The sequence below is a fragment of the Frankia sp. RB5 genome, from assembly GCF_059816245.1.
The window spans coordinates 57,672-115,342 of the sequence record NZ_JCBATA010000016.1 but is presented as its reverse complement, the minus strand read 5'-3'; the positions used below and the strand labels follow the sequence as shown (position 1 = coordinate 115,342).

Below are 57,671 nucleotides of genomic sequence, written 5' to 3'. Positions count from 1 at the left end.
GCCGAGAACCGGGAGCAGGAGGCCGGCCCGAAGGTGAACCTCGTCACGCGGGGGCTGGCCGCCGGGCCGGCCGGGCCGGTCGGGCCGGTCGGGCCGGTCGCGGGCGGATCGGGGCCCTTCGGCGCGGCGGACGGGCCGCGCTGGCACTTCGTCGGCCAACTCCAGCGCAACAAGGCCCGTTCTGTTCTGCGTTGGGCGGACTGGGTGCAGTCGGTGGACCGTCCGGGCCTGGTGGGCGTCCTGTCTCGGCTCGCCGTCGAGCGCGGCCTGCCGCTGTCGGTCTGCCTTCAGGTTTCCTTGGGTATCCGGAGTGCTACCGATGGGTCGGATACGGCCGGGGTTGCCGGTTCGGGCCGGGGAGGCATCGATCCGGGTGGTCTCCCCGACCTCGCCGATCTCGTCGCGGAGGCTCCGGGGCTGGAACTGCGGGGGGTCATGGCGGTCGCTCCCCGTGGTGAACCCGCCCGCTCTGCCTTCGAACTGCTACGCAAGGTGTCGAATCGGCTGGTCGCGGACCACCCTGAGGCCACTGTCATCAGCGCCGGCATGTCAGGAGACCTGGAGGCCGCGATCGCCGAGGGCGCGACACACCTTCGGATCGGGACCGCTTTGTTCGGTGAACGGCCTGGTGTCCCTTAGAGTCGCGCCCATGGGGCTCGGGCGCAGGGCGATGGTCTACCTCGGTCTGGCCGAGGAGGACGACGACTATCTCGATGACGACTACGACGACGACGGTCGTGCGGTCGGTCATGACCGTGTGCATGGTCACGACGACCGGCGTGCGATGCACGATCCGGTCCCGATGGACCGGACGGTCCGTCGGATCGACGCACGGGAGGAGCCGGTCGCCATGACGCGACGCCCGCCGGTCGAACCACTGCGCCCCGCCGCACCCATGCCAGTGCGCAGGGTGGGGCCCGTGGAGGAGCCGCACCCCTACCGGATCACGACGCTCCAGCCACGTAGCTACAATGAGGCGCGGCAGATCGGCGAGGAGTTCAGGGACGGCACCCCCGTTATCATGAACCTCACCGACATGGACGATGTCGACGCCAAGCGTCTGGTCGACTTCGCCGCCGGGTTGATCTTCGGTCTGCGTGGCGACATCGAGAAGGTGACCAACAAGGTCTTCCTTCTGTCGCCGCACAACGTCGAGGTCACCGAGACGGACAAGCGACGCATCCGCGAGGGTGGGTTCTACAACCAGTCATGACGGGGAGCGTGATCATGTGATGCCTCCCCCTGGTCCCCAGGAGAGAGCACCATCAGCACGCTAGGATCCCTGCTCTCGTGGCTGCTTTTGGTCTATCTCCTGTTCCTGATAGCCCGGTGGATCACGGATCTGGTGCTCGTCCTCGGCCGTTCGTTCCGTCCGTCCGGCCCTCTGTTGGTGATCTTCGAGTCCGTGTACACGGTGACTGACCCCCCGTTGAAGTTCATCCGACGTATCCTGCCCCCGTTGAGGGTGGGTAGCGTTCAGCTTGACCTCGGATATCTGGTGCTCTTCTTGGTGATCTTCGTGTTGCGAAGCTATGCCCAGAGGCTGTGACGGGGTTGTGTGCACACCGCGAACGCGGGCGCGGCAGACTGCCCGCAGACCGCCCTCTCTTCGGGGAGCGGCGATGCCGCACGAGGAGGCGACGTGGCTCTGACACCACAGGACGTTCAGAACAAGGTCTTCAGTCCGACGAGGTTTCGCACCGGCTACAACGAGGATGAGGTCGACACCTTCCTCGACGAGGTCGAGGCGGAGCTGACCCGGCTGCTCGACGAGAACAGCGACCTGCGCCGGCAGCTTGACGAGGCCCGCCGCTCCGGCGGTGGCGGCCCGGGCGTGCCCGCCCAGATCCTGGAGGAGAACCAGGGTCTGCGTCGCCAGGTCGAGGAGGCCCGTCGCCAGCTCGCCCAGATGCAGGCGCAGGCGGCCCAGGCCGCCCGCGAGCGCGCCGCCCAGCAACAGCAGCAGCCCCCCGTCCCGCAGCCGCAGCCGCAGCAGGGCGGCGCTCCGACGACGGTCATCCCGGCCGTCGGCGCAGGTGGCGGCAACGTGCCCGCCCGCACCGGCCCTGGTCAGGCGTCCGAGGCCGAGATCGAGCAGCGGGTCGCGCGCACCCTTGTGCTCGCCCAGCGCACCGCCGACGAGGCGCTGCGCGAGGCGCGGGCCGAGTCCGAGCGCGCACGGCGTGAGGCCCGGTCCGACGCGGACCGCATCATCGGCGAGGCCCGGGCGCACGTCGCCGAGCAGCTCGGCGGTCTCGAGGAGGACAAGCGCCGCCTGGAGGGCCAGGTCGAGCAGCTGCGCGCCTTCGAGCGTGAGTATCGCACCCGCCTGCGGGCCTACCTGGAGATGCAGCTGCGCGACCTCGACGGCATGCCGACCCAGCCCGCCGTCGGCGCCGGCGGCCCGCCGCGGCCCGGCCTCAACCCCGGCGGCCAGCCTCCGCAGCCGCCCGCGGTCGGCATGGGCCCGAACGGCGGCCAGCAGGGCCCGGCCCACCAGCCGACGTTCCCGCCCGGCCCGCCGCTGCCCGCCGGCGCGATCGCCCGCGACAACGGTCACGGCCGCCCCGAGATGGACCCGAACCGGCGCGACGCCCCCGGCATGCAGGACTTCTGATCCCTCACGCCACACACCCCGGCCCTGCCCGCCGCCGGCGCGCCGGCCCGCTCCGGGACAGCGGGTGGAACGCGACCGGCCGCGCGCCCGGGCCGTCAGCCGACAAGGCGCCGCGCGGGGGAATGCCACGCGGATCGGTCTTCTGCGATGCCCTGACCTGGCCGATCCCGTGTTGACGCTCTGTGGTGCGCTGCTCGGGGTCGGCATCGTGCTGGCCGTTGTCGGTCTCCTCGCCGGCAGCGGCTTCGTCTATGCCTCCCTGATCGTGACGCTCCTCGTCGCCGCGCTGCTGCCGCTGGGCGCCGCCCGCCGTTCTACCCCGTCCTGACCGCCGCCTCCCGCCCGTGGCCCGGGCGAGAGCCGTGCCCGTTCTGGTGACGCATCCAACCCCTGTAGTCACCTCTCGTGCTCGCTCGTTTGCCGCGCGCAGGCGTCTCCGGCCTGACATCCTCCGGTCCCACCGGGCCGTTGCCACGGATGGTTACGCGGGTTTTCCTGGCCGTGCGTGGGAGTGGGTCCTTCCGTGTCGCCTTGTAGGGACGAAACGGACACCGCACCCTGCAGAACGACACCCGTAGCCCCTCAGCCCCCGCAACCCCCGCCGGCGACCCCGCGTACCGCGACGACCCGACACATCCCGCTGCCACGAACCCGCCGCGGCAACGACCGTGGAGATCAAAGTCGAGGCGCGACCCAACGGGGGGACGGTTCGGCGGGCGGGTGAGGGTGGGTGCGGCCCGGTGACGCGACCGGGGCAGGGGTGCCACCGGTCGACGTCAGGTGCCACCGGTCGGCGCCAGCGCAAGGGGCTCGAATCCGCGGAACGCGGTCAGGCGGTCAGTGGGGCGTGGTGGGGCCAGGGTGAACGCGAAGCCGACGCCGTCAGTTGAGCGACGGCGTGTGGCGGGCCAGGGTGAAGGTGAAGCCGAGGCCGTCCTCGTCGGCAGGCAGTTCCGCGGCGGCGGGGGTGAGGTCGGGCGCCTCGGCGAAGGTGGTCGCGAGGACCTCGTCGGCGACGGTGGCGCCGTGCGTGCGCAGGGCGAGCGCGGTGTCCTCGCGAGTCGCCGACCAGCGGATGTCGACCCGGTCGGTGATCTCCAGACCGGCTGCCTTGCGGGCGTCCTGGAGCACCCGGACGACGTCACGGGCCAGGCCCGCCCGCGCCAGGTCCGGCGTGATCTCCAGGTCCAGGGCCACCGACAGGCCGGACTCGGCGGTGACGGCCCAACCCTGCCGCGGCGTCTCGGTGATGATCAGATCTTCCCCGGACAGGTCGATGGTCTCGCCGTCCAGGGTGATGGTGAGGCGACCGTCGACGGGGGTGCCGGCGGTGGTGATCGCGGCGGCGACGGCCTTCGTGCGGTTGCCGAAGCGCCGGCCCAGGGCGCGGAAGTTCGGCTTCACGGTGATGTCGACGACGTCGGAGGTCGCCGGCTCCACGACGCTGACGTTGAGTTCCTCGGCGATCTGGTCGCGCAGCTCGGCGGTGAGGGTGTCGAAGGCGGCGGCGCCGACGACCGCGCGCGGCAGCGGCTGGCGGGTGCGCACCCCGCTGGACGCCCGCGCCGCCCGGCCCAGCTCGACGATCCGGCGGACGAGGTCCATCTGCGCCGACAGCTCCGGCGAGCGCAGCCCGTCGGGCAGCGTCGGCCAGGCCGCCAGGTGCACCGAGTCCGGGGCCTGCGGGGAGGCGTCGGCGAACAGCCGCGCCCACAGCCAGTCGGTGAGGAACGGCGTGAACGGCGCCATCACCCGGGTCAGCGCGTCCAGGCAGGTGTGCAGGGTGTCGAGCGCGTCCGGGTCGCCGGCCCAGAAGCGGCGCCGGGAGCGGCGGACGTACCAGTTGGACAGGTCGTCGACGAACCGGGAGATGCGCCGCCCGGCACGCAGCGAGTCGAAGCCGGCCAGCGCCTCGTCCACCTCGGCGACGGTGTCGGCGAGCTCGGACAGCGCCCACCGGTCCAGCACGTGCCGGTCGGCGGCCGGCGTCGGCGCCTGCGCGCCGGAGCCCGGGCGCCAGCCGGCGGCGCCGGCGTACAGGGCGAAGAACGACGCGGTGTTCCAGTAGGTCAGCAGCACGCGGCGGACGATGTCCTCGATCGCCTCGTGGCCGACGCGGCGGTCCGCCCACGGCGAGCCGCCGGCGAGCATCAGCCAGCGCACCGCGTCCGCGCCGTGCCGCTCGAACAGCTCGAACGGGTCGAGGACGTTGCCGACGTGCTTGCTCATCTTGCGGCCGTCCGCGTCGAGCAGCAGGCCCAGGCACAGCACCGTCTCGTAGGAGGAGCGGTCGAACACCAGGGTGCCGATCGCCATCAGGGTGTAGAACCAGCCGCGGGTCTGGTCGATCGCCTCGCAGATGTACTGCGCCGGGTACTGGCGGGCGAACTCCTCGGCGCCCTGGTGCGGAGCGCCCCACTGGGCGAACGGCATCGCGCCGCTGTCGTACCAGACGTCGATCACCTCGGGCACCCGCCGGGCCGTCGCGGCGCACGTCGGGCAGGGCAGGGTGACGTCGTCGACGAAGGGGCGGTGCGGGTCGAGGGCGACGAGGTCGCGGCCGGCGAGCTCGGACAGCTCGGCGAGCGAGCCGACGCAGACGAGGTGGGCCGGGTCGGCCTCGCAGCGCCAGACCGGCAGCGGCGTGCCCCAGTAGCGGTTGCGGGACAGCGCCCAGTCGACGTTGCCGCGCAGCCACTCGCCGTAGCGGCCGTCGCGGATCCGCCCGGGGTGCCAGTCGGTGGCCGCGTTCTGCGCCATCAGCTGGTCGCGGATGGCCGTGGTGCGGATGTACCAGGACGGCAGCGGATAGTAGATCAGCGGCGTGTGGCAGCGCCAGCAGTGCGGGTAGCTGTGCGTGTAGGTCAGCGCCCGCCACAGCCGGCCGCGGGCGCGCAGGTCCGCGGTCAGCGGGGCGTCGGCGTCCTTGAAGAACTGGCCGCCGACGAGCGGCGTACTGGAGAGGAAGCGGCCGTCGGTGCCGACCGGGTTGACCACCGGCAGGCCCGCGGCCCGGCAGACCGCGAGGTCCTCGGCGCCGAACGCGGGAGACTGGTGCACGAGGCCGGTGCCATCCGTGGTCGTCACGTAGTCGGCGAGCACGACGGTGTGCGGCGTGCCGGTGCCGGTGGCGAACAGCGCGGCGTCGAGCAGCTCGAACGGGCGGGCGTAGCGGGCGCCGGCGAGCGCGCTGCCGCGGAAGCGCTCCAGAACCTCGGCGTCCTCGCCGACCGCCGCCCCCACCAGCGGCTGCGCGACGACGAACAGCTCCCCGCCGCCTGCCGCGGCCTCGCTCCCGCCGGCCGAGCCGCCGCCGGCTCGGACCAGCGCGTACTCGACGTCCGGGTGCACGGCGACGGCGGTGTTCGACACCAGCGTCCACGGCGTCGTCGTCCACACCAGCAGTTCCGCACCGCGCTCGGCGAGGCCGAGGGAGTCGGCCACGAGCGGGAAGCGGACGTAGACCGACGGGTCGTCGACGTCGGCGTAGCCCTGGGAGACCTCGTGGTCGGACAGCGGCGTCTCGTCGCGCGGGCAGTAGGGGGTGACGCGGAAGTCCTCGACCAGCAGGCCCTTGTCGAAGATCTGCTTGAGTGACCACCAGACGCTCTCGATGTAGCTGGTGTCCATCGTGCGGTAGGCGCCGTCGAGGTCGACCCAGTAGCCCATCCGCTCGGTCATCGCGGAGAAGTCCGCGACGTGGCGCAGCACCGATTCGCGGCAGCGGGCGTTGAACTCGGCGATCCCGTAGTCCTCGATGTCGTTCTTGCTGGTGAAGCCGAGTTCCTTCTCCACCGCGAGCTCGACGGGCAGGCCGTGGCAGTCCCAGCCGGCGCGGCGGGGGACGTGGAAGCCCTTCATCGTCCGGTAGCGGGGGAAGAGGTCCTTGAAGACCCGGGCCTCGACGTGGTGGGCGCCGGGCTTGCCGTTCGCCGTCGGCGGGCCCTCGTAGAAGACCCACAGCGGACGCTCGGCGCTCGCCTCCAGCGACCGGTGGAAGACCTTGGTGTCGCGCCAGCGGGCCAGCGTCTCGCGCTCGAGCGCGGGCAGGTCCACCTGCGCGGGCAGGGGCGCGTAGGACGGGGTGCGCGGGGCGGTGTTCATCGTGGCGGACCTGCGTCTTCCTCGGTCGTCGTGCTCGCTCCGTCGGTGGCCAACGGAGGGACGACGCCACACCGGCCCCGCCTGACGCCGACGCCCGGACGGCCGACCGGCCCACCTGGCCGGCACCGCCACGACGCCCGCCAGGAGAACGGTGGGTACCGCGGTACCACCCTCCTTGCGCGCCCCTCGGCGCCGGACTGCCTCCCGCCACCGTGGGCGGGAGCCGGACCCGGGGGACGGCCGCTTCATGGCGCGCGCGACGGCCGGATCTACTGGGGCGCCGCCGGCCACAGCCGCCGAGAACCCGTTCTGCCGGCGACTCGGGGGTGATCTTCGCGGCGCGCTGGCCACCGGGCTTCCACCAACCCCGGCTCGCTCCGGCTGCGCCCGCCGCTACTCGTCCCCGTCGACGCCCTGCCGCGTGCTCGCCCAGTGTACAAGCGTCCTTGCGGGGCGCAGAGCGGGGCGAACGGCTCCTCCGCCGGCCCGGGGCGGCCCGTACAGTGGTTCAGATGGGGGAGGCGACGACCATCGGGAGCAGTGTGTCCGAAGATCCCGGCGGCCGCGGGGCGGCCGTCACGAGGGGTCGGTCCGCGCCGTCCGCCTCCCGGCGCCCCATTGCCGCGCTGGTGCTGATCGGCGCGTCGATCCTGGTGTTCGACATCGTGACCAAGCACATCGCGGTGGCCACCCTGTCCGACCGCGGCCCGGTCAAGATCATTCCTGGTGTGCTCGACCTGGAGCTCACCCGCAACTCGGGCGCCGCGTTCAGCCTCGCCGGCGGGGCGACGGTGGTGCTCAGCCTGGTGGCGCTCGTCGTGATCGCGGTGGTCGTCTTCACCGCCCGGCGGCTGCGCTCGGCGGGCTGGGCGGCGGTTCTCGGGGCGCTGCTCGGTGGCGCGCTCGGCAACCTCGTCGACCGGATCTTCCGCGCTCCCGGGCCGCTGCGCGGGCATGTCGTCGACTTCGTCTACCTGCACCACTGGCCGATCTTCAACGCGGCGGACACGGCGATCGTCTGCGGCGGCATCCTGGCCATGGTGCTGTCCCTGCGCGGCATCGGCCTGGACGGCACGCCCATCGGTGAACCAGCCCCGCGAGCCGGATCCGCCGACCCCGCCGAGTCCCTCGACCGTGCCGACGCCATCGACCGCGCTGCGTCGACGGACCGCGCTGCGTCGGTCGACCGTGCTGCGTCGGTCGACGGTGCCGAGGCCGGTGAACGGGCCGAACTCGCCAAACGCGGCGCGGACGGCGAGCGGGGCGAGGCGAGCCGGCGGCCGGGGCCGTGACCGCGGGCGGAGACCTGCGCGCCGTACCGGTGCCGGACGGACTCGACGGCATTCGCCTCGACGCGGCGATCGCCCGCATGTTCGGGCTGTCCCGCACCGCCGCGGCCACCCTCGTCGACGACGGGCAGGCGAGCATCGACGGGCGGGTCCGCGGCCGGTCCGACCGGGTGCACGGCGGGGCCTGGCTGGAGGTGCGCCTGCCCGCGCCGCCGCGGCCGGTCACCCTGGAGGCCACCCCGGTCGAGGGCCTCGGCATCCTGCACGACGACGACGACATCGTGGTCGTGGACAAGCCGGTCGGCGTCGCCGCCCACCCCGCGCCCGGCTTCACCGGCCCGACGGTGATCGGCGCGCTGGCCGCCGCCGGCTACCGCATCGCCACCTCCGGCGCCGCGGAGCGCCAGGGCGTCGTGCACCGCCTCGACGTCGGGACCACCGGCGTCATGGTCATCGCCAAGAGCGAACGCGCCTACACACTGCTCAAGCGGGCGTTCAGGGAGCGCGACGTCGACAAGCGCTACCGCGCCGTCGTGCAGGGCCATCCCGACCCGCTGCGGGGCACCGTCGACGCGCCGATCGACCGCCATCCCCGCCGCCCGGGCCTGTTCGCCGTCGTGGCGGACGGCAAGCCCAGCGTCACCCACTACGACCTGATCGAGGCGTTCCGGGCGGCGTCGCTGCTGTCGATCCGCCTGGAGACGGGCCGCACCCACCAGATCCGCGTGCACATGTCGGCGTTGCGCCACCCCTGCGTCGGCGACCTCGCCTACGGCGCCGACCCGACGCTCGCCGGTCGGCTCGGCCTCACCCGGCAGTGGCTGCACGCGGCGCACCTGTCCTTCGAGCATCCCGGGTACGGCGGTCGCGTCACGTTCACCAGCCCGGATCCGGCGGATCTGGCCGAGGCGGTGGAAAGGCTCAGGGAGCACGCATGACCGAGTCGGTGGTGGCGGACGAGCCGCTCCCGTCGCCCCACGACGCCACGCCGCCCGTCGGCGCCCGCTCGGTGGTCGATGTCGCCGTGCCGAGTGCTCCTGCGCCGTCGGCCGACTCCCTGACGCTGGCTGTCGCGTCGGGGACCGAGGGGTCGGGGACCGAGGGGTCGGGGACCGGGGCGGTTCCCGCGACCGACGTCCCCACGACCACCGACCGACCCGCGTCCGAGGCCGTGTCCGTCCTGGTCGACATCGTTCAGGCGGCCGTCGACCAGAAGGACGGGGACTCCGGCGGGGAGGTGGCCCGCGGCGCGGTGGACGACGGCGTCGACGCCGTGGTGGGCCGGGACGTCGACGGCGAGGCGGGCGGCCTGGACGTCGATGGCGCGCCGACCGCGGCGCAGCGGGCTGCCGGGGATCACGGCGGGGGGCCGGGGCTGGGCGACCTGCTCGACCGGCTCGACGCCGCCGCGCTGCCCGTGCTGTATCGCGCCACCCACGCCGCCCGCACCCAGCTTGTGGGCACCACCGACAGAGAGGTGGCACGGGCGCGGCGGCTCGCGGCCCGGTGGCGTCCCGCTCGGGCGTCCGGGGCCGAATCGGCCGAGGCAGGGGCGGCGAGCGGCCCGCCGGCGCTGCTGGAGGCGGTCGGGGTCGGCCGGGGCGGCGTGGTGGACCGGGGAGCGCGGGCGCTGGTCCTCGGCCTCGTCGCGCTGATCGTGGTGAGTGCGACGGCGGCGATGCTGCAGAGCGTCGACCACGACCGCACGCCGGGCACGCCAGCGCCGTCGGACGCCGCGTCCAGGACGTCGCCATCGGCGCCGGCGGCCGCGGCACCGGTGACGCCGACGGTGACGATCGGCCCGGGCGCGCGCGACGCGGTCGGCGAGTACGTCGGCGCGAGCCGGCAGAACCTCGCCGCGCTGACCGCGGCGGCACCCGGGGCCGACCTGTACGCCGTCGCCAGCCTGACCGAGGCCGTCACCCCCGGTGGCCTGCTGGCCGTCTTCGGTGGCTACCGCATCGTCGAGGTGTTCTTCAGCGCCGGTGTCCTCGGGGAGGTCGAGGCGGCGACCGTGCGCGACCCGGTCGGCGATGTGCAGGCGGCGTTCGCCTCGGCGGCGGCCCAGGCCCAGGCCCGGGCGGCCGCGGACGAGCGGGCGGGGGACGCGAACGCCGACGAGCGGGACCGGCGGGCGGCCGCCGAGCTGCGGGCCGGCTGTGCCTGTCTGTTCGCCGCCGTGGTCCGGGCGCCGGCCGGCCGGCTGACGCAGCTCGCGGCCGATCCCCGGACGCGGGTCGTCGATCCGGCGCCGCCCGGCATCGCGCCGCCGAGTGTGACCTTCCTCCCACTGTCGCCGGATAGGCGCTGACCAGGGGCGGGCCGTCCCGCATTATCTGGCCGGATCGGTGACATCCCGCGGGCATGCCGGGGGATCACCCCGACCATCGTCCTCGGGAGCCCCGCGACCGCCGGCCCGCGGCCACGGGGGAGGATGACCGGGACGGCACGCGGGGACGGCGTCGCGGCGGCGGCACGACGACGCGGCGGCACGGAAGACCGGAAGACCGGAAGACACGGCGACGGCACGACGACGACACGACGACACGACGACGACAAGGAGTCCAGGGGTGAAGCTGGCGAAAGGCACCCGGGAGGTCTTCGACGCGGAGAGCCTGCTCGAGGAGTACCTCGGGCCGCGCAAGCGGGGCCTGCGCTATGCCTACCCCTACTACGACGGGCTGGTCACCAACAACGACCCCGATCTGCTCTGCACGGGCGACCTGCTCGCCCCCTGCCTGCTCGGCGTGCACGTCGACGTCGACCGGATGCACACGCTGACCGCGCTGATGCCGCTGCTGCAGCGGGCGCTGGACAGGCTGCCCCCCGGCATCGACCTCATCGAGGCCGACGAGGTCACCCTCGACCTCGTCGCCGCGCTCTACGACCCGCTCGATGACCCCGACGTCTCCGACCGCGACGTCAAGGGCTCGCTCATCGCCAAGGTCCTGCACCGCAAGCGGCCGGCGCTCGTCCCCCTCTTCGACTCGAAGGTGCGGATCTTCTACCAGCACGAGGACTGCGTGCCGCCGTCGCCGCGCGACGGGCGCAGCTGGCGGCAGTACATGGAGCTGCTGGTCCGCGCGATGCAGTACGACCTGAGGGAGAACGCCGAGGAGTTCCGCCGCCTCGCCGCGCTGGTCCCCGCGGGCGGTCCGCCGGCCACCCCGCTGCGGATGCTCGACGTCGTCGTGTGGATGAGCAGCGCGGTCTGAGGACGGCCGAGGAGTCGACGGGCCGCGCGGTGTGAGGCGTCCCCGCCCACCGGTCGGGCCATCGCGCCGGCCCGGCTGCGAGAATGGGGACGTGCTGAGCTACGCCGTCCGCGGGCTCACCCGTCGACACGGAGTGGGTGAGCACTCCGTCCTCGCCAACGACCGGATCGACCTGGACGTCCGCCAGGGCGAGGTGTTCGGCGTCCTCGGGCCCAACGGCGCCGGCAAGACCACGCTGGTCCGCCAGCTCATGGGGTTGCTGCGGCCCGACGCCGGCACGATCACCATGTTCGGGCGGGATGTCCGCGCCGAGCCCGGCCTGCCCGCCCGCCTGGCTGGCTACCTCGGCCAGGGCGATCTCGCCCTGGCCGAGCTGCCGGTCGGCACCGCGGTGGCGACGACCGCGCGGATGCGCGGGCTGTCCCGCGGCGCGGCCCGCGTGGCCTGCGACGACGTCCTCGACGAGCTCGGCCTGACCGCGGTGGCCGCCCGACCGCTGTCCCGGCTCTCCGGTGGGCAGCGTCGGCTGGCCTGCGTCGCCACGGCGCTCGTCGGCGAGCGCGCGGTGCTCATCCTCGACGAGCCGACCACCGGCCTCGACCCGGTCGCCCGCCGCGCCGTCTGGTCGGCGTTACTGCGCCGCCGTGACGCCGTCGGCACCACGGTGGTGCTGATCACGCACAACGTGCTGGAGGCCGAGTCGGTGCTCGACCGGGTCGCGGTGCTCGAGGCGGGGCGGGTGATCGCCTGTGACACGCCCGGCCAGCTCAAGGCGTCGGTCTCCGGTGACGTCCGGCTCGATCTCGCCTGGCGGCACGAACCGCCGGCCGATGACCCGACCGTCGCGATGCTGGCGGCCCTCGCCACGACCAGCGGCCGCCGCTGGACGGTGCGCCTCGCGCCCGCCGAGGCCCGCGACGCCCTCGGCCGGCTCACCACCGGCGCGGCGTTCGCCGCACTGGACGACTTCAGCCTCGCCACGCCGTCCCTGGAGGACGTGTATCTCACCCTCGGCGGGGCGTCCCGAGACCTGGAGCGGACTTGAGCGTGACCCACAGCTGTCCGGGCCACCAGACGTGGTCCCGATGACGGTCGTCCCCGACGCGCGCGACCTGGCCGCCGCCACGATGCCACCCGTGCCTCGCACCCCCGACTCCGCGACTACGACTACGGCCTCGCCCGCGGCCCCGGCCCCCGCGTCGGCGCCGGGGGTGGATGCGGCCCCGAAGGACGCCTCGCCCGCCGGGACGGCGCCGCCGGTGATCCCGCCGGCCACGTCGTTCGCGGCGGCGTTCGGGGCCGTGTTCCGCGGGCAGCTCGCCCGGTCGAAGGTCGGGCGGATCCCGCTGCTGTTCGTCGCGTCGTTCCAGTCGATCGGCATCCTCGTCCTGCTGCGCGGCATCCTCGACGTCGGCGACACGACCGCCGCCGGTCAGGTCGTGGCGGGGTCCACCGTGCTGGTGGTCGCGTTCGTGGCGCTCAACCTGCTGGCACAGCGCTTCGGCGCGCTGCGCGCGGCCGGCGCCCTCGACTACTACCTGACCCTGCCGGTGCCCCCGGCGGCCGTCGTGCTCGGCACCGCCGCCTCCTACGCCGCCTTCGCCGCGCCCGGCACACTCATCACGGCCGTGTCAGGCAGCCTGCTCTACGGCCTGTCGCTGTCCGGGCTGTGGCTGCTGCTGCCCGTCGTCGTGCTGGCCGGGGTATGCCTGTCCGGCCTCGGGGCCGCCGTCGGCCTGCTGGCTCCGCGCCCGGAGCTCGCGACCATCGCCGGCCAGCTCGGCATGAGCATCGTGCTCTTCCTCGGGGTGATCCCCGCCGATCGGCTGCCCGAGGTCGGCCGGATCGCCCGCGACGCGCTGCCGAGCACCTACGCCGTGGACGCGCTGGCCGCCGCCTTCCAGCCGCACGTCGACTGGGCGATGGTGGTCGCCAACCTGGCCGTGTGCGCCGCCGTCGGGATCGCGGCGCTGGCCGTCGCGGTGATGGCGCTGCGCCGCGTCGGCACCTCCTGAGCCGACGCCTCCGGGGACCTGCCCGAACCCGGGGGATCTCCCGCCGCCCGCGCTACCAGCGCGGCGACGAGACCACTGTCGGCCTACTCTGATCGGGGCGGTGTACCGACACGGTAGTGTCGACCGTCTGCGGGTGAGCGGTCACGCGGCGCCCGCCCAGTGCGAACGCAGCTGACCTCTCCGGCGAAACGGGCGACGTGACGGATCAAGCAGCAGGCTTCCGCGAGGTCCCGGCGGACCGCGCCGGAGCCGCCGTGCCCCCGGCATCGTCGTCGTCCCCGGCATCGTGGTCGTCCCCGGCATCATCGTCCTCCTCGTCCGTGGCCGGCCCGCCGCCGGAGTCCCCGTTCTCGTCCCCGTTCTCGTTCGACCCGGCCGCGGCCGGGTCGCCGCCCGTGCCGCCCTCCGCGGGGCCGCCGACGGGCGCGGCGTCCGCCGGGCTGCCGGTGGTGGGCCGGCGCAGCCTGCTCGCCGGGCTGATCTGCGCGGCGGCGATGGCCGTCGCCGGCTTCCCGCTCGGCCTGCTGTGGGCAGCCGTGGCCCCGCATATCGACCTGGCCAACGCGTTGGCGGGTAACGAGTCGGCGTTCGCGGTGCAGAGCGATGTCGACGCGCGCTTCGGTCTGATCTGTGTGGTCGCCGGTGTGATCGGCGGCGCGGCGGCGTTCTGGCGGGTGCGGGACGCGGGCTGGCCGGTGCCGCTCGGCCTCGCGGCGGGCGGCTTCGGTGGCGCGCTCATCGCCGGCTGGATCGGCCATCTGCGCCGCTCCTCGGCCGCGCTGCACGGCCTGCCGAAGGACGCCTCTCCGGTGCTGGTGGACCTGGTCGACGTGCGGGTCCGCGCGCACGGGCTCTACCTGGTGATGCCGGTCGCCGCCCTGGTCGTCCTCGCCGTCGCCCTGTGGGTGACGTCCTGGCCGGCCGCTCGCGGCCGCTCCCGGGGTGACCGCCGCCCGCGGCTGCTCGGCGCCGAACCGCCGGGGCCCGGTCCCGCGGGCGCAGGCCCGGGTACCGCCGCCGGGGCCGGTCCGGCGGCGCGCGGTCCGGCAATGGGCCGTCCGGGCGTGGGCGGACCGGGGATCGGCATCGCCGGCGACTCGGACGGGGCTGGCGAAACGGCAGGGGAGCCGCCAGGTCGGGACGTTCCCTGAGAGACCGCGGCCGAGGTGAATATCGTGGCGGCATGGGATTGCTGGGGGACCTGATCAGGACCGTGTCCGACCTGCTGTCGAGCGGTCGGCGCGGTGAGGCACCCTCGCGGGAGGGCGGACGGGAGGGCGGTCGGCGTCCGACCGCACCGTCGACGACCCGTGCGACCGCGCCACCGCGGGCCCGTTCCGCCTCTCCCTCCTCGGTGGCCGCGCGTCGTCGCCCGACCCGGCAGCGGGCGCGGCCGTCCCGCGCGAACGCGGAGGTCTCGCCGGGCGAGTCCGGGCCGAACGCCACCGTGGAGGTCGATCCGGGTGGCATCGGGCCGGTGCGGATGAGCTACTCGCCGCAGTCGGACGGGGCTCCGGATCCCGGCGAGATCGTCTGGACGTGGGTGCCGTTCGAGGAGAACGACGGGCGGGGCAAGGACCGGCCGGTGCTCGTGGTGGCTGTCGAGCCCGCGGGCACCTGTCTGGCCGTGCAGCTGACCAGCAGGAACCATGACGGGGACGGCGACTTCGTGTCCGTCGGCGCGGGCGGATGGGACGGCGAGCACCGACCGTCCTGGGTCAACCTGGAGCGGGTGATCCGGGTGCACGAGGACGGGATGCGCCGCGAGTCGACGGCCCTGCCACGCGAGCCGTTCGAGCGGGTCACGGACCGGCTGAGCCAGCGCTACGGCTGGCCCACGGCCTAGTTCGGGCTGGGGTCGACGCGGCGCAGCTCGCTGGAGCCGATGGTGGTGATCTGCTTGAGCAGGCCCACCTCCCGGCGCAGCAGCGCCCGCTCGACGCGCAGCCGGCTGGCGGCGTCGGGCGTCGCGAGCAGGTTCTGCCGCTCGGTGAGGTCGGTGACGGCCGCGGCGGCGATCACGTAGGACAGGGCGATCGGGTCGTCCGGCAGGTCCGGCAGGGAGATCTGGACGGTGCCGGTGTCGGCCAGACCCTGCGCGTAGGCGCGCATGAGCCGCTGCACGGGCGGGACGGCCTCCCGCGCCGCCGCGGCATCGCCGATCTCGTCGGGCAGGAACTCCACCTCGCCGAGCAGATAGGGCGCACTGTGCTGGTCCACCTCGCCGACGCGGAAGCGCCGCCCGCCGACGGTGATCAGGGAGAACCGGCCGTCCGGATGCTCCTGGACGCGGCGCACCACCGCGGTGCAGCCCACCTGGTGCAGCGACGGCAGCGCCGGGCCCACCTCGCGGCCTCGGCGGATCGCCACCACCCCGAACTGGCGGACCTCGTCCTCCGGCTGGGCCAGCAGCTCGCGGACCAGCGCGCGGTAGCGCTCCTCGAAGATCTCCAACGGGAGCACCAGCCCGGGCAGCAGGACAGTGCCGAGCGGGAACAACGCCAGCCGCGTGCTCATCCCGGTGTGCTCCCTCCCCGCAGCCCCGCGAGCCCGTCCCGCGCCCGCTGGTGTGATTCTCCCCGACGCGGGGCCCCGCGGTCGCGTGACATCGGCGACCCGGGGTGGTGCCACCGGGCGGAAGGGGGTCCTCGCGGCGGGGGGCCGGCGGGACAATGGGGGGGTGTGGGGAACCGAACCGGAGTTGCTCGTCGTCCTCGACGATCCCGCGGGTGAGCCGTGCGGTGACGGCACCCGCCCGGACGCCGGGCGGGACGCCTTGGCCGGCGTGGGGAGGGTGACGTCGGCGATGCCGCCTCGCCTGGTGCTGCTCGCGGGCGTGCCGGCGGAGCGGGCGGGGGAGGTGGCGGCGCTGCCCGGGGTGCGCGGCGCGTTCGCGGGCGACGTCCCCGCCGCGCTGCGCGAGGCGCTCAGCCCCGCGGAGAGCCTGTTCGTCGACGGCTGGCTGGCCCGCCGGCACGGCAAGGACCGCGGCCCCGGCGAGGGCCTGCCCTGGGACGCCCCCGGCTTCTCACCCCCGGACCCCCCGCCCGCCTGACCGGATCAGCCACGTGATCGGCTCCGGCGCCTGATCGGACCTCCCCCTGAGGGGGCGTCCGCCCGCTGGTCGGGACCTGCCCGACCAGCGTGACCGACTGATCGGGACGCGCCGACCGGAGCCTGCCCGACCGGTGCCCGCGACCGCTCAGAACACCCGGCGGGGGGCGGACCAGGTGGCGCCGGGGCCGGAGCTGCGCCACACCATGTGCAGCTCGTCCCCCACCCGGGCGAGCACCTCCAGGTGGCCGTCGAAGTTGCTCTGGATCATCGCGACGGCGTCCACCTGGCCGAGGCTGGCGGCGAACGGGCGCGGGGCGCTCCAGAACGGCGTCGACGCGCCGTTGTTGCGGTAGTAGTGGATCAGTCCGCCGGACGCCGACGGGACGACGACCTCGAAGTTGCGCGACCCGTCGGCGAACGAGCTCTGGATGAGCGCCGGGTTGCCCGCGACGCCCTCGCCGAACGTCGGCCCGGTCCGCCACACGGCGGTGTTGTCCCGGGTGAGGTGCACGAGCCGGCTGCCGACCCGCATGACCGCCTCCAGCATGCCCGCGCCGCCGCCGAGGGTGCCGTGGATGAGGCTGACCGCGTCGACCCGTCCCAGGTTGGCGCCGAACAGCTTCGGCGCGCTCCAGGGGTAGCCGTGGACGTCGTTGTTGCGCCACAGGTGGATCACGCCGGCGTTCGCGGACGGGACGAGCAGCTCGAAGTTGCCCTTCGTCCCCAGCCGGCTCTGGACGAGCGACGGGACGCCGCCGACGCCCTGGGCGAGCGCGATGGGGTCGTGCCAGGCGAAGGCGCCGGTGCTGTCGCGCCACAGGAACGACAGCGTCTGGCCGACCCGGAAGGCGACCTCCAGCGGCCCCGGGTTGGCCAGCGTGCTCTGGACCATGGTGACCGCGTCGACCTGGCCGACGGCCTGGGCGGTCCGCCACGGGTCGCGCCACGGGTAGCCGGTGGCGTCGTTGTCCCGCCAGACGTGCGTCAGCCCGAAATGGGACGACGGGACCACGACCTCGAAGTTGCCGGCCTTCCCGAGCCCCTTGGACTGCACCAGCGCCGGGTTGCCGGCGACGCCGTGGCCCCAGCCGAGCTGGCTGGGCGTGTAGCGGCACAGCGTGAACGCGTTGGAGCGCATCAGGCAGTCCACCGGGGACGGCGCGCAGGTGTCGCAGTTGCCGTTGGGGGTGGCGAACACGCCCCACTGGCCGCCGCAGTCGCAGTCCGCGCCGCCGTACTCGTCCGGGGCGCCGAAGATGTGCCCGGTCTCGTGGGTGAACACGCGGTCGATGTTGTCCGGGCCCCAGCCGTCGTTGGCGTAGGACATGACGATCCGCGGGCCGCCGATCGACGAGTAGGCGAAGTAGCCCACCGGGTACTTGGTGAAGAACACGCAGTACGACCAGGCGGTGCGCAGCCGGGAGCGCAGCGCGTCGACGTAGGCGTAGACGCCGTCGAAGTCCGCCGCGAAGCCGAGGCGGTCCATCGTCGGGTCCCGCCACAGCGCTTCCAGGTCGGTGGCGTGCGGGTTGGGCGCCACCGACAGACGCACGATCTGGATGTCGTAGTGGAAGCTCAGCTCCGCGGCCGGGTTGGTGGTGGCGTACCAGGACAGGCCGTTCTGCACCTCGGCGACGACCTTGGTCCGCTCGGCGGCGGAGAACTGCAGGTCGGCGGTGGGCCCCTCTACCATGATCAGGCCGATGGCGACCGAACCCTCCAGCCTCGCGCTGGTCGGGGCGGACGCGGCGCCGGCCGTCGGCGTCGCGCCGGCGGCGCCGGTGTCCGCGCCGCCCGGGGCCGCGAGGGTGGCGCCGGGGGCGAGCAGCGGGGAGAAGCCGTTCGCGAGGGCCCGCGGCGTAGCCGCGGCGGTCGGGTCGCCGCCCGCGTCGCCGCCGTCCGGACCTTCGCCCCCGGCGGGCCCCGCGCCCGGGACGACGCCCGCCCCGGAACCGGCGCCGCGCGGCGGGGGGACGTCGGTGCAGGGGCGGTCCATGTCCCAGGCGTGGCCGTCGCGGGGCCGGGCGGCCTTGAGCCGGCGGTAGGCGGAGCTCGCCCGCAGGCGAAAGGCGTCAAGGCCGAGCGTCTCGGCGCGGTTGAGCCCGGGGGTCAGACCCACCGTCGACACGACGCTGCCGTCGGCCGGCGGGAGCAGTGCCGCGGCGGGACGGATGCCGAGCGGGCCTGGCATCGCCCCGGCAGCGGGGTCACGCGGCCGGCCGAGCACCTGGACCCGGCCGTAGTGGTGCAGCGCCCGCTCACCGCCCGACGACGCCGGCGATCCCGCCGCTCCCGAGGCCGTGCCCGCGGTGCTGCCCGGATCGGCACCCGGGCCGCCACTCGCCGCGGCGCCGGCCGCGTCTGGGCTGGTCGCGCCCGTAGCGGCCAGGCCCGTGGTCGACTGTGCGGGATCGAGGCCCGCGAGGGCGGTGCGCGGTGTGGCGCCTGGCGTCACGGCGGACGGGGTGATCAGGGCGCGTTCGTCGACCGGTACGTCCCCCGCCATGCGTGATCGTTGTCCTTTCGATGGGGATGGCTGTGCGGAGTTGTATCGTGTTGCGGGCTCGTTGTGTCGACTTTTGCGGAAGCAACCGCTTCCGGGGTCACTCTGACAAGATAGTCCGCTTTGCCCTTATTTGCGGGGCATGGACCTCTCGCCGGACGGGACGGCCCTGCTCCTCGCCGCTCCGGCGCACCTCGCTGGCCTGGCACTTGTCGCTGGTCTTGGCACTTGACGCCCGCTCAGCGCTCTTCGCCGGACCGGCGCGTGTCGTCGGCCCGGCGCCTCTCACCGCCCCGACGAGTAGCCGGGGCCGCCCGCGGGACCCTCCGGCCACACTGCGCCGATCGGCGCGCGCTGGGCCGTCCCGATCGCCCCGATGTTGTAGGCCCCGGTCCCGGTGCCGTTCATCGAGACCCCGTTCATCGCCGCGCCGCCCATCACGCCGTTGCTCATCGACCCGTTGCCCATCGACCCGTTGCCCGGTGCGCCGCCGGCCGGGGCGGCGCCCCCGACCGCCGGGCCACCCGGCCCCAGGCCGCTCGGGGACGCGTTGCCGTAGGACCTGGTGCCCATCGCCTCGGCGACCTTGCCCATGATCGCCTCCACGAGCCGCACGGCCTCGGCCGTCGCCAGGTTCAGCACGATCTCGGAGTCCCCGGCGACCTGGAATCGCACCGATACGTCCGCCATGACGAATTCCCCCTTCTTCATGGCGCGCCACCCCGCACAGGTGACTCGCCGCCTCTGCGCGGGTGTGTTGCCATTGGGAACGTTACGGGGGTAGGAAGACGGCGTGCGCGGCGCCTCGGCCTCGGCCCGGCCTGGGTGACCGGCTGGCAGTCCGTCGCGACGGTGCGGGTAGGGTCGGCGTGGTGAACGCTGGGACGGCGACGGTCCGTGACTGTGTCGCGGTGTTGGAAGCGGCCTTCCCACACGCCTGGGCGGAGTCCTGGGACGCGGTGGGCCTCGCCGTCGGCGACCCGGACGCGCCGGTGACGTCGGTGCTGTTCGCGGTCGATCCCACCCTCGAGGTGGCCGCCGAAGCTGCCCGCGGCGCCCAGCTGCTGGTCACGCACCATCCGTTGTTCCTGCGCGGAGTGCACGGCGTCGCGGAGACGGGCGCGGGCGGGCGGGTGGTGGCCACCCTGATCCGCGCCGGCGCGGCGCTGTTCACCGCGCACACCAACGCCGACGTCGCAGACCCCGGCGTCAGCGACGCCCTCGCCGCCGCCATCGGGCTGCGCCACGTCACCTCCCTCGCCCCCGACTCGCCACCGGGATCCAGCCGGCCCCCCGGCGCCCAGCCGGGCACTCCTCAGACCCCCGGATCCACGCCGAGAACCCCCCAGACCCCCGGTACCTCGCCGGGAAGCCCTCAGGCTCAGCCACCCGCCGCCACGGCGCTCCCCGTGGCGGCGGCGGGCCTGGTGGCCACGTCGTGCCGGGGCCTGGGCCGGATCGGCGAGCTGCCGGCGCCGGAGCCGCTCGGTGACTTCTGCGCGCGGGTGGCCCGAGCGCTGCCGGCGACGGCGGCCGGCGTGCGGGCGACCGGCGCGGCGGACCGGCTCGTGCATCGGGTGGCGGTCTGCGGCGGCGCGGGCGGGGAGCTCGTCGGCGCGGCCGGCGCGGCGGGCGCGGACGTGCTGGTCACCGCCGACGGGCGGCATCACCACGTGCTCGACGCGGTCGGCGCGCATCCGGTGGCCGTCGTCGACGTCGCGCACTGGGCGAGCGAATGGCCGTGGCTCGGCCAGGCCGCCGCGCGTCTGCGGGCCGGACTCGCGGCCCGGGGACGTACGGTGAGTACATCGGTGTCCGCTATCGTGACCGATCCCTGGCGGTTGCACGTTCCGTCCCTGTAGGGGAGCGCGTCGCAACAGCGGCCGCCCTCCCGCGTCCACCCGGCCGATCCGCCCGCGAGCCCGTCGGGCGGCCCGGCGGGTTGGCCGAGCACGGGTGTGGCGCCGGTGGACCGTCGATCAGTTCAGGGCAGACAGTCGATCAGTTCAGGGCAGACCGGTGAGGAGTCCATGAAGGCAGACCCAGCAATCCAGCGTCGCCTGCTCGACCTGCAGGCCCTCGACTCCGGCGTCGACCGGCAGGCCGCGCGTCGCCGCGGCCTGCCCGAGCTCGCCGTCATCAGTGAACGTGGCACCGCCCTGGCCGCCCTGGACGACGAGGTCGTCGGGGTGCGCACGGAGCTCGATGACGTCACCCGCGCCCAGCGCCGGCTGGAGAACGAGATCGAGCTCGTGCGCACCCGCTCGGAGCGGGACACACAGCGCCTCGAGTCCGGTGCGATGACCAACTCCCGCGAGCTGGAGAACCTGCAGTCGGAGCTCGCCTCCCTGGCGCGGCGCCAGGGTGTCCTCGAGGACGAGGCGCTGGAGAAGATGGAGGCGGTCGAGGCGCTCGAGGCCCGGATCGCCGAGGTCGCCCGCCGCCGCGACGACCTCGCCGCCGAGGTCGACGCGGCGACCACCAGCCGGGACAAGGCCTTCGCCGAGATCGACGCCGAGACGGCCCGGCTGCGCCAGCAGCGGGAGGCCCTCGTCCCGCAGCTGCCCGGTGGGCTCATCACCCTCTACGAGCGGATCCGGGCGTCGTCAGGCGGGGTCGGCGCGGCGGCGCTGGTCCGGCGGCGTTGCGAGGGCTGCCATCTGGAACTGTCCGGCGGCGATCTGCGGGCCGTCGCGGCCGCACCCGCCGACGAGGTGGTGCGGTGCGAGGAATGCCAGCGCATCCTGGTCCGTACCCCCGAGTCCGGGCTGTAGTCGGCGTGTCGGTGGGGCTGACGGTGAGGGGAGTGGCGAGATGGGCAGCGGGCGTAGGCTGATCATCGAGGCGGACGGCGGCTCCCGGGGCAACCCGGGTCCTGCCGGCTATGGTGCCGTGGTCCGGGACGCCGACGGCGGCGCGGTGCTCGCCGAGCGCGCCGCGTCGATCGGCCGGGCGACGAACAACGTCGCCGAGTACTCCGGGCTCATCGCCGGCCTGCAGGCCGCCGCCGAGATCGATCCGGGCGCCGACGTCGAGGTCCGGATGGACTCCAAGCTCGTCGTCGAGCAGATGAGCGGCCGCTGGAAGATCAAGCATCCGGCGATGCGCCCGCTGGCCGACGAGGCCGGCGCGCTCGTCCGTTCCTTCCCCCGGGTGCGCTTCCAGTGGATTCCGCGCGCCCGCAATGCCGACGCCGACCGTCTCGCCAACGAGGCGATGGACGCCGCCGCGGCCGGGCGGTCCTGGGAGCCGTCGGTTCCCCAGTCGCCCGACCCGCTGCCCCACAAGGCCCCCACCACCAACCGGCTCTCCGGCTGGATGGCGCCTCCCGCCCCGCCCACCACCACGGTGCTGCTGCGCCACGGGCAGACGCCACTGTCGGTGGAGAAGCGGTTCAGCGGCACCGTCGAGGCGTCGCTGACCGACGTCGGCCTCGCCCAGGCCGCGGCCGCCGCCGACCGGCTGCGTGACGAGCCGTTCGACCTGATCGTCTCGTCACCGCTCAAGCGGGCCCGCCAGACCGCCGAGGCGCTCGGGCGGGACTACACCGTCGACGACGACCTGCGCGAGACCAGCTTCGGCGCGTGGGAGGGGATGACCTTCGGTGAGGTGCGCGAGCGATTCCCGGACGAGCTCAACGCCTGGCTCGCCGACCCGCACGTCCCGCCGCCGGGCGGCGAGAGCCTGATCGAGACGGTGACCCGCGTCGCCCTGGTCCGCAACCGCCTTCTCGCCGAGCATCCCGGGGCGCGCATCCTCGTCGTCTCGCACGTCACCCCGATCAAGGCCTTCACCCAGCTCGCGCTCGCCGCCGAGCCGACCGTCCTCTACCGCCTGCACCTCGACCTGGTGTCGCTGTGCACCATCGACTGGTACTCCGACGGCCCCGCCGTCCTGCGCGGCTTCAACGACACCCACCACGTCGCCCACCTCACCACCCACGGCGAATAGACCACCCACGGCGAATAGCGGCCCGAGGACCGCGTCGAAGCCGTGGCGGAGCGGTCCCCATAAGTCGCATATCGGGCGGACTTCCCGCGGGTGGGAAGTGCGTGCGGGGGACAGCGGCGCTGTGTCGCGAATTCGCGGGTTGCCGTCCGTTTTGGCCCGGATTATGCGACACGGACTGCCGTGAAGCGGCCAGAAGGCTGCCACGACCCGCCGCGACAGCACCCGCGAAGATCGCGGCCCGCGACGTGACCCAATGGCACCCTGCTGTGGCCTGCTCGCCATAAAGTTCCGATCCTCCTCGACCGCCTCATCACCCGTGAGTGCCAGCGCCAGGCCGATATCGCCGCCATCCTGTGTATTCTCGCTCGAGCCCGCCCCGCCCATGCTTCAGTGGAAAGGGGGAGAGGACATGCGGCTTTCCGAGATGGCCGCCCGGTGGCTGCCGCGCGTAGCGGCGGTGGTCTTTGCCACGGGAATCGTCGTGGCGGCGGCACTGCTGGCGACGCATGGGAGCATCGGGCTGGCCGTCTGGCTTGCATTTCTCACGTGCGCGATGACGGCGGCAATCCGCTGGGTGATGACCGACACCTCACCAGACGGCGGCTCGCCGCCCTGCCAGCTGGCGACCCTCCCCAAGCCTCGGCGCTCACCGGACGGCCACGGCGTCGGCGGCCGCGAGTCCTGAGGTCACAGTCCCGAGATCCGCCGACTCGGTTCTGCGGATGCGTCGCATCACCTCCGGTGCTTCGGATGGGCTGCCGCTTCCTTCCACATGCGGTCCAGCTGGTCAACCGCGTCTCCGCGCACCTCGTTCCCTGATGCGTAGGTGGTGTTCCAGCCGAACCCGGGGACCTCGTCCAGCAACTGGGCCGTTGGAATGCCGTCCGCCGGGTCGATCAGGAGCTCGAAGACCACCTTGGCGTACCAGGTGGTCCTGGTCGGGTCGCTGAAGTGCTCGTCCTCGTAGATCTCCCCGGTCGTGAAATAGCCGCTCCCGATGATTCCGCGTGGTTCCACGCCCTGCCGCAACAGATAGAAGCGGTCGCCCGGCTCGACTCCGTGCCTACGTCCACCCATGGACCACGTGCTTGTGATCGTGGCGCCGGAGGCGATCAGGGCGACGCCGCCCTCGTAGTCGCCGCCCTCCTCATCCCACTCGTAGCGGTCGGGATTCCAGGTCAGAATAAAAGTTCCCACGACAAATCTCCCGATCAGGCCTTACCGCCATGTACTGAGCGGGTCAGAGGAGCCTGCGGTGCGCTACTGGCCTCTGCGCGGCCTATCGGGTTTGCAGGGCCGCCAGCGCGGCTGTGACCTGCTCTGGGGTCGGAGCCTCGTAGTGGAAGTTTCGCTCGCGGAGATAGGCGATGAACGCGGGCTCCGGGGAGAGCTCGTGTTCTCTGAGGTAGTAGGCGATCGAGGCGTCCCAGATCCACCTTCCGTCGGTCGAGGCACCGCGAGGGACCTGCCTTCCGCGGGACGGGTCAAGCCTGTCCTCGCCGAGGCTTCTGGCCATCATGAGGTTTTCCCCTTGGTGAAGATATGCCAGGACGCTGTCGCGCTGCTCGCGTGGCAGGGGTTCCCTGTCGACGACATAGTACTCGCCGTTGTTCGTCCCGTCGAACACGTGTGCGATTGTGAAGCCGTCTCTAGTCTCGGCCACGCTTGTCCTCTTCTTGTCGCGGCTCGAATTCGAGCCAGACGCCGTCGTAGGGGATTGTCTGAACGAGATTTCCGTGCTCGTCCTCGTATTCTGACGTGGTGTATACCCTACCGTCGGATCCGGAGAAGGCGAGTTCCGTAGGTGCGGTCACGCTGACCCCGAGTTCGTCGGCGAGTTTCTGGGCGATGGGATCGTCTCCCTGGCCAGTTTCGCAGGACATGAGCCGGACGGGCCGGCCCTGCCAGGTGTCGTCCTTGCGGATGAGGGCGGCGAGGTGAGTGGCATCGAGATTGTGGTGACCGACGCGGAAGCCCTGCGGACTGCCGTGCAGGTCGGCCGTGTAGCGGCCGGGGGAAGGCTCGGCGGTGTGCGCATACCACCACATCTTGTCGTCGTTCTTCTCGTAGAAGGCGCGGCCGTCGGTGGTGGGCTGGCTGTCCTTCCAGATGCGGTTCAGGCGCCAGCCGAGGCGGTCGCCGTCCCCACGAGCGCGTGCGGCGGCGTCGACGCCCTCCGGTGGCGTCTCCTCGTAGGGATGTTCAGTGCCTTCCGGCGTCGCTGCTGTCTGATCGCGGCGGTCGAGGAGGGCGAGTTTGCGTTCCAGGGGGGTCAGAGGCGGGTCCGCGTCCGGGGCTGGTCGCCGCTCGGAGGGGCGGTCCCGTTCGAGGGCGGTGGGTGATCGGTCCGGGTTGAGAGTCGGACGATCGGTTGCGCGGGATGGGCGATCGTCGGCTGGCCGCTCACCAGGTCGGGCTTCCGGCTCTGGCGAGCGATCCGAAGCGGTCCGCGTAGCGGCGGCGCGGTCGAGGAGTTGGGCCTTCAGCTCGGCCTGGGTGGGGCCGTCGGGTGCTCGGGCCGGGCGCGGGGCATCGGGCGGCGACTCGATGTCCGCGTGAGGTCGCTCGATGCTCATTGGTGCGGATCGTAACGAAGCGGCCACCTATGCGGCAGGGAATCCCGCTGCCTCTTCTATGTCAGCGGACTCAGGAGCCGTGGTAGAGGCGGTCGAGGTCGACGAGGACGATGCGGGGGTCGGCGGCGGCGCGGGCGTGAAGGTCGTCGGTGAAGCCGGCGGCGGAGACGAGGATCAGCCGGGTGGTGGTGATGTCGAGGCCGCGGGCGGAGCCGATCAGCGTGCGGGCGTGGTCGAGGCGGTCGAGATGGTCGATGCCGAGGGTCGTGCCCCACTTCGCCTCGCCGAGGGCCACCAGGCGGCGGCGGGTGCCGTCGGCGGGTCCGAGTGCGACGATGTCCAGCTCCAGGTGGGCGCGGCCGGCGTGATCGTGAATGGTGCCGTGGCCGACGTCGCCGAGCAGGTCGGCGCCGAGCGTCTCGGGGCTGGCGAAGTCGGCCACCCAGGTTCGGGCCATGCCCTCGAAGTGCGGGCCGAGTACCTGGGCGGCGAAGGTGGGACGCAGCGTCGGCCAGAGGCGAACCGCACGGCCGGGACGGTCGAGCTGGGCGAAGGCGGGCCGGATCATCGCGTGGTAGAAGGCGACGAGCGGCTCGGCGATCCGCCACAGCGGTCGGCGGTCGCGCAGCAGGTCATCGGCGCGGACGAGGAAGCCTGCGTCGGCCAGGACGGTGAGCGGGTGGGCGAGGTCGGAGCTTGACCGTCCGACGTGGCTGGCGATGCCGCCGCGCGTCGTCGCGCCGCTGGCCACCGCGGCGAGCACCGAGCTGTACAGCGCGCTGTCGCGCAGGCTGGGTTCCTCGCTGAGCAGGTAGCGGGCCTCGCGGAACAGCGGTGAGGCCGCGTCGAGCACGGCGCGGGCCACCCAGTCGTCGAAGTCGGCGGGGGACGCCGGGCGGTCGCCGCGCAGGAAGTCGTGGTAGGCGGGTGTGCCGCCGACAACCGTGTGGACCTGGGCGGCCAGGGGGAGGTCCTCGATGCCCCAGAACTCCCGGGCGAGCCGGTAGTCCAGTGTTGGCACGGTCAGCTCCAGGCTGGCGCGGCCCCGCAGCGGCGCCGCCCCGGCGAGCAGGCGTCCCATCACCGACAGCGCCGACCCACACAGCACCAGCCGGGTGCGCGACTCGCGGCGCCGGGGTCGGCGCGGTCCGAACGCCGCCTGCACCACGGAGGGCAGCTCCGGCGAGACCTTCGTCAGGTAGGGGAACTCGTCGAGGACGACGGGCACAGGCTTCCGCGAGCCGAGCCCGAGGATCGCGTCGACGGCCTCGTCCCAGCCGTGGAAGGTGAACGCCGCGGGTGCTCCCAGATGCTCCGCCAGCCGGGTGCCGAACATCCGCAGCGAGTCCGCCGCCGTCGCCTCCACGGCCTGGAAGTACAGCCCGCCGGTCTGCTCGCAGGCGGCCTCGAGCAGGAACGACTTGCCCTGCCGGCGCCGGCCGCTGACGACGCCGAGGCTCGCGCCCGGTGCGTCGTCCTCGCAGAACCGGGCGAGCCGTGCCCACTCGACCTCCCGGTCGAACATGTCCTCCGGCCGTCGCACGCCCACCCCCTCCGCAGGCAGTTGAAGTGTAGTTATAGTAACTGCACTTCCACTGGTATCGAGGGGCGGACTCGAACCCGCAGACTGACTTCTCGCAGGCGAATCACGGCGCGCGCGGACCGGCGGTCACCAGGTGTTCCGTAGAGTTGTGATCAGCGAACGACCTCCCCTCGACGAGGTGCGCGACCTGTACGGGCAGCACACGGCCGCGACCAGCCAGCGATGCACCCCCAGGCCGTCGAGTACGCCTACGCGCTGACGATGGGCCAGCCCTGGCTGGTCAACGCCCTCGCCTACGAGATCGTCAACCGCCGGAAGGTCCCCGAGACGACCGCCATCACCGCCGACCACATCGACAACGCGGCCGAACGCATCGTGCGCGTCTGAGCGAGTCCCTCGCGGCCGCCCTGCGTCATCATCAGACCGCAGCGCGGCCGGGAGGACAGAAAATATCCGTTCGGTCACGTGAGTGGTGCATCGGGTTACCCTGGTCGCTGGAACCGGCCGGCACCGGCATCCTTCGCATACTCTGCGTGATCCTGGAGGGGTCGGGTATAGGCGAGGGGAACCGCGCCTGCTCGTCCTGGTCGGGACGGGGGGTGTCCCACGGGGGAGAGGGAGTCGGCGGATGAAGGCGGTCGTCTATCACGGATCGGCAGATATCCGGCTCGAGGATGTGCCAGAACCGAAGCTCACCGAGGCGACGGACGCGATCGTCCGCCTGACCAGCAGCGCGGTGTGCGGGACGGACCTGCACATGGTCCGGGGGACGATGCCGGGCATGCGGGAGGGCACGATCCTGGGGCACGAGGGGGTCGGCATCGTCGAGGAGGTCGGGCCGTACGTCCGCAACCTGCGGCCCGGCGACCGGGTGATCATCCCTTCGACGATCGCCTGCGGCTCGTGTTCCTACTGCCGGGCCGGCTACCAGGCGCAGTGCGACAACGCCAACCCGCGCGGCTCCCGAGCGGGATCGGCCTTCTTCGGCGGCCCGGAGGACACCGGCCCGTTCGACGGCCTGCAGGCGGAGTTCGCCCGGGTGCCCTGTGCGAACGCCGGACTGGTACCGGTGCCGGACTCCGTCTCGGACGACCAGGCGATCATGCTGTCGGACATCTACCCGACCGGGTGGTTCGGCGCGAAGCTGGCCGAGGTGACCCCGGGGGACACGGTCGCGGTGTTCGGGGCCGGTCCCGTCGGCCAGTTCGCGGTGCTGTCCGCGTTCCAGCAGGGCGCCGGGCGGGTCATCGCGGTCGACGGCATCGCGTCCCGGCTGGCCGGTGCCCGCGCGCTGCACGCCGAGACCGTCGACTTCAACGAGGAGGATCCCGTCGAGATCATCCTCGAGATGACCCGGGGCATCGGTGTCGACCGGGCGATCGACGCCGTCGGTGTCGACGCCCAGCATCCGTCGTCCGGGCCCGCCGTGCCGGGTGACGAGGCCGCCGAGGAGTTCGCGGCCGAACGGGACGCGGCCACCGCGGGCGGCGCCCGCCCGGCCGGGGACACCTGGGTTCCCGGTGATGCCCCGTCCCAGGTGACACGCTGGTCGGCGGAGGCGGTGGCCAAGGCGGGCTCGATCGGCATCGTCGGCCTCTACCCGCCGACCCTGAACGCCTATCCGATCGGTACGGCCCTCAACCGCAACCTGACGATCAAGCTGGGCATCTGCCACCACCGCCGGTACATCCCCGAGCTGCTGGCGATGGTGGAGGCGGGCACGGTCGACCCGGCGACGATCATAACCCAGCACGAGCCCGTCTCCTCCGCGCTCGACGCCTACCAGGCCTTCGACCGCCGCGAGACAGGCTGGACCAAGGTCGTCCTCGACCCCGCCGCCTGACCTGTGCGACCCATGCGACTCACGTGATGCACCCGGCCGGCCCGACCCATGCGAGGGCCGCCGCGTCGTTGCCTACTGGCGGGGCGGCTTCGCCGGACGCCGGCGGCGCCGTGTGGAGGGTGAGATCCTGCGGTCCGGTGCCCGCCGCCGCCCGCTTCCGCTCCGGTCGCCGACGTCGCCGGCTCGCAGCCATGACCCTTCTTTTACCGCGTCGCCGCAGGCAAAACCGCACCGACCGCCGACTCCGAACCGGAATGCCGACGGGCGGGGTGGGCGATGGCTGCCGATCCCGTGATCAACATATCGTCCGACTTGGCCGTTGATGCGGGTTACCGGTGGTGGGGTCCGGCGGTGACCTGTGAGTCTGGTCAGCGGGCGCGGCGGGCGCTGAACATCGCGGCGCTGTGGCTCGGTCGCGACCTGGATCGCTCCGCGGGCGACGGGCCGGCCTCGTGATCGGGTGAGCTGGTAAGAGCCGTGGCTGTGGGTGGTCGAGACGCCGTGGCCCGCCCGGCGCGATGGTTGTGGTTGCCGGCGGGGCGGCGTCCACGCCGTCTGCCTGTTCGAGGTGTCGGCTCGGCGCCGTGGTTTCCGCCGACCGGCGTGCGTCGGGCTGGACTGGTCCTGGTCTCCGCCGGGATCGCGGCCGTGGGGCTGGTGAGCGACCGAGCGCCGGGGGCGAGCGTGGTGAGTATCGGATGATCGGCGGATGCGACCCGTGTCGTCGTCGCCTTGATGCCGGCGGCGCGGGCGAGCTGCGTGACCTCACGGATCTGCTCCGTGGTCGCGAGGGTGATGACAGTGCCGCTGTTGCCGGCGCGCGCGGTGCGCCCGGAACGGTGCAGATATGCCTTGTGGTCGGCCGGTGGGTCGGCGTGGATCACGAGAGCCACGTTGTCGACATGGATGCCGCGGGCGGCGATGTCCGTGGCGACCAGCGCCGAGGCCCGGCCTGTGTGAAAGTCGTCGAGGTTGCGGGTACGGGCGTTCTGGCTCAGGTTGCCGTGCAGCTCGACCGTGGGCACGCCGGCGCGGTTGAGGTGGCGGGCCAGAGCCTTGGCGCCGTGCTTCGTGCGGGTGAACACGACCGTGCGGCCCGGTGCGCTGGACAGGTCAACGAGCACGGGGAGCCGGTTGTCCCGCTCGACGTGCAGCAGATGGTGCGCCATGGTGCCCACGGGGGACTGGGCGGAGTCGGCCTCGTGCACCGCGGGCTCGCTGAGGTACTGGCGCACCAGGGTGTCGACGGCCCTGTCCAGGGTGGCCGAGAACAGCATTCGCTGCCCGCCGGCCGGGGTCTGGCCGATCAGCCGGCGTACGGCGGGAAGGAACCCCAGATCGGCCATGTGGTCGGCCTCGTCGAGCACGGTGACCTTTACCTGGGCCAGCGAGCAGTGCCCCCGCGCGAGGAGATCCTCGAGCCGGCCTGGGCAGGCCACGACGATGTCGGCGCCCCGCCGGATCGCGACCACCTGCGGGTTCTGACCGACGCCACCGAACACGGTGCACGAGGTGAGGCCGGCCGCGGCGGCGAGCGGCCGCAGAGCCGTGTCGATCTGCGCGACGAGCTCGCGGGTGGGCGCCAGGATCAGCGCGCGCGGAGCCCCGGCTCGGGCCCGGGGCCCGCCGGACAGCCGCGCGACCACGGGCAGGAGGAACGCGAGCGTCTTGCCGGACCCCGTGCGGCCGCGGCCGAGGACGTCACGTCCAGCGAGCGCGTCCGGCAGCGTCGCCCGCTGGATCGGGGTGGGGGTCTCGATGGCGTGACGGGTGAGAACGTCGGTGAGGCGCGCGGGCACACCAAGATCGGTGAACGAAGACAAGGAAAATCGCTATCTGTGTGGATGTCCCGCCGACAACCGGGGAGTGAGGATCTCGACCGGTTACGCGCGGAGCGGAGGCCCGATCGAGAGGAGCGGGTGCTACGACGCGCGGACAACTCGCGGCAGGAGCCCGACGAGGTGATGCGAGCAGCATAGCTGGTCCGCGCGCCGCATGGAGCCGACCCGCGAGGTGAGGTTGTCGGCGGACAGCGGGCCGTCGCTGGTGGCCGCACCACTGGTGGGCCCCAGCCGGCTGGGCCGGCGACGTGGTCACCGGCCGAGACGACGACCCGGGGCCCCTGCTCGCGGGGGACGAGGCGACCCGTACACCGCGGGCGACGGGTCCAGAACGTCACCGGGGTGCGAGTCGCACGCAGATGCACGAACGGCATGGCCGCCCGCTGGCGAGCCGTTGCCCGGCGGGCCGGGCGGCCGAACTGGTCGGCCAGACCGCGCCGAGCGAGCTCGCGACTGGCCGCGACGTCGGCGCGCACCCACGACCAGGGAACCTTTGCGATCTCACCTTTTCGATCTCACCTTGATCCGCTAAGGTCGTTCCAGGTCCAAGCCAGCGATAGAAACAGTTCATTCAGATCGGCGCGCACAGCTCGGCGAAGCGTTGAGAGCTGATGTTGCCGCGAGTCGAATTCGACGTCCGCGTCCGCCCGATCCTGGAGGGCTCACACCGTGGCCAGGTGGCGGAATGCGCTGCCGTGGAAGACGAGCGGCGGGGCCGCCAGGTCCGCGCCCACAAACCCCTGGACCCGGGTTGATCAAACCCGAATTCCCTTGCATGACCCACGCGGGTCTCACAGCCGGCCGGAATCGTCAGGGGCGGGCTCGGCACGCACCAGGCCCGTCTGGTAGGCGATGACCACGAGCTGCGCCCGGTCACGGGCTCCCAGCTTGGCCATGGCCCGGTACACATGGGTGCGGACCGTAAATGGGCTGAGCACCATCCGGTCGGCGATCTCCTGGTTGGACAGGCCGGTCGCGGCCAGAGCCACCATCTCGCGTTCGCGGGCGGTCAGCGCGTCCAGCCGCCGGGATCCAAGGGCGAGGACGTCGTCCGGAGTGGCCAGAAAGCGGCTGACCAGGAAACGGATCGCGGTAGGAGACAGGAGGGTGTCACCGGCCACCACCGTGCGGACCGCGTCCCGTAGGTCCTCGGCCGCGATCCCCTTGCCGATGAAGCCGCTGGCTCCGGCGCGCAGCGCTCTGGCGACGTACTCGTCGATCTCGAAGGTGGTCAGAATCAGGATGCGGCTGGCGGCCAGGTCCTGATCCGCGCAGATGGCCTCCGTGGCGGCAAGGCCGTCCATCTCCGGCATGCGGATGTCCATGATCACCACGTCGGGCTTGAGCTCCCGGGCGCGTTCGACCGCCGCGCGTCCATCGGCTGCCTCGCCGACCACCGCGATATCGTCGGCGGCGTCGAGAAGGAGCGCGAACGCCTCGCGCAGCAGGGCCTGGTCATCAGCGAGCAGCACACGGATGGTCACGATCCGGTCCCCTTGTCCGTCTTGGCATCTGGTCCCGATGCGTGCCCGTCTCCTGACTGGCCGTCTTCGCCCAGGTCCAGCCGCGCGGCGTCTCTGGGCGGCGCCAAGGGCAGCTCCAAGGTCACGAGAAATCCTCCCTGCGGCCGGCGGCCCACGGTCAGCCGGCCGCCGGCGGCCGCCGCGCGTTCGCGCATGCCGATCAGCCCGTAGCCCGGTGCTCGGTCTGCCGGTGCGGCCGGGGACCGTCCGTCGTCGGCGATGGCGATGGTCAGGCGGGCGTCGTCGTAGGTGAGGTTCACCTGGGCCCTGTCGATCGCGGCGTGCTTGGTGACGTTCGTCAGCGCCTCCTGGACGATGCGGTAGGCGGTGAGGTCGGCCCCGGGAGACAGCGGTCGGGCCGGGCCGGTCTGGCGTACCGTCACGTCCAGTCCGGTGCGGCGGAAGGACTCGACAAGCGCGGGTAGCCGGGATAGCCCAGGGGCAGGCTTCAGGGGCGTCGATGACCCACCGGACTGGCGCAGCAGGCCGACCGTCGCGCGCAGTTCGTGAAGGGCGTCGGCAGTGGTCTCGGACAACTGGCGTAGGGACGCGCGGGATCGCTCCGGGTGGCTGTCAAAAACCTGGGTGGCGACCGCGGCCTGAGCGTTGGCCAGGGCAATGTGGTGGGCGACGATATCGTGCAGCTCGCGGGCGATGCGCATCCGTTCCTCGGCCACCCGTCGACGTGCCTCGCTCTCCCGGCTCTCCTCGGCCCGCCGCGCTCTGTCCTCTACTGCCGCCAGGTAGGCCCGCCGATCTCGGAGCGAACGGCCGAGCGCGCCGGCCAGCAGTGGGAAGGCCACGACTCCGGTCCTCGTGGCGGCCTGCCACGAGTCGATGTCAAACACCAGGAGCGACGTGGCCAGGAGGAGCGCGGATGTCGCCATCGTGGCGTTGTGCCCTCGCCGTTCGGATCCCGCTTCCAGGGAGAAGGCTGCGATCATGACCGGGGCGAGCACCAGCGGGTTGAGGAAGAGCCCGAACGGCGGGACGAGCGCTGCGCAGCCGACCGTCACCGCCACGGCGGTTCCTGGTGCGCGGTGCCGGGCCGGCAGGATCGCGCAGGAGATCGCGGCGAGCAGATAGGCGGCGGCCGGCGGCGCGGAGACCGGCTGGTCGTCGTCTCGGAGCATTACGCCGACCAAGAACAGTAGCAGCGCGACCGCGACGGTCGCCGCCTCCCGCCGCCGCGTGCGCCCATCCCGCGGACGTCGCGAACGGCTCACGGCGTCTGCGGGATGGGTCACCGCCCGGTGGACTGGGGCTGCGGAAGCCGGTCGACCCGCTCGCCCGGGGACGCTTCGGGGGACCTGTTCAGCGCCTGGCCCTCGACATCCACGTTCGGCAGCATGCGATCGAGGCTACGTGGCAGCCTCCAGGCACGCTGACCGAGCAGGGCCAGTACCGCGGGGGTGATCGCCATCCGGACCACGAAGGCGTCGAAAGCTACCGCAGCGGCCAGCCCGACGCCCATTGTCTTGATGACAGCGACGTGTGCTCCGACGAAGCCACCAAAGACACTGATCATGATGAAGGCCGCCGCGGCCACTACCCGTCCACTGTGCTGGAAGCCGTTGACGATGGCCTCCCCCGGTGGGTCGCCGGCGACGTGCGCTTCCCGCATTCGCGTGACCAGGAACACCTCGTAGTCCATGGCCAGACCGAACACGACACCGATCATGAGAATCGGCATCAGCGACATCACCGGCCCGGTCTGCTCGACGCCGAACAGGTCCGCGGCCCAGCCCCACTGGAAGACCGCGACGACGACGCCGAGGGCGGCGCCCACCGACAGCAGGAAGCCCAGTGCTGCCTTGATCGGTACCAGAATTGACCGGAAGACCACCATCAGGAGGAGCACGGCGAGGCCGACCACAATCGCCAGATAGGGGATCAGCGCATTGGACATGGCCTGGGAGATATCGATGTTCAGCGCCGTGGTGCCCGTCACCAGAACCTGGGCGTTGGACTTCGTCTCGAGGTCGGAAACCCCATGGCGGATGGCGTGCACCACGTCACGCGTCTCGCCACTGCTCGGCCCGGTCTTCGGGATGACGGAGAGGATCGCTGTGTCCTTGGCCTGGTTGACCGCTGGATCACCGACCGACACCACGCCGTCCATCCGGGTGACCATGTCGGACACCTGGTCGATGACTCTCGGGGCCGCGGCATCCCGGGTGTCCACGACCACGGTCAGCGGGCCGTTGAAACCAGGACCAAACCCTTCTGAGAGCAGGTCGTAGGCCCGGCGCTCGGTGCTGGACGTCGGCTTGGACTCGTCTCCAGGCAAGCCGAGTTCCAGGCTCAACGCAGGCGCGGCCATGACACCCAGGCCCAACACCGCGACCACCAGCACGGCCACCGGCCGACGCAGCACGAACCTCACCCAACGGGCACCAAGCCCATGGCGACCGCCGTGACGGGCATGAGCCGTGCGGGCATCGCGGGGCAGTACCCGGTGACCGAGGAAGCCCAGCAACGCGGGGACCAGTGTCAGCGCCACACACACCGCCAGCGCCACGGCACCCGACGCGGCCAGTCCCATCTTGGTGAGTTCGGGAACCCCGACGACTGACAGCCCGACCAACGCGATAGTCACCGTCAGGCCGGCGAAGACGACCGCGGAACCGGCCGTCCCCGCCGCCCGCCCGGCCGCGTCCTGCGGATCTCTGCCTTCGGCGCGTTCGGCACGGTATCGAGAGACGATGAACAGCGCATAGTCGATGCCTACCGCCATGCCCAGCATGATCGCGAGGATCGTGGCGGTGGACGTCACGCCCAGCGGCACGGCAAGCGCGGTGATCAGGCAGAAGCTGATCGTGACACCCAAGATCGCTGTCAGGAGCGGCAACCCGGCCGCCACCAGGGAGCCGAAGGTGAGGACGAGTACCGCCACCGCCACCGCCAGCCCGATGAGCTCGGAGGCGCCGCCCAGGGACTCGTCCGACTCCAGCGCCGAGCCGCCGATCTCCGTCGTCAGCCCCACGTCGCGGATCCGGTTCGCCGCGTTCTCCAAGGCCGCCGTCGTAGCGTCGGTGAGGTCGGTCGCGTCCTCGGTATAGGTGATGGTCGCGTAAGCGATGGTGCCGCTGGAACTGACGGACCCGGCGGCGTATGGATCGGTGACCGAGGCCACCTGCCCGCCTCTCGACAGGTCACCCAGGGCACCCTCGACCGCTTGGCGGTATGACGGCGCGGTGACCAGCTGCCCGTCCGGTGCCTTGAACACTAGACGGGCGTCGGCCGACTGGGCGTTGCTCTCCGGGAAACGCTCCGCGAGCAGGTCAAACGCCTTCTGAGACTCCGTGCCCGGCAGCGCCAGCCCATCGTCGGCCGCCGACGGCGCCAAGGCGGCCCAGATGCCAGCGAGCACCAAGGTGGCCAACCACAGGGCGCTTACAAGGCGGCGCCGTCGGAAAGCCCATCGTCCAACCCGGTAAAGAAAAACGGCCATCCGTCGATCACTCCGGTAGTCGTCGGGAGGTGGAGCAGCGCGATGCGCGCACCCCAACGCTCTCGCCCGGCGGCCCCTCCCGGCGTCCTCTACCTGCACTATCTCTCGCCTAATACATTTGTACTGGCCTGGCTCTGCCCGCCCAAGGTGCAATGCCGTGAAGCCTAGTTGGATCTTGCTCATAGTGAGGGGGACGTGAGCTCCATGCCGGCACTTGGCATTTTTCGAAGAGATACTCCAGGAAAAACTCTCCGATGGTCACCTTCGGTGGGAATCGAATGATCCTAGATATTATGTACCTCACGACTGCGGCAGGTCACTGCGATCATGTCGTCGGTGAACCTGCGCATATTTCGCACATGGCGAACGGTTTCAGGAGGCTGGGGCGACAGGGAAGTCTCCACCGGAACCTGCGGTCCGTCGTTGAACGACTTCAGATGGGCGCGGTTTGATATTGCAACAGCGAACGAAATCTCGGCTACCAGGCCGCGCAGGGTCTGGGTCAGCACGCGGCGGCTGATCCCTTCGATGGCGCGGTCAAGCTCATTGAAACCGTAGGAATGCTCGGTCAGCACTCAGATGACCACTGGAATCCATTTGTCACCGACACGTCGCAGTACGCCGGTCACAGGGCATTCCTGGCGTTGCCGCTCGGTCACCACCAACGTGAGACGGAAGCGGGATCTTGAGAAAGCGGTCCCAGTAGGCTGGTAGCCCGCTGTCCGACCGCGGGATTCCGTCAAACAGGTAGGACCCCTCCTTCGGCCGGATCTCCGATTGGAGGAGGAACTCACCGTCGCGGAGCGGTGCGGGAGCAAGCCGAAGTCGATAGCCGATGCCAGTACCGCGGCCGAGAAAGCCCATGCCTTGGCAGGTAGGGCGGCGGGGGACCTCCGGGAATCCTCAGTAGGGCCTGGCCGCGGGCAAAACCTCGGCTCCTGCCTGAACGCCTCTTACCGGCATCCACTTGCTTGCCTGATGAGTTCCTCGGCCTGGTTGCCGACCGTCGATGTTTGGAGGAGGCGAAGGAAGGCACGGCGGTAGGTGTCGACCTGGGTGGGGTCGTCGATGGTGATGGGGTGGGTGAGGAGTTCGAGGTGGACGAAGGGGTCGGTGTCGGGGAGGTCTTCGAACAGGACGAAGCCGCCCGACAGGCGTCGTCGAGAAGCTGCTCTTCGAGGGCGATGGGCGGTGGGGTCTAGGCGAAGCCTCGCCGTGTCTTCGTCCGCCTGCTCTACCCATCCGCGGGAGGCGCGATCATGCGGCGAACCACGTTCGTGCGCCTGGTCTGGGCTCCAACGGTCAGGGCGGCTGAAGCAGCGCTTCGGAAGCAGGAGGCCGAGGCGCATGCGTCACAGCGGAAGGAGGACGCCGAGCGGGCTGCGGCGGCCGCCGATCGCCTGGCCGGGGGAGTCGACTTCCACGAGCTTCGCCACTACTACGCGAGCCTTCTGATCTTCGCGGGCGAGAGTGTCAAGGTGGTCCAGGCCCGGCTCGGCCACAAGAGCGCGGTCGAAACGTTGGATACGTACGGTCACCTCTGGCCCGACACGGAGGACGCCACCCGGGCCGCTGTCGACACCGTGCTGGGAAAGGCTCTCGAACCCGAAACGGCCCAGGAACGGCCCAGCGCGACCGTGTAGACGCTCCGCCGCAGGTCAGGAGGGGTAAAGCGGATGAGGTGGCCTGTAAGCCGGGTTCTGTAGGCGGGGAGCCTTGCGGCGCCCCGGTGGCGGCCATCTCTCTACGGCTGCCGTTGCCGGCAGCCTCCAGCGGCCTACCCGCAGGCTCGGGCGGGCCGCCCTCGAACGCCTGCGCGGCCCGTGGCCCTTGCGGGCCGCGGGCCTTCTGACCTTGCTCCGGGCGGGGTTTACCGAGCCGCCCAGGTCACCCTGGGCGCTGGTGCGCTCTTACCGCACCGTTTCACCCTTACCGGCGGCCGTGACCGGCGCCGGCGGTCTGTTCTCTGTGGCACTGTCCCGCGGGTCGCCCCGGGTGGGTGTTACCCACCGCCCTGCCCTGTGGAGCCCGGACTTTCCTCGGCGGCACCGGAGTGCTCCGGCGCCGACGCGGCCGCCCGGCCACCTCATCCGCAGACTTCAGCATAGGCCACCCGTCCGCCTAGACTCCCAGGGCACAGGGGATCGAAGCTGGACAGCGCCGACCAGGCCGTTCAGGCGATGCATGATCGATGGGACGACGATGGCCGGATCGGACCAGCCGGGCAAGAAGATCGACTTCACCCGTCCGCAGCGCCCGCAGCCGGCGCCCACCGGCCCCGCGGTTCCCGCCGCCGGCGCCGCGACCGGCCCGGTGCCGCCCGGCATCCCGGCCGGCGGCGCGTTGCCAGCCGGCGCGGTGCCACAGCCACAGCCGTATCCCGCTCCAGGCGCCGGCGGTCCGGCGCCCGCGGGCTTCCCGCCGCAGGGTGGCCCGGTCCCGGCCGGTCCTCCCGGTGCGTCGGGCGTTCCCGGTGGCGCGGGAGGTCCTGGAGGGCCTGGTGACGGTCGGCCGCCGCGCCGGCGGGGCGTGGCGTACACGACCTACGCGATCACCGTTCTGGTCGCGGTCATCGCGATCATGGTCGTGATCTTCGTGGTCAAGAACGACGCGCGGGTGAACATCTGGCTGTTCGGCGCGAACCAGCAGATGTCGGTCGCCGGGGCGCTCGCCGCCTCCGCTGGCGCCGGCCTCGTCATCGGCGTGCTTCTGGGCCTGCTTCCCCAGATCCGCCTGCGCCGCGAGCTCCGCCAACTCCGCCGCGCCGCCCGCGACCGTTAGACCTCGTCTCGAGATCTGATCATCGCGGTCGCGGTCGCGGTCGCGGTCGCGGTCGCGGTCGGGGTCACCGCCGTCACCGCCGTTGCGCCCAGGGCGATTCGTGGCAGCGTTCTGACAACGTCACGGCGGTCCGTGTCGCGAACAGCATGACAAAGCGGACAGGAAACGCGGAGTTCGCGACACGGAGCTGCCGTCCCCCGCACCCGATTCCCATCCATGGGAAGTCCGCCCCATCCTCGACCTTCTGGCTGCGTCGGCTTTTCACGAAATCGGCGCCGATATGGCCGGCGGGTCATCCCGGTGCGCGAGTTTCTCCGTCGGATGCGGTTGGCGTTCCCGCCCGTATGACGGTCGCAGGCTGTCCCCCGGGGAACGTCAGGCGATCTCCCTGGAATATCGCCGAGGTCACAGTCGGCGTACACACCGAGGTGGGTGGCACGTTCATGCCGGGGTCTTTCGTCGGGCTGTAGCGATCTCCCCGGTGCGGCCGTAGTGCGGACCGTTCGAGGACGGCGGCGGCTTCTTCGTCGGCTTTTGCGCGCGTGCCCGGGGAATGGCCGCCGGGGTGGCCTGGAGCGGTGGCCGGTTGGGGTAACCGATAGGTGTGTGTTTCGGGTGCCGAATGGCCGGGCAACTGCGGTTCCATCGGTACAGTCCGATTTGTGACTCCAACCGTCGACCGCCATCGGCGGACGACCGGAGACAGGTCACATGGCGGACGCACATCTTCACCACAGGTTACGGGTGCACGGTGTGAGGGTGCCGGCGGCGGGACCTTCGGCACCGGATCGGGCTGACGGTCGCGGGGCAGGACACCGACCGCACGACGGAGGGAGGGCGTGGTGCCGCCGAGGCCACTGCGTGCGGGAGACCCGGAGCGGGTCGCCCGGTTCGCGCTCTCCGCGCGCCTCGGCTCCGGCGGGATGGGCATCGTCTACCTCGGCGCCGACGACGCGACGGGCGAGTCGGTCGCGATCAAGGTGATCCGCTCGGACTTCGCCGCCGACCCCGAGTTCCGCACCCGCTTCCGCCGGGAGATCGCCGCCGCCCGCGCGGTCGGCGGTGCCTGCACCGCCCGGCTCGTCGACGCCGACCCCGAGGCCGAGGACCCGTGGATGGCCACGGAGCTGATCGCCGGCCACAGCCTCGCCGAGACGATCGCGACCCGCGGCGCGATGGACACCAACGTCGTCGTCGCCCTCGCCGCCGGCCTCGCGGAGGCGCTCACCGCCATCCACGGCGCCGGGATCGTCCACCGCGACCTCAAGCCCGGCAACGTCATCCTCAGCGGCGACGGACCCAAGGTGATCGACTTCGGGATCGCCGCCGCCGTCGACGCCACCGGCGCCACCCGTACCGGCGTGCTGCTCGGCAGCCCGGGCTACATGGCTCCCGAGCAGGTCACCGGGCAGGGCGAGGTCGGGCCGGCCGCGGACGTGTTCGCCTGGGGCCTCACCGTCCTGTTCGCCTCGACGGGCCGCCCGCCGTTCGGCACCGGCCGCGCCGACGCCCTGCTCTACCGGGTCGTGCACAGCGTGGCCGACACCGGCGACGTGCCCGGGCCGCTGCGCCCCACCGTCACCGCCGCGCTGGCCAAGCGACCCGAGGACCGGCCCAGCGCCGACCATCTGCTCCGCGAGCTGATCGGCCCGGCCGAGGACCTGGCGAGCGGCACCCGCCGGCTGCTGCGCGAGTCGTGGGTCGCCCCGCCGTTCGACCCGGCCGCCTTCGTCAACATCCCCACGTTCACCCCCACGCCCGGCTCCTCCCAGGCCGGCGACCGCCTGCGTGACATCGACTTCCATGACAGCCAGACGCTGGCGGGGCTGCCGCTGCCCCGGCCGTCGGTCAGCGTCGTCCCGTCCGCGCGGGGCGACGACCCCGCGCCACGGCCTCGGCCGGACGGCTGGCCGGGCCGGCGGGCCTCGCGCCGGCGGCGCTCCTGGGCGCCGAGCGGCTTCAACGCGCCGACCGGAACCTCCCCCGGGCAACCGGCCGAGCGGGTCCGGGCGACGCCCCCCGCGCGCCCGGCCGCGCCGGTGGCACCCCCGGCCCCGGTGGCCCCTGGCCTGTCGGCCTCGCCGGCCGGATGGCGCACGGGCACCGGCCGCCAGGCCACTCCACCGCCGGTCCCCGTGCGGCCCGCCGCCACCATGCGCACGCCGGCCTCGGCCATCCCCGCGCCGGCCTCCGCCGTGGCGCGCGAACACGCGCCGTCCTTGCTGGTGACGGCGGCTGACGCCGTGGGACGCACGTCGCTGCCGGTGTTGGCCGCGCAGGCGGGAGGCGGGGGCGGTCGGTTCGACGCCGAGGCGGCCGCCCTGCCGGCGCCGCGCGCTCCGCTGGCTCGGTCGGGCGCGCAGTCCGCGCTCCCCGCGCTCGCCGCTCCGGCCCCGCGCCAGGCCGCGGCGATGGCGACGGCAGAGTTTCCGGGAGTCGTTGACGTTCCGGGTGCCGTTGACGTTCCGGGTGCCGTTGGCGTCGCGGCCTGTGTCGGTGGCGCGCCGCCGGCGAGCGGGACGAGCGTCGACGGACGTGGCGACACCAGCGGCCTGCCCAGGCATGAAGCCTCCCGGCGGCGTAAGGGCGGGGCGGGCGGGCCTGACCGCGGGCGTGGCAACCGGGGGCCCGCGGGACACGGTCCTGCCGGCGACGGCGCCGACCGCGACGGCTCGGCCCGCGACGGCGCTGCTCGCGACGGCTCGGCCCGCGACGGCGCTGCCGGTGACGGCGCTGCTCGTGACGGCGCCGCAGGCGATGGCGTCGCTGGTGATGGGCTCGCCGGTGCGGGATCCGGCAGTGATTGGTCAGGCAGCGGTGGCTGGTCCGGCAGCGGCGAGTTCGCCGCGAGCGGTGGCGCTGGGGGTGGGGCGGGCGAGGCGGCGGGTACGCGGCGGGGCGGGCATCCGCGGCGCAACGCGTTCCTGGCCGCGCTCGCCGCGGCGATGGCGTGCCTCGCGGGGCTCGGTGCCGCCCACGCCGCGGATGACCCGGGGCCCCGCGAGGTCCGCCGGTCCGACTCGACGCCGATCGTCCAGGTCACCCCGGGTGCGGCGACCGCGCCCATGCCCTACCCGCGCAGCGGGACGCGCCTGGGCCGGCCCGGTACCCCGGCGACCGCGGCGGAGCGCGAGAACACGCAGCCGGCCGGATCGCTGCCGTCCCTGGACGCGGTGCCGGTCTTTCGCGGGGCGATCAGCCAGCTCGGTCCCGGCCGGGCGTTCGCCGAGTTCATCGCCGGCCACGGCGCCGCCGTCGTCCTGCTCGACCTGCTCGCCCCGGCGGACGGCAACGGCCAGGCGTTCTTCCCCGGCCCCGAACTCGGCGGCGACACCGTGCCGAACTTCACCCTGTACGGGACGTGCGACCGGCTCCCCTTCGGTCAGACGCCAGGCTCCGACCCCGCCCTGGGCTGCACCGGCACGACCTACCGGCTCGCCGGGATGGCCGGGCGCGGCGCCAGCTTCGACTACGCGCAGGGTTACTACCGGCTGCACGGCTACTTCCGCGTCCACGCCGCCGTGGCGGGTGCGGCGCGGCCGGGTCTGAGCGTCGTCACCCTCCAGGCGATCGACCCCCGCACCCTGCCGGCCTGACCGGCCCCGGCCGGGCTCCCCGTACCTGCGGGGGATTCGGCGGTCCTGACGGGGGGAGAACAGGTGAATCAGGCTCTCGGAGGGGGTGCGCGGTGTTCCAAATCCTCTGGATCATCCTGGCTGGTCTGGTGATCGGCGTGCTGGCCCGGCTCATCGTCCGCGGCCGGCAGGACATTCCGCTCTGGCTTACGGTCGTGATCGGTATCGTCGGGGCGCTGGTGGGCAACCTCATCGCGAGCGCGATCGGGGTCCGGCACACCGGCGGCGTCGACTGGATCCGCCACATCCTCCAGGTCGGCGTCGCCGTCGGGCTGGTCGCACTGGTCGCGCCGCTGTGGGCCGCCCGCGGTGGCAGCCGCAGCCACGGCCGCGACCGGCACACCGCCGGCCGGCTGTGACGCGCCGGCGGGGACCGATGCCCAGGCGGCCGCAGGCACGGTGCGGTTGATCGAGGCGCGCCTTGTCCACCGGGGCCCGGTGCCGGTAGGCGGGGCACAGTCCCGTCGGGGCCGTCGGCCGGGCTCCCTCGTGGCCACACGACGGCCGGCGGCCCCGACGCCACTGCACGCCACTCCAGGCCCTGCCACGCGAGGCCCTGCCACGCAGGCCACGAGACGCCGTTGGCGACGCGCCGACGACCTCAGTGGCTGCGGCGGACCCAGTCGTCGTAGTCGACGCCCTCCTCGCCGATCGTCGTGTCGTCACCGTGGCCGGTGTGCACGACGGTCTCGGACGGCAGGCCGAGCAGCTTCGCGCGGATCGAGCCGAGGATCGTCGGGAAGTCCGAGTACGAGCGGCCGGTGGCGCCCGGGCCGCCGCGGAAGAGCGTGTCGCCGCTGAACAGCACGGGGTCGCCGCCGAGGTGGCCGAACAGGCAGACGCCGCCGGGGGAGTGGCCGGGGGTGTGCAGCACCCGCAGCGAGCCGCCGCCGGGCAGGCCGATGAGCTGTCCGTCGGCGAGCGCGTGGTCGGGCTCGCGGCGCGGGTAGACCATCCGCCACAGCACCGCGTCGTCCGGGTGCAGCGCGATGGGCGCGCGGACCAGGTCGGCGAGTTCGGCGGCCGCGTTGATGTGGTCGTTGTGGCCGTGGGTGGCGATGATCACGGTCACCGTGCGGGTGCCGATGGCGGCGGCGATGACCGAAGGGTCGTGGGCCGCGTCGATGACGACGACCCGCTCGTCGTCGCCGACAAGCCAGACGTTGTTGTCGACGGTGAACGTCTGCCCGTCCAGCGTGAAGTCTCCGCGCGTGATGACCCGGTCCACCCGAACCCCCGCATACCCGGTCACGTCACCCGCTCCTCATCCGCGCGGGCCGGAATTCCGGTCGGCCGGCCCGCTGGTGGCGCGGGGAGCCGAGCCGACCAGCGCGCCGGCGGTCCCCGTCGGGACGACCGTATCGGTCGGTGGCGCCGCCGGCGGCGATGTCCCCGCCCGCGGGCCGCCGGCCGTCTTCCTGGGCGGGTGACGCGCACCCCGTCCGGGGTAGTCGCGCACCCGCCCGCGGGGGTGAGGGGACTACAGAACGACGACGCTGCGCAGCACCTCGCCGCGCTGCATCCGGGCGAAGGCCTCCTCGACGCCCTCGATCCCGATCGTCTCGGTGACGAACGCGTCGAGGTCGAGCTGGCCGCGGCGGTAGAGGTCGATGAGGATCGGGAAGTCCCGGCTCGGCAGGCAGTCGCCGTACCAGGACGACGACAGGTGGCCACCGCGGCCGAAGACCTCCAGCAGTGGCAGCTCCACGGTCATGGTCGGGTCGGGGACGCCGACGAGGACGAGCCGGCCGGCGAGATCGCGGGCGTCGAAGGCCTGCCGGTAGGTCTCCGGGCGGCCCACGGCCTCGATCACCACGTCGGCGCCGAAGCCGTCGGTGAGCTCGCGGATGGTCGCGACCGGGTCCACCGAACGGGCGTCCACGATGTCGGTGGCACCGAAGTGGCGAGCCCAGGCGAGCTTGCGCTCGTCGACGTCCACCGCGATGATCTTGCGTGCGCCGGCGATCGAGGCGCCGGCGACCGCCGCGTTCCCGACGCCGCCGCAGCCGATCACGGCCACCGTCTCCCCACGCGTGACGCGTCCCGTGTTGACCGCGGCGCCGAAGCCTGCCATCACCCCGCAGCCGATCAGACCCGCCGCCTCCGGTCGGGCCGCCGGGTCCACCGGCACGCACTGACCGGCCGCGACGAGCGTCAGCGGGCTGAACGCGCCGATGCCCAGCGCCGGCGACAGCGGGGTGCCGTCCGCGAGCGTCATCGGCTGGGTGGCGTTGCGCGAGTCGAAGCAGTACCAGGCCATCCCGCGCCGGCAGGCCCGGCAGGTACCACACGGTGCCCGCCAGGCCAGCACCACGTAGTCGCCGGGAGCGAGCCCGGTCACGCCCTCGCCGACCGACTCCACCGTGCCGGCGGCCTCGTGCCCGAGCAGGAACGGGTAGTCGTCGTTGATCGCGCCCTCGCGGTAGTGCAGATCCGTATGGCACACGCCACAGGCCCGCACCCGCACCCGCGCCTCACCCGGACCGGGATCCGGGACGATGACGCGCTCCAGCCCGACCGCCGCGCCCTTCTTCCGGGCCACCACCGCGTCCACCGTCTGTGCGCCCATTGGTCGAGATCCTCTCCTCGGAAAAGCCGTCGTGCGCGGCGATCGGCGGGCCGCACCGGGCGGCCGCGGCGCTGACCGCGCTGGTCGCAACGATCGTCATTGGTTACACCCGGTGCATGATTTCGCACCCCCGTCGATGTGCGCCAGCAGGCGCCGCCACGTCGTCCATGGCGCGACACGCCGCTTTGCGGCCACCCAGCGCCGCCGAGAACGGGTCGATGTCGGTACGCTCCTACCGGTCCGTTTCTGCTCTTTGTAGAGGGAGCAACCCCTCCGTGGTCCGTTTCGCCGACGCTGCCTCCGTCGATTCCCCGACCCGTCACGCCTATGGCGAGGTGACGGTCGGTGACCCCAAGCTGTCCGAGGACGGGCGGCTCGAAGCGGGGGGCGGGAGCGTCGACGAAGGGGTCGGTGAACCCGGCCCCACCGGTCGGCCGCTGCCATCCTTCCCGGTCCCCCCGCCGCTCACGTCGCACGGTCCGGCCTGGATCGTCGCCATGTGCAACCAGAAGGGAGGGGTCGGCAAGACCACCAGCACGATCAACCTGGGCGCCGCGCTCGCCGAGTACGGCCGCCGCGTGCTGCTCGTCGACTTCGACCCCCAGGGCGCGCTGTCGGTCGGCCTCGGCATCAACCCGATGCAGTTCGAGCTCACCGTGCACGACCTGCTCCTCGGTGGCGACTCCGACGTCCGCGACGTCATCGTCGAGACCCAGGTCGACGGACTCGACCTGCTGCCGAGCAACATCGACCTGTCGGCGGCCGAGGTCCTGCTGGTCACCGAGGTCGGCCGCGAGCACAGCCTCGCCCGCGCGCTCGCCCCCATCCTCGACGAGTACGACGTCATCCTCGTCGACTGCCAGCCCTCGCTCGGCCTGCTCACCGTCAACGCGCTGACCGCCGCGGACGCCGTCATCGTCCCGCTGGAATGCGAGTACTTCGCGCTGCGCGGGGTGGCGCTGCTGCTGCAGACCATCGACAAGGTCCGCGAGCGGCTCAACTCCCGCCTGGAGCTCGCCGGCATCCTCGCCACCATGTACGACGCGCGCACCCTGCACGCCCGCGAGGTGCTCGCCCGCGTCGTCGAGCGCTTCCCGGACGAGGTCTTCCACACGGTGATCAACCGGACGGTGCGCTTCCCGGAGACGACGGTGGCCGGCGAGCCGATCACCACGTACGCGCCCACCTCGGTCGGCGCCGCCGGCTACCGGCGCCTCGCCCGGGAGCTGATGGTCCGGCACAACGCGCCGCCGGCCGTCGGCTGAGCCCCCGGCACGTCGCGTGAGCACGTCGCACGGTGCCAGTCGTGTGAACCGCCCGGCACGTCGCCTGAGCACGTGGCGCGCCGCGCCGGCCGGGCCGCGACCACTCGGTTCGAACCATTCGGTGTGAAAAGGTGGCAACGTGCTGTTCCATCTCGCCGAGCCGGCGGTGCTGCTCGGGATCGTGGTCGCCTTCGTCCTCGGCGTGTTCGTCCACGACGCCGCCCAGGTGCTCGTCGCCCGGCTGGTGCGGGACCCGACGCCGCTGCGCAGCGGCCGGCTGACGACCGGCGTCAAGAACCGGCTGAGCCCCTTCAGCGGGCTGGCCGTCTTCATCGTCGGCTACGGCTGGGCCGAGTCGGTGCCGATGAACGACGTCTGGCGCAAGCGGCGCTTCCACGTCACCGCCGCGGTGCTCGCCGGGCCACTGGCCTACCTGCTGCTCGCGCTGGGCTCGCTGGCGCTGTTCCAGGTCGTCGGCGAGCCGGCGCGGATCTTCTTCGGTGACCGGGTCACCGACGCGACGCTCGCGGACAGCTTCGCCGCCCGGTTCACCCTGTGGCTCGCGGTCACCTTCGGCTCGATGTTCATCGTCAGCCTCATCCCCGTGCCGCCGACCGACGCCGGCCGGCTCGTCTTCCTGCTCGGCCCGACCACGCCCGGCTGGCGCAACGCCCACTACCGGCTCACTGAGGGCAACATCGGCCTGGTCATCCTGCTCGCGCTGCTGCTGCTGCCGGTGCTGTTCGCCGGCTTCCCGTCCGTCGTGGGTCAGCTTGTCGTCCCGCTGCTGCGCGGCCTCGCCTCGCTGATCGGGCTCACCCTGCCCGCCTGAGCGGATCATGCTGCCCGGGCGGGCGTAGCGTGGCGGGGTGACCAGGTCCCGAGCCGACGGCGCCACGGACGCCAACGCCATACCGCGCGCGCGCACGCCCGCCGAGGGCGCCGTGGCTGGGGAGGCGGCCTCGCCGACGGCGCGGGGCGGACGGACCGAGCCGTTCGTCGTCGAGCTCGCGAACTTCTCCGGCCCGTTCGACCTGCTGCTCTCGCTGATCGCCAAGCACCGGCTCGACGTCACCGAGGTGGCGCTCTCGCAGGTCACCGACGAGTTCGTCGCGCACATCCGCCGCCTCGGCGACCGGTTCGACCTCGGCCAGGCCACCGAGTTCCTGGTGATCGCGGCGACGCTGCTCGACCTGAAGGCCGCCCGGCTGCTGCCCGGGGCGCTGTCCGAGGACGAGTCGGAGGACCTCGCCCTGCTGGAGGCCCGCGACCTGCTGTTCGCCCGGCTGCTGCAGTACAGGGCGTACAAGGAGGCGTCCGCGCTGTTCGCGGGGCTGATGGCGTTGGAGGCCCGCCACACCCCCCGCGCGGTGCCGCTGGAGGCCCGCTACGCCGACGCGCTGCCCGAGGTGCAGATCGGCATCGGCCCCACCGAGCTCGCGGCGCTGGCCGCCCGGCTGCGTGAACCCCCGTTGCCGCCGCTGGTCGCCACCGACCACGTCCACCTGCCCCGCATCAGCGTCCGCGAGCACATGATCGCCATCATCGGGCTGCTGCGCGAGCTCGGCGCGGCGGACTTCCGCACCCTGTGCGCCGGCTGCCGCCAGACCATCGAGGTCGTCGCCCGCTTCCTCGCCCTGCTCGAGCTGTTCCGCGAGGGACGGGTGTCCTTCGACCAGGAGGTCCCGCTCGGAGAACTCACGGTGCGCTGGATCGCCGTCGACGACGAGGCCGGCGCGGACCTGCTCGCCGTCGGCCGCGGCCTGTACGGGGATGATCCGGGCGGCGACACCGACGTCGCCCACGAGGAGGCGTCGTGACCAACCCCGTCCAGGCCGAACCCGTCGCCCCCGAGTCCGAAGGGGGCGCCGACGAGGCGACGACGTCGCGAGGCCGCCGCACGGCCGGGCGCGCGCGGTCCGCTGACCGGCCGCCGCTCGCCGCGCTGCTGGAAGCGGTGCTCATGGTGGCCGAGCGGCCCGTCGGAGTGACGGAGCTCGCCACCGGCCTCGGCGCGTCCGCGCGGGAGATCGAGCGGGTACTGCCGGAGCTCGCCGAGACCTACGTCCGCGACGGCCGCGGCTTCCGGCTGCGCCATGTCGGCGCCGGCTGGCGCTTCTACACCGCCGACGAGTGCGCCCCCTGGGTGGAGGACTTCGTGCTCGCCGGGCAGAGCGCGCGCCTCACCCAGGCCGCCCTGGAGACCCTCGCCGTCGTCGCCTACCAGCAGCCTGTGAGCCGGGGGCGGATCTCCGCCGTGCGCGGAGTGTCCGCCGACGGCGTCATCCGCACGCTGACGGCCCGTAGGCTGGTAGATGAGGTCGGCCACGATCCGGACAGCGGCGCGATCCTCTACGGCACCACCGACTACTTCCTGGAACGGATGGGCCTGCGCAGCCTCGACGAGCTGCCCCCCCTGGCCCCCCTGCTCCCCGGACTCGACGACCTGGATGACATCGTTGCCCCGTGAACCACGTGACGCCCGCATGAACGCCCGCGTCCACCGCCAGACCTCCCGCGACGCCCGTCCAGGCTCCCGCGACGCCCGCCCCAACCCACGCGATGGCCGGGCAGCCGCCCGCGACGCCCGTCCCGACACGCGAGAGGGCCGTCCGCCCGCTCGTGATGGCCGTCCGCCGGCGCGTGACGTTCGTCCGCCGGCGCGTGATGGCCGTCCGCCGGCGCGTGATGCTCGTCCGCCGGCGCGTGATGGCCGTCCGCCGGCGCGTGATGCTCGTCCGCCGGCGCGTGATGGCCGTCCGCCGGCTCGTGATGGCCGTCCGCCGGCGCGTGACGGCCGTCCGCCGGCGCGTGACGTTCGTCCGCCGGCTCGTGATGGCCGTCCGCCGGCGCGTGATGCTCGTCCGCCGGCTCGTGATGGCCGTCCGCCGGCGCGTGATGCTCGTCCGCCGGCTCGTGATGGCCGTCCGCCGGCGCGTGATGCTCGTCCGCCGGCGCGTGATGGCCGCCCGAGTGAGCGTGCGGCCCGTTCGGACGCGGGCGGAGCCGGGGCCGCCGCGGAGGAGGGTGTCCGGCTGCAGAAGGTGCTCGCCGCGGCCGGGATCGGCTCGCGGCGGCGCGGCGAGGAGCTGATCGCCGAGGGGCGGGTCAGAGTCGACGGGGTGGTCGTGCGCGAGCAGGGCCGGCGCGTCAACCCGGAGACGGCCGTCATCGAGGTCGACGGCGAGCGCGTCGTCACCCGTACCGGCCTCGTCCACCTGGCGCTGAACAAGCCGCGCGGGGTGCTGTCGACGATGTCTGACGACCGCGGCCGCCCGTCCATCGCCGACCTGCTCACCGAGTTCGGCGCCGGCCTGTTCCACGTCGGCCGGCTCGACGCCGAGAGCGAGGGCCTGCTGCTCGTCACCAACGACGGCGAGCTCGCCCATCGGCTCACCCACCCGTCCTACGCGGTGCCGAAGACGTACCTGGTCGAGGTCTCCGGGCCGCTGCGCCGGGAGGTGCCCCGCCAGCTGCGCACCGGCGTCGAGCTCGAGGACGGGCGGGCCCAAGCCGACTCGGTGCGCGTCGTCGACCAGGCGAACGGCCGGGTCATGCTGGAGATCGTCATCCACGAGGGCCGCAACCGCATCGTGCGCCGCATGCTCGCCGAGGTCGGCTACCCGGTCCACCGGCTCGTGCGTGTCAGCCTCGGCGCCGTCGCCCTCGGCACCCTGCGCTCCGGCCGCGCCCGCCACCTCACCCGCCACGAGATCGGCGCCCTCTACCGCGACGTCGGCCTCTAAGTCGCGTCTCGAGTTGTGATCTCTCGGGTCTTCTTCGTGTGGACGCGTCCGCCCGCCGCCCGTCTATGGCGTCCCGACTCCACCCGTTCATGATCAACCTCGGTGTGGGTGGCGACCTGGAACGCCGAGGAGGCGGGGGACTTCCCGTGGAGGGGGAGTGGCCGCAGGGGAAGGCGGCGTGATGCCAATTTCCTGGCGTGTCGTGTCCGGTTTGTCCCTAGGTTTGTGGCAGGGAACGCCGTGACGGTGTCGGAACGCTGTCACCGACCGCCGCCGCGGACCGCCGCCACGAACGGCCTCGAACCGCTGGCGCGACAGCCCGACGCAAAGATCGCAACCCGAGGTACGGCCTGGTCGCGGCCCGAGTTGTCATCGTCACGGTGCTGTCGGCTCGCCAGCTGTGCAGCGTTCTGTCAGTGTCACGGCGGCCCGCGTCGCGTAATCGTGGCGAAACGGCCAGCAGTCCGCGAATTCGCGACACGGTGCCGCTGTCCGCCGCAGGTACTTCCCACCGGCGGGAAGCGTGCCCGATATGCGGCGTACGGTGAAGCGGGCGAGCCAAGTGGTCGCGAAGATCGCAACCCCACCTGCTACCTGGCACCTCCACCACGATCGTCCTCGGCGCGGGCCTGGTTCGGGGTGCCTCGGGACGAGACGCTCCTGACCGAGGCTGCCGCCATAGGCTGTCGTCTCATGGTCGAGACGGGCTGGGACGCTGATGCGCTGCCGACGCTGCGCCGCGTCGGGGTGGTCGGCACGGGGCTGATCGGGACCAGTGTGGGGCTGGCGCTGTCCGCCCGGGGGGTCGAGGTCCTGCTCCGCGACGCCGATGACGCGCAGGTCACACTCGCCGAGAAGATGGGCGCCGGGCGGCGCTGGGAGGCGGGGGAGCGGGTCGAGCACGCGGTGGTCGCGACACCGCTGCCGACGATCCCCCGCGAGGTCCGGGCACTGACCCGGGCAGGGATCGCCGACACCGTCAGCGACGCCGGCAGCGTCAAGGTGCGACCGCTGGTCGAGGGCGTGCAGCTCGGCTGCGACCTGTCGGTGTGGTGCCCGGCGCATCCGATCGCCGGGCGCGAGCGGCACGGCGCCGTGTCGGCCCGCGCCGACCTGTTCGCCGAGCGGGTGTGGGCCGTCTGCCCCGTCGCGCACACGGGGGACGCCGCCGTGCGCGCCACCGTGGCGCTCGCGCTGGCCTGCGGGGCGACACCGGTGCGCACGACGCCGCGCCGCCACGACGAGGCGATGGCGACTGTCTCGCACGTCCCGCAGCTGGTCGCGAGCGCGCTGGCGGGCACGCTCGGCGACCTGTCGGGCTCGGACGTGCCGCTGGCCGGGCAGGGGTTCCGGGACACGACCCGGCTCGCGGACAGCGACGCGGAGCTGTGGGCGGGGATCATCGAGGGCAACCGGGCGCCGATCGCCCGGCGGATGCGCGAGCTCGGCACGGCGCTGTCCGCCCTCGCCGACGTCCTGGACGCCGGCGGCGCCGACGAGGTCACCGCCGCGGTCACCCGGGTGATGCGCGATGGGCACGCGGGCCGGGCGCGGCTGCCGCGTAAGGTCGGCACGGCGACGCGGTCGTGGGGCTGGGTCGGCGTCGTGCTCGACGACCGGCCGGGCCAGCTCGCCGCGATCGTCGGGCTGATCAGCGCCTGGGACGTGAACATCGAGGACGTCGGCGCGTTCGAGCACAGCCTCGACCATCCCGCCGGGATCGTGGAGCTCGCCGTCGATCCGACGGTCGCCGACGACGTCGTCGATCGGTTGAACGCCACAGGATGGACGGCATATCGACGATCCTGACGCGGCACCGAGTAGCCTGATCCGGGGTCGCACCCGTCGGTCTCCGCCGTGGTGCGCCCGACGGGTTGACGCCGCCGGTCCGAGCTCAGGCCTGGTACGCGTGCCGGGGATCCGCCGACGATGCTGGTCGGCGGGGCCGCGGTCACCGGTCCGCGACCGCCCGCGTGGTGCCCCCGACCGGGGCCGACGCGGCGCGGAGCCGGGCCCGCGCGGCGTGGTCCGACCACTCTCACGTGTCCGGGACGGAGGAATCGGGTGGAGCCCGACCACGGGTCTGCGCTGTCGGCAGAGGGGATCGCCGCCGGCGGGGCGAAGGGAACGTCCGCGTCGTCGCACGCGGGCGGCGCTGGGTCCGGAGGCGGCGCGGCCGCGTACCCCCAGGTCACGGACGATGAGCCGGCCGAGGGAGCGGGGCTGGTCGTCGCGGTCGACGGCCCGGGCGGCTCGGGTAAGAGCACCGTCGCCCGCGAGCTCGCGCGCCGTCTCGGTCTGCGCTACCTCGACACCGGGGCGATGTACCGGGCCGTCACCCAGCTCGCGCTGGAGCGTCGCATCGACATCGAGGACCCGCAGGCGGTCGCCGAGCTCGCGGAACGGGCGGTGCTGTCGGTCGGCACCGACCCGGACGAGCCGACGATCGCCGTCGACGGGACCCGCGTCGACGCCGAGATCCGCACCCGGGCCGTCACCAACGCGGTCAGCGCGATCGCCGCGGTACCGTCCGTGCGCACTCGGCTCGTCGCCCAGCAGCGCCAGGTGATCGACGCCTCCCGCGCGGGCGGCGGCATCGTCGTCGAGGGCCGTGACATCGGCTCGGTCGTCGCCCCGGACGCGCAGGTCAAGGTGTTCCTGACCGCGTCGACGGAGGTGCGCGCCCTGCGCCGGTCCCGCCAGCTCGGCGAGAAGGGCGTCGACGACGTGGCCCGTACGTTGGCCGAGCTCGACCGGCGCGACGCGCTCGACAGCACTCGCGCCGCCGACCCGCTGGCCATCCCCGACGGGGCGATCGTGTTGGACTCGACGGCGATGGGCGTCCCCGAGGTGGTCGAGGAGGTCCTGCGCCACTGCGGGCAGCCGACCAACGTGGCGACATGACCACCCCCGAACCCGCGGCTCCCGAGGCGGCGGTTCAAGAGGCGGCGGTTCCCGAACTCGCGGCTTCTGAGCCGACGGCTGCCGTGGCGGAGGCTCCCCGAGCTGCGGCTCCTGAGCCGGCGGCACCTGAGCCGGCGGCACCTCAGGCTGCGACTCCCGAAGCGGCGGTTCCCGGGGCCGCGCCCGGGCGGGGAGCGTCGCTGCACCGGGGGGCGGAGTCGCCGGTCTACAACGACCTGCCGCACCGGGTGCTCAAGCCGGGCGTGCGCGCGACGATCAACAAGATGATCATGCGGGTGAGCCTGGAGGGCGTCGAGAACGTGCCCTTCGACGAGCCGTTGATCTTCGCCGGCAACCACAGCAGCTGGCTCGACGGCCCGCTCGTCGTCATCGAGGCGCCGCGCACCGTGCGCTGCCTGGTGAAGTCCGAGATGTACACGAAGATCGTCGGCCGGCTGCTGCTGATCAGCGGCCAGATCCCGATCGACCGCGGCCGCCCCGACCGCGAGGCCCTGCACACGGCGCTCGACGAGCTGTCCCGCGGCGGGGCGATCGGCGTGTTCCCCGAGGGCACCCGCGGCAGCGGCGAGATGGCGGCCGTCCAGCACGGCATCGCCTACCTCGCCGTGCACAGCCGCTGCCGGGTGCTGCCCGTGGCGTGCCTGGGCACCGGCAACGCGCTGCCGAAGGGCGCCCGCTGGCCGCGGCGCTCGGCCCCGGTCCGGGTGGTGTTCGGCAAGCCGTTCGAGGTGGACGTGCCGGCCAACCCACGCTCGCGCCGGGCGCTGGCCGCCGTCGCCGAGGACATCCGGGTCCGCCTCCTCGACCATCTGGAGACGGCCCGCGCCGCCCCCGGCGAGACCGCCGCGTAGGCACACGCCCGCGTGTGGACCCCCACGCGCGGCACCCCGGCCCGCGCGGCGGGCTGGCGGGGGTTCACAGGAGGCCGGCGGCCGTCCGCATGGTCGGCCGCCGGCCCGGTACCACCCGCGATCACCGTTGATCGTGGGCTCGAGACCACACGACAGGTATGGCAGTCATGGCAGGCAGGAACGGACGGAACGCGACGATGGACCTCGCCGACTCGGACGGCGCCCCCGCAGGCGACGGCACCCTCGGCGGCTGGGCGCCCGGGGACGGTGACCTCGGGGACGGCGGGCTCGGGGGCGGCGGGCTCGGGGATTGGGAGCCCGGCGACGACGTCCTGGGAGACGGCGGCTCGGACGAGGTCGGCGTGTCCGTCGGGCAGCCGGTCGTCGCGGTCGTCGGGCGGCCCAACGTCGGCAAGTCGACGCTGGTCAACCGTGTCCTCGGCCGCCGTGCCGCCGTCGTCGAGGACGTTCCCGGCGTCACCCGCGACCGGATCGCCTACGACGCGGTGTGGAGCGGGCGGCGTTTCACCCTCGTCGACACCGGCGGTTGGGAGCCGGACGCCGCGGGCCTGGCCGCCATGGTCTCCGAGCAGGCCCAGGCAGCGCTCGACACCGCCGATGCCGTGCTGTTCATCGTCGACGTCCTCACCGGCGCCACCGATGCCGACGAGGCCGTCGCCCGGGTCCTGCACCGCAGCGGCCTGCCGGTGATCCTCGTCGCGAACAAGGTGGACGACGCCCGCTCCGAGGCGGACGCGGCGGCGCTGTGGAGCCTCGGCCTCGGCGAGCCGCACCCGGTCTCCGCCCTGCACGGCCGGGGCAGCGGCGACCTGCTCGACGCGGTGCTCGCGGTGCTGCCCGAGGCGCCCCGCGAGCGGTTCGGCGCCGACACCGGCGGCCCGCGCCGGGTGGCGCTGATCGGGCGGCCCAACGTCGGCAAGTCCAGCCTGCTCAACAAGATCGCCGGCAGCCGCCGCTCCCTCGTGCACGACGAGGCCGGCACCACCCGCGACCCGGTGGACGAACTGGTCACCGTCGGCGGCGAGGAGTGGATGTTCATCGACACGGCGGGCCTGCGCCGCCGGGTCCGCGAGGCGTCCGGCGCCGAGTACTACTCGTCGCTGCGCACCGCCACCGCGCTGGAGGCCGCCGAGGTCGCCATCGTCCTGCTCGACGCCGGCGAGCCGCTCACCGAGCAGGACCAGCGGGTGATCTCGATGGTCGTCGAGGCGGGCCGGGCGCTCGTCCTCGCGTTCAACAAGTGGGACCTCGTCGACGAGGACCGCCGTCTCACCCTCGAACGTGAGATCGTCCGCGATCTCGGCCGCGTCGCCTGGGCGCCGAGGGTGAACGTCTCCGCCCGCACCGGCCGGGCCACGGACCGCCTCGCCCCCGCGCTGCGCACCTCGCTGGAGTCGTGGGGCACGCGCATCCCGACCGGCCGGCTCAACACCTGGCTCGGCGAGGTCGTCTCCGCCACCCCGCCGCCCGCCCGCGGTGGCAAGGTGCCGAAGGTCCTGTTCGCCACCCAGGCCGGCGTACGCCCGCCCCGGTTCGTGGTGTTCACCACCGGCTTCCTGGAGCCCGGCTACCGCCGTTTCCTCGAACGCCGTCTGCGCGAGGACTTCGGCTTCACCGGCTCCCCGATCTCCATCTCCGTCCGCGTCCGCGAACGCGGCGAGCGCCCCCGCCCCTGACGGTCTCCCTCTGCTGGGCGCGAGCTGCCGGATTCCAGCAGTGGCCTGGTAATGGTCCACCACGTCGCCGGCCGCATGACTGCGGCTACCGTTTTTCTGGACCGCATGAGTTGCGGCCGGCTGACGTGACGGAATTGGGGTCGAGCGGCCACGGGGCCCGTTGCCGCCCGGCCCGAGGCAGGTCGGGCAGCAACGGGGTCATGACCAGGGCTTGCCGCGCCGCGGGGCTGTCCTGGTTGGTGCGAGGCGGCTCAACGCACGCTCAACTCCTGGTGCGGCTCACCGGTGGTACGGATTGCCGAAATGCAGGTCGCTGTGGTGCGGGTCATTGCGGTAGACGTCGTCGTGGTAGGGCGGACGGGGCTTGTTCGGCCCGCGCTTCCACCACGGCGCCGGCGGGGGCGGCGGCTGGTAGCGGCTTTGGTTGTGGTGCCAGTTATGCACCGGAACCGGCCGAGGCGGCGGTGCGGAATGCCCCGCCAGTGCCGCCGTGGGCGCCGCTATCACGCCGGCGGCGGCCAAGCTCGCCGAACACAGCCCTACTCGCCATCGTCGCCTGGACATATCTGCTCCTCCTGAGTCGCAGTACGGTCGCGCGAAGGTGACGGTACGCTCACGGGCCGTGGCGCCGAGGAATGCCGTTCCTGTGAAAATCACGTGTCGCGGCCCGTCCCGAAGCTGTTCCGGTCTCGTTCACGTGTCGCGGCATGTTCGCCGCGACGCGCCCAGTGTCCGCTCGGCTACTGCGGCGACCACCTCGCCGCTCAGCCATGACCACCGCCACGGGCTGACACTCCAGATCCAGGAGGCGCTGGCAACGGCTGCGGCGAGGTCTTGCTGGATCCTGACGGATCGCGCTCCAGGTGTTGAGAGAGAATCTTCCTGCGCACCTCGGCGCGCTGGTGCGGGGTGAGCGTGGACGAGGTGATGACGAGCGTTACTTCCGCGCCGTCGGGCAGGCGCAAGGTCCGGGCGTAGCCGTCGCGGCCGGGCGGTAGGTCGGCTTCATGCCACACCCTCTCCGCCGGGCCGCGGAGAACCTTGCCGCGGAGGACGAGACCCTCGACCCGGAACGGTTCGGGCGCTGTGAGGGCTACGCCGAAGCCCTCGACTGGGTCCTCAGCCTCATGCACGACGGGCTGCTGGTCAGCGTCCCCGGGACTCCAGCCAGCTGTCCATCATCTGCTGTAGCACGGCCGCCAGCTTGCCTCGTTCCTCCGGGCTCATCTGCGGTGCGGTCGCCTGGACTCGGCCGGAGATCAGAAACCACTCTTCCAGGGTGACGGTGCCTGGCGGGGCGTCGAGCTGGATGACGACCTGCGTCGGGCCACCCTCCGAGGGGATCGGGTCGACTCCGTTCCTGGCGAGCTTCTCCGCGGACCCGCGGACCCACTGGACCGCATCATCGAGATCGACCAGCTCCGGCGACGTCGGAAGCTCGTCCAGGCCGTCGTCGAGCTTCGCCCACACACCCGGTTCGATCTGCTTGGCCGGATCCCAGCCGCGGTCCGCGCACCGAATCTCCACCGCACGTCGGAGACGGGCGACCAGTTCCTCCAGGCCGACCGGTCGTTCGCCGCGCAACGCCACCGCCTCCGCGGACCCCTCGACCCATCGCATCCGCTCATCGGTCTTCGGCAGGGTGGACAGCAGCACGGGCTTTTCGTCCCGCAGGTCGTAGTACGACGCGGCGCTGAACCGCCGGCCGATCGCCCAGCCCTTCGCCGTCTGGCGGGTCTTCACAGCAGCGAACAGCCGGCCCGACTGCTGCGGGGTCAAGGTCGCGCGTCCCGCGCCGTCGCGGGCGGGAGCCTGCTCGTCCTCTGCTTCCACATCCATGGGTGCAGCTTGACAGATCATTGCGGCGTGTCACGGGACGAAACCCGCTGCGCAGATCGGGACAGCGTGAACGTGAGCCACCCGGCGCGCCGGCTGATCGTCCAGCGGGTCAGGAGGGCTGGAAGATCGCATACGCCGAGTAGCTGCCGGCCGCGATGTCCTGCACGTCTCTCGGTCCGGGGACCTGCCGGGGCCGGAACAGGTTCGCCGGCCGGTGGGCGGGTGGCTGGTCGATCCCGAGCTGCCCGTGGGCGTTGCTGCCCCAGGCCCAGATCACGCGGTTGCCGTAGGCCCCCGGTTCCGGGCCGTCCTGGCGCAGCGCGTAGCCGGCCTCGCCGCCCGCGGCTATCGCGGTGACGGCGGTCAGGCCGGGCACGGGCCTGGCGACCGGGCTGTCCGCCGGGGAACCGTTGCCGAGCTGGCCCAGGTCGCCCCGGCCCCAGGCGGCCACGGTGCCGTCGCCGAGCAGTGCGTAGGCGAAGTCGCCGCCGCCGGTGACCGTGCGGACCGTGGACAGCGGGGTCCGGGACGGTCCGACCACGGGAACGGGGGTCGTCCGGTTCGTGTGGCCGCCGTCGCCGAGCTGGCCGTGCCAGTCTGCTCCCCAGGCTCGCACCGTGCCGTCGGTGCGTAGCGCGTAGCCGGCCCACCGGCCGCCGCTGATCGCGGTGACGCCGGTCAGCCCGGCCACCTGGACCGGGGTCGCGGTGCTCGTGGTGGTGCCGTCGCCGAGCTGGCCGTAGGCGTTGTCGCCCCAGGCCCACACCGTGCCGTCGGAGCGACGCGCGTACCCGGCCGCACCGCCGCCGGCGATCGCGGTGACGCCGGTCAG

Annotated in this window: 52 protein-coding genes and 1 other RNA gene (2 of these 53 cut by a window edge); 33 read left to right on the top strand and 20 right to left on the bottom strand. The window is 72.9% G+C overall.

Annotated features, from left to right (window positions below):
* The 5 genes from AC6EXY_RS10935 to AC6EXY_RS10915 all read left to right on the top strand — a co-directional run.
* Nucleotides 1-639 carry the 3' portion of a YggS family pyridoxal phosphate enzyme gene (locus tag AC6EXY_RS10935; protein ID WP_499818604.1) on the top strand. 240 nt of this gene lie to the left of the window's left edge, so the window shows 639 of its 879 coding nt (coding positions 241-879); its start codon lies beyond the left edge, outside the window; it ends in the stop codon at nt 637-639.
* 10 nt (nt 640-649) lie between these two features.
* Nucleotides 650-1,213: a cell division protein SepF gene (locus tag AC6EXY_RS10930; RefSeq protein WP_101829799.1), complete on the top strand. Its 564-nt coding sequence runs from the start codon at nt 650-652 to the stop codon at nt 1,211-1,213.
* A gap of 51 nt (nt 1,214-1,264) precedes the next feature.
* The gene (locus AC6EXY_RS10925; protein ID WP_499818608.1) at nt 1,265-1,549 is read left to right on the top strand and encodes a YggT family protein; all 285 of its coding nucleotides are present in this window, start codon (nt 1,265-1,267) and stop codon (nt 1,547-1,549) included.
* Between the two features lie 93 nt (nt 1,550-1,642).
* Nucleotides 1,643-2,617, top strand: a complete 975-nt coding sequence (locus AC6EXY_RS10920; protein ID WP_101829801.1) for a DivIVA domain-containing protein — start codon at nt 1,643-1,645, stop codon at nt 2,615-2,617.
* Between the two features lie 172 nt (nt 2,618-2,789).
* Entirely contained in the window at nt 2,790-2,945 is a 156-nt protein-coding gene (locus AC6EXY_RS10915) for a hypothetical protein (protein WP_165818189.1), read from the top strand.
* A 554-nt stretch (nt 2,946-3,499) separates the two neighbouring features.
* Here the strand turns inward: AC6EXY_RS10915 and ileS are convergent.
* Complete coding sequence (gene ileS / locus AC6EXY_RS10910) at nt 3,500-6,721, bottom strand: isoleucine--tRNA ligase (RefSeq protein ID WP_101831391.1); 3,222 nt, start codon at nt 6,719-6,721, stop codon at nt 3,500-3,502.
* A gap of 542 nt (nt 6,722-7,263) precedes the next feature.
* Between ileS and lspA the strand changes: the two genes are divergently transcribed.
* From lspA to AC6EXY_RS10870, 8 genes are all read left to right on the top strand, one after another.
* Nucleotides 7,264-8,013, top strand: coding sequence for a signal peptidase II (gene lspA, locus AC6EXY_RS10905; RefSeq protein ID WP_499818602.1), 750 nt, complete (start codon nt 7,264-7,266; stop codon nt 8,011-8,013).
* Complete coding sequence (locus tag AC6EXY_RS10900) at nt 8,010-8,948, top strand: RluA family pseudouridine synthase (protein ID WP_101831392.1); 939 nt, start codon at nt 8,010-8,012, stop codon at nt 8,946-8,948. Before lspA ends, AC6EXY_RS10900 begins: the two co-directional genes overlap by 4 nt.
* A complete protein-coding gene (locus tag AC6EXY_RS10895) occupies nt 8,945-10,321 on the top strand; it encodes a hypothetical protein (RefSeq protein ID WP_499818600.1) in 1,377 nt (458 codons plus the stop codon). The genes AC6EXY_RS10900 and AC6EXY_RS10895 overlap by 4 nt, the downstream gene beginning before the upstream one ends.
* A gap of 259 nt (nt 10,322-10,580) precedes the next feature.
* Complete coding sequence (locus tag AC6EXY_RS10890; protein WP_101831393.1) at nt 10,581-11,225, top strand: DUF6308 family protein; 645 nt, start codon at nt 10,581-10,583, stop codon at nt 11,223-11,225.
* A 91-nt stretch (nt 11,226-11,316) separates the two neighbouring features.
* Entirely contained in the window at nt 11,317-12,270 is a 954-nt protein-coding gene (locus AC6EXY_RS10885) for an ABC transporter ATP-binding protein (RefSeq protein WP_101831394.1), read from the top strand.
* A 40-nt stretch (nt 12,271-12,310) separates the two neighbouring features.
* Entirely contained in the window at nt 12,311-13,240 is a 930-nt protein-coding gene (locus tag AC6EXY_RS10880) for an ABC transporter permease (RefSeq protein ID WP_101831395.1), read from the top strand.
* Between the two features lie 320 nt (nt 13,241-13,560).
* Nucleotides 13,561-14,391, top strand: coding sequence for a hypothetical protein (locus AC6EXY_RS10875; RefSeq protein WP_499818599.1), 831 nt, complete (start codon nt 13,561-13,563; stop codon nt 14,389-14,391).
* A gap of 32 nt (nt 14,392-14,423) precedes the next feature.
* The gene (locus AC6EXY_RS10870) at nt 14,424-15,086 is read left to right on the top strand and encodes a type II toxin-antitoxin system PemK/MazF family toxin (protein ID WP_207770255.1); all 663 of its coding nucleotides are present in this window, start codon (nt 14,424-14,426) and stop codon (nt 15,084-15,086) included.
* Here AC6EXY_RS10870 and AC6EXY_RS10865 read toward each other — a convergent pair.
* The gene (locus AC6EXY_RS10865; protein WP_101831396.1) at nt 15,083-15,757 is read right to left on the bottom strand and encodes an LON peptidase substrate-binding domain-containing protein; all 675 of its coding nucleotides are present in this window, start codon (nt 15,755-15,757) and stop codon (nt 15,083-15,085) included. The two genes, AC6EXY_RS10870 and AC6EXY_RS10865, sit on opposite strands and share 4 nt — an antisense overlap.
* 163 nt (nt 15,758-15,920) lie before the next feature.
* Between AC6EXY_RS10865 and AC6EXY_RS10860 the strand changes: the two genes are divergently transcribed.
* Nucleotides 15,921-16,295, top strand: coding sequence for a hypothetical protein (locus tag AC6EXY_RS10860; RefSeq protein ID WP_101830527.1), 375 nt, complete (start codon nt 15,921-15,923; stop codon nt 16,293-16,295).
* Between the two features lie 147 nt (nt 16,296-16,442).
* Here AC6EXY_RS10860 and AC6EXY_RS10855 read toward each other — a convergent pair whose 3' ends face one another.
* Together AC6EXY_RS10855 and AC6EXY_RS10850 are read right to left on the bottom strand one after the other, a co-directional pair.
* Complete coding sequence (locus tag AC6EXY_RS10855) at nt 16,443-18,803, bottom strand: DUF8189 domain-containing protein (RefSeq protein WP_101830528.1); 2,361 nt, start codon at nt 18,801-18,803, stop codon at nt 16,443-16,445.
* Between the two features lie 282 nt (nt 18,804-19,085).
* Nucleotides 19,086-19,490 (bottom strand): hypothetical protein, encoded by a 405-nt coding sequence (locus tag AC6EXY_RS10850; RefSeq protein WP_133150573.1) that lies wholly within the window; start codon nt 19,488-19,490, stop codon nt 19,086-19,088.
* 179 nt (nt 19,491-19,669) lie between these two features.
* Here AC6EXY_RS10850 and AC6EXY_RS10845 point away from each other — a divergent pair, with 179 nt between their 5' ends.
* The 4 genes from AC6EXY_RS10845 (at nt 19,670) to AC6EXY_RS10830 (ending at nt 23,436) form a co-directional block, all read left to right on the top strand.
* Nucleotides 19,670-20,662: a Nif3-like dinuclear metal center hexameric protein gene (locus AC6EXY_RS10845; protein WP_423748041.1), complete on the top strand. Its 993-nt coding sequence runs from the start codon at nt 19,670-19,672 to the stop codon at nt 20,660-20,662.
* A 168-nt stretch (nt 20,663-20,830) separates the two neighbouring features.
* Nucleotides 20,831-21,574, top strand: a complete 744-nt coding sequence (locus tag AC6EXY_RS10840; RefSeq protein ID WP_101830530.1) for a zinc ribbon domain-containing protein — start codon at nt 20,831-20,833, stop codon at nt 21,572-21,574.
* A 40-nt stretch (nt 21,575-21,614) separates the two neighbouring features.
* Nucleotides 21,615-22,751: a bifunctional RNase H/acid phosphatase gene (locus tag AC6EXY_RS10835; protein ID WP_499817804.1), complete on the top strand. Its 1,137-nt coding sequence runs from the start codon at nt 21,615-21,617 to the stop codon at nt 22,749-22,751.
* 409 nt (nt 22,752-23,160) lie between these two features.
* A complete protein-coding gene (locus AC6EXY_RS10830; RefSeq protein WP_101830532.1) occupies nt 23,161-23,436 on the top strand; it encodes a hypothetical protein in 276 nt (91 codons plus the stop codon).
* A 47-nt stretch (nt 23,437-23,483) separates the two neighbouring features.
* Here the strand turns inward: AC6EXY_RS10830 and AC6EXY_RS10825 are convergent, their stop codons facing one another.
* The 4 genes from AC6EXY_RS10825 to AC6EXY_RS10810 form a co-directional block, all read right to left on the bottom strand.
* The gene (locus AC6EXY_RS10825; protein WP_101830533.1) at nt 23,484-23,948 is read right to left on the bottom strand and encodes a hypothetical protein; all 465 of its coding nucleotides are present in this window, start codon (nt 23,946-23,948) and stop codon (nt 23,484-23,486) included.
* Between the two features lie 82 nt (nt 23,949-24,030).
* Nucleotides 24,031-24,414: a hypothetical protein gene (locus AC6EXY_RS10820; protein ID WP_243407242.1), complete on the bottom strand. Its 384-nt coding sequence runs from the start codon at nt 24,412-24,414 to the stop codon at nt 24,031-24,033.
* The gene (locus tag AC6EXY_RS10815) at nt 24,401-25,327 is read right to left on the bottom strand and encodes a DUF8616 domain-containing protein (protein WP_101830534.1); all 927 of its coding nucleotides are present in this window, start codon (nt 25,325-25,327) and stop codon (nt 24,401-24,403) included. The genes AC6EXY_RS10820 and AC6EXY_RS10815 overlap by 14 nt, the downstream gene beginning before the upstream one ends.
* 70 nt (nt 25,328-25,397) lie before the next feature.
* Nucleotides 25,398-26,870, bottom strand: coding sequence for an ATP-binding protein (locus tag AC6EXY_RS10810; protein ID WP_101830540.1), 1,473 nt, complete (start codon nt 26,868-26,870; stop codon nt 25,398-25,400).
* Between the two features lie 222 nt (nt 26,871-27,092).
* Here AC6EXY_RS10810 and AC6EXY_RS10805 point away from each other — a divergent pair, with 222 nt between their 5' ends.
* Both AC6EXY_RS10805 and AC6EXY_RS10800 read left to right on the top strand, forming a co-directional pair.
* Entirely contained in the window at nt 27,093-27,257 is a 165-nt protein-coding gene (locus AC6EXY_RS10805) for a hypothetical protein (protein ID WP_207770181.1), read from the top strand.
* A gap of 241 nt (nt 27,258-27,498) precedes the next feature.
* The gene (locus AC6EXY_RS10800; RefSeq protein WP_101830535.1) at nt 27,499-28,713 is read left to right on the top strand and encodes a zinc-dependent alcohol dehydrogenase; all 1,215 of its coding nucleotides are present in this window, start codon (nt 27,499-27,501) and stop codon (nt 28,711-28,713) included.
* A gap of 368 nt (nt 28,714-29,081) precedes the next feature.
* Here AC6EXY_RS10800 and AC6EXY_RS10795 read toward each other — a convergent pair whose 3' ends face one another.
* The 6 genes from AC6EXY_RS10795 to AC6EXY_RS10770 all read right to left on the bottom strand — a co-directional run bounded on the left by AC6EXY_RS10795 (nt 29,082) and on the right by AC6EXY_RS10770 (nt 36,880).
* Nucleotides 29,082-30,512 (bottom strand): DEAD/DEAH box helicase, encoded by a 1,431-nt coding sequence (locus AC6EXY_RS10795; RefSeq protein WP_101830536.1) that lies wholly within the window; start codon nt 30,510-30,512, stop codon nt 29,082-29,084.
* 833 nt (nt 30,513-31,345) lie between these two features.
* Nucleotides 31,346-32,038, bottom strand: coding sequence for a response regulator transcription factor (locus AC6EXY_RS10790; RefSeq protein WP_101830537.1), 693 nt, complete (start codon nt 32,036-32,038; stop codon nt 31,346-31,348).
* Complete coding sequence (locus tag AC6EXY_RS10785) at nt 32,035-33,210, bottom strand: sensor histidine kinase (RefSeq protein WP_499817805.1); 1,176 nt, start codon at nt 33,208-33,210, stop codon at nt 32,035-32,037. Before AC6EXY_RS10785 ends, AC6EXY_RS10790 begins: the two co-directional genes overlap by 4 nt.
* Nucleotides 33,211-33,320: 110 nt before the next feature.
* Nucleotides 33,321-35,450, bottom strand: a complete 2,130-nt coding sequence (locus AC6EXY_RS10780) for an MMPL family transporter (protein ID WP_499817806.1) — start codon at nt 35,448-35,450, stop codon at nt 33,321-33,323.
* 365 nt (nt 35,451-35,815) lie between these two features.
* Nucleotides 35,816-36,106, bottom strand: coding sequence for a helix-turn-helix domain-containing protein (locus AC6EXY_RS10775; RefSeq protein WP_207770345.1), 291 nt, complete (start codon nt 36,104-36,106; stop codon nt 35,816-35,818).
* 378 nt (nt 36,107-36,484) lie between these two features.
* Entirely contained in the window at nt 36,485-36,880 is a 396-nt protein-coding gene (locus AC6EXY_RS10770; RefSeq protein WP_423748091.1) for a Scr1 family TA system antitoxin-like transcriptional regulator, read from the bottom strand.
* On the opposite strand from AC6EXY_RS10770, the gene AC6EXY_RS10765 reads away from it, so the two are divergent.
* Nucleotides 36,791-37,174, top strand: coding sequence for a tyrosine-type recombinase/integrase (locus AC6EXY_RS10765; protein WP_101832439.1), 384 nt, complete (start codon nt 36,791-36,793; stop codon nt 37,172-37,174). The genes AC6EXY_RS10770 and AC6EXY_RS10765 overlap by 90 nt on opposite strands.
* Nucleotides 37,175-37,204: 30 nt before the next feature.
* Here the strand turns inward: AC6EXY_RS10765 and rnpB are convergent.
* Nucleotides 37,205-37,620, bottom strand: an RNA gene (gene rnpB, locus AC6EXY_RS10760) — RNase P RNA component class A.
* Between the two features lie 113 nt (nt 37,621-37,733).
* Here rnpB and AC6EXY_RS10755 point away from each other — a divergent pair.
* The 3 genes from AC6EXY_RS10755 (at nt 37,734) to AC6EXY_RS10745 (ending at nt 42,306) form a co-directional block, all read left to right on the top strand.
* A complete protein-coding gene (locus tag AC6EXY_RS10755) occupies nt 37,734-38,312 on the top strand; it encodes a lipopolysaccharide assembly protein LapA domain-containing protein (protein WP_133150698.1) in 579 nt (192 codons plus the stop codon).
* An 842-nt stretch (nt 38,313-39,154) separates the two neighbouring features.
* A complete protein-coding gene (locus AC6EXY_RS10750; protein ID WP_499817807.1) occupies nt 39,155-41,908 on the top strand; it encodes a serine/threonine-protein kinase in 2,754 nt (917 codons plus the stop codon).
* A 92-nt stretch (nt 41,909-42,000) separates the two neighbouring features.
* Nucleotides 42,001-42,306 (top strand): GlsB/YeaQ/YmgE family stress response membrane protein, encoded by a 306-nt coding sequence (locus AC6EXY_RS10745; RefSeq protein ID WP_101832180.1) that lies wholly within the window; start codon nt 42,001-42,003, stop codon nt 42,304-42,306.
* A 242-nt stretch (nt 42,307-42,548) separates the two neighbouring features.
* Here AC6EXY_RS10745 and AC6EXY_RS10740 read toward each other — a convergent pair whose 3' ends face one another.
* Both AC6EXY_RS10740 and AC6EXY_RS10735 read right to left on the bottom strand, forming a co-directional pair.
* Complete coding sequence (locus tag AC6EXY_RS10740) at nt 42,549-43,199, bottom strand: MBL fold metallo-hydrolase (protein WP_101832179.1); 651 nt, start codon at nt 43,197-43,199, stop codon at nt 42,549-42,551.
* A 228-nt stretch (nt 43,200-43,427) separates the two neighbouring features.
* Complete coding sequence (locus tag AC6EXY_RS10735) at nt 43,428-44,516, bottom strand: S-(hydroxymethyl)mycothiol dehydrogenase (protein WP_499817808.1); 1,089 nt, start codon at nt 44,514-44,516, stop codon at nt 43,428-43,430.
* Between the two features lie 275 nt (nt 44,517-44,791).
* On the opposite strand from AC6EXY_RS10735, the gene AC6EXY_RS10730 reads away from it, so the two are divergent.
* The 9 genes from AC6EXY_RS10730 to der all read left to right on the top strand — a co-directional run bounded on the left by AC6EXY_RS10730 (nt 44,792) and on the right by der (nt 55,000).
* Nucleotides 44,792-45,781, top strand: a complete 990-nt coding sequence (locus tag AC6EXY_RS10730) for a ParA family protein (protein ID WP_101832177.1) — start codon at nt 44,792-44,794, stop codon at nt 45,779-45,781.
* A gap of 139 nt (nt 45,782-45,920) precedes the next feature.
* Entirely contained in the window at nt 45,921-46,613 is a 693-nt protein-coding gene (locus tag AC6EXY_RS10725; RefSeq protein ID WP_101832176.1) for a zinc metalloprotease, read from the top strand.
* 37 nt (nt 46,614-46,650) lie between these two features.
* Complete coding sequence (locus tag AC6EXY_RS10720; protein WP_423748081.1) at nt 46,651-47,601, top strand: segregation and condensation protein A; 951 nt, start codon at nt 46,651-46,653, stop codon at nt 47,599-47,601.
* A complete protein-coding gene (scpB, locus tag AC6EXY_RS10715; protein ID WP_499817809.1) occupies nt 47,598-48,251 on the top strand; it encodes an SMC-Scp complex subunit ScpB in 654 nt (217 codons plus the stop codon). The genes AC6EXY_RS10720 and scpB overlap by 4 nt, the downstream gene beginning before the upstream one ends.
* 565 nt (nt 48,252-48,816) lie before the next feature.
* Nucleotides 48,817-49,527 carry a pseudouridine synthase gene (locus AC6EXY_RS10710; RefSeq protein WP_101832181.1) on the top strand — a complete coding sequence of 237 codons (711 nt, stop codon included), beginning with the start codon at nt 48,817-48,819 and terminating at the stop codon, nt 49,525-49,527.
* A 693-nt stretch (nt 49,528-50,220) separates the two neighbouring features.
* Nucleotides 50,221-51,336 (top strand): prephenate dehydrogenase, encoded by a 1,116-nt coding sequence (locus AC6EXY_RS10705; RefSeq protein WP_101833260.1) that lies wholly within the window; start codon nt 50,221-50,223, stop codon nt 51,334-51,336.
* A gap of 255 nt (nt 51,337-51,591) precedes the next feature.
* Nucleotides 51,592-52,431, top strand: a complete 840-nt coding sequence (gene cmk / locus AC6EXY_RS10700) for a (d)CMP kinase (RefSeq protein WP_207770435.1) — start codon at nt 51,592-51,594, stop codon at nt 52,429-52,431.
* On the top strand, nt 52,428-53,303 hold the full coding sequence (locus AC6EXY_RS10695) for a lysophospholipid acyltransferase family protein (protein WP_243407807.1): 876 nt from the start codon (nt 52,428-52,430) through the stop codon (nt 53,301-53,303). Before cmk ends, AC6EXY_RS10695 begins: the two co-directional genes overlap by 4 nt.
* Nucleotides 53,304-53,461: 158 nt before the next feature.
* Nucleotides 53,462-55,000, top strand: coding sequence for a ribosome biogenesis GTPase Der (der, locus tag AC6EXY_RS10690; protein WP_499817810.1), 1,539 nt, complete (start codon nt 53,462-53,464; stop codon nt 54,998-55,000).
* A gap of 764 nt (nt 55,001-55,764) precedes the next feature.
* Here the strand turns inward: der and AC6EXY_RS10685 are convergent.
* The 3 genes from AC6EXY_RS10685 to AC6EXY_RS10675 form a co-directional block, all read right to left on the bottom strand.
* Nucleotides 55,765-56,133 (bottom strand): hypothetical protein, encoded by a 369-nt coding sequence (locus AC6EXY_RS10685; RefSeq protein ID WP_133150536.1) that lies wholly within the window; start codon nt 56,131-56,133, stop codon nt 55,765-55,767.
* A gap of 13 nt (nt 56,134-56,146) precedes the next feature.
* Nucleotides 56,147-56,839 (bottom strand): hypothetical protein, encoded by a 693-nt coding sequence (locus AC6EXY_RS10680; RefSeq protein ID WP_101829706.1) that lies wholly within the window; start codon nt 56,837-56,839, stop codon nt 56,147-56,149.
* 109 nt (nt 56,840-56,948) lie between these two features.
* A protein-coding gene (locus AC6EXY_RS10675; RefSeq protein WP_165818184.1) for an RCC1 domain-containing protein crosses the window boundary here: on the bottom strand, nt 56,949-57,671 show its 3' portion. Its footprint extends 468 nt past the window's final position; 723 of the gene's 1,191 nt are visible here — the last part of the coding sequence; its start codon lies off the right edge, out of view; its stop codon occupies nt 56,949-56,951.

Excerpts from the sequence above, each read along its gene's own strand:
- AC6EXY_RS10765 (WP_101832439.1), top strand. The coding sequence starts at position 36,791 with ATGCGGCGAACCACGTTCGTGCGCCTGGTCTGGGCTCCAACGGTCAGG.
- AC6EXY_RS10755 (WP_133150698.1), top strand. The coding sequence starts at position 37,734 with ATGGCCGGATCGGACCAGCCGGGCAAGAAGATCGACTTCACCCGTCCG.
- AC6EXY_RS10705 (WP_101833260.1), top strand. The coding sequence starts at position 50,221 with ATGGTCGAGACGGGCTGGGACGCTGATGCGCTGCCGACGCTGCGCCGC.
- AC6EXY_RS10850 (WP_133150573.1), bottom strand. The coding sequence starts at position 19,490 with ATGGCGGACGTATCGGTGCGATTCCAGGTCGCCGGGGACTCCGAGATC.
- AC6EXY_RS10930 (WP_101829799.1), top strand. The coding sequence starts at position 650 with ATGGGGCTCGGGCGCAGGGCGATGGTCTACCTCGGTCTGGCCGAGGAG.
- AC6EXY_RS10800 (WP_101830535.1), top strand. The coding sequence starts at position 27,499 with ATGAAGGCGGTCGTCTATCACGGATCGGCAGATATCCGGCTCGAGGAT.
- AC6EXY_RS10840 (WP_101830530.1), top strand. The coding sequence starts at position 20,831 with ATGAAGGCAGACCCAGCAATCCAGCGTCGCCTGCTCGACCTGCAGGCC.
- AC6EXY_RS10770 (WP_423748091.1), bottom strand. The coding sequence starts at position 36,880 with ATGCGCCTCGGCCTCCTGCTTCCGAAGCGCTGCTTCAGCCGCCCTGAC.
- ileS (WP_101831391.1), bottom strand. The coding sequence starts at position 6,721 with ATGAACACCGCCCCGCGCACCCCGTCCTACGCGCCCCTGCCCGCGCAG.
- AC6EXY_RS10815 (WP_101830534.1), bottom strand. The coding sequence starts at position 25,327 with ATGAGCATCGAGCGACCTCACGCGGACATCGAGTCGCCGCCCGATGCC.
- AC6EXY_RS10680 (WP_101829706.1), bottom strand. The coding sequence starts at position 56,839 with ATGGATGTGGAAGCAGAGGACGAGCAGGCTCCCGCCCGCGACGGCGCG.
- AC6EXY_RS10695 (WP_243407807.1), top strand. The coding sequence starts at position 52,428 with ATGACCACCCCCGAACCCGCGGCTCCCGAGGCGGCGGTTCAAGAGGCG.
- AC6EXY_RS10835 (WP_499817804.1), top strand. The coding sequence starts at position 21,615 with ATGGGCAGCGGGCGTAGGCTGATCATCGAGGCGGACGGCGGCTCCCGG.
- AC6EXY_RS10895 (WP_499818600.1), top strand. The coding sequence starts at position 8,945 with ATGACCGAGTCGGTGGTGGCGGACGAGCCGCTCCCGTCGCCCCACGAC.
- AC6EXY_RS10785 (WP_499817805.1), bottom strand. The coding sequence starts at position 33,210 with ATGCTCCGAGACGACGACCAGCCGGTCTCCGCGCCGCCGGCCGCCGCC.
- AC6EXY_RS10870 (WP_207770255.1), top strand. The coding sequence starts at position 14,424 with ATGGGATTGCTGGGGGACCTGATCAGGACCGTGTCCGACCTGCTGTCG.
- AC6EXY_RS10855 (WP_101830528.1), bottom strand. The coding sequence starts at position 18,803 with ATGGCGGGGGACGTACCGGTCGACGAACGCGCCCTGATCACCCCGTCC.
- AC6EXY_RS10735 (WP_499817808.1), bottom strand. The coding sequence starts at position 44,516 with ATGGGCGCACAGACGGTGGACGCGGTGGTGGCCCGGAAGAAGGGCGCG.
- AC6EXY_RS10805 (WP_207770181.1), top strand. The coding sequence starts at position 27,093 with ATGCACCCCCAGGCCGTCGAGTACGCCTACGCGCTGACGATGGGCCAG.
- AC6EXY_RS10880 (WP_101831395.1), top strand. The coding sequence starts at position 12,311 with ATGACGGTCGTCCCCGACGCGCGCGACCTGGCCGCCGCCACGATGCCA.
- der (WP_499817810.1), top strand. The coding sequence starts at position 53,462 with ATGGCAGTCATGGCAGGCAGGAACGGACGGAACGCGACGATGGACCTC.
- AC6EXY_RS10830 (WP_101830532.1), top strand. The coding sequence starts at position 23,161 with ATGCGGCTTTCCGAGATGGCCGCCCGGTGGCTGCCGCGCGTAGCGGCG.
- AC6EXY_RS10865 (WP_101831396.1), bottom strand. The coding sequence starts at position 15,757 with ATGAGCACGCGGCTGGCGTTGTTCCCGCTCGGCACTGTCCTGCTGCCC.